This is a genomic window from Alsobacter sp. P4_H11, assembly GCF_056400925.1.
Window position 1 is genome coordinate 1 of the sequence record NZ_JBFUKI010000015.1, and the last position, 53632, is coordinate 53632.

A 53632-nucleotide genomic window follows, 5' to 3' on the forward strand; every position below is an offset into this window, starting at 1 on the left:
CCAGTTCCCCGTGCCCCGCCACGAACTTCTCAACGACATCTTTCAAATTCTGGGAAGAGCTATCCATCGGGCGATCTCGGTTTCGATAGACAACCGTTAAACACAAGCCGGACATTATCACTGGTACGACGTAACCGTCCAACTTGGTCGAATTGACGTCGTACCAATTCGAACAAACGTACTCGGGTGTCTGGCTTCGGGCCATGAGGACATGGCCAAAGCCCTGCTAACCCTTTGCAGTCGTCAGGCCCGGTTGTAGCCCGGACATCGTGCCTTAAGCCATGCTGGCGAGACCCCCGACCGATAGGCGCTATCCTTCCGCTTGCAGACGATGCCTTCCAGTCCCATTGCGCAGGCGTGGCGATATAGGTCCGGCCCGTGCTCATCGCGAGCGTCAACGAAGGCGATCCCGTCCACCGGCGAGGCCAGCAGGTGGGCCAGCTCGGCGCGGCGCTCGACCAGCGGCCAAGAGCGAAGGTCCCGGCCATCCAACTCGAGCAGATCGAAGGCCATCAGCACGGCTCGGCCGGCGCCTGAGCGCGACCGCAGGGCTTGGAAGTCGTCCCGGCCGTCAGGGAGTTGCACCACGGCCTCACCATCAAGCACGCACGAACGGCAGGGGAGATCGCCTAGGCCCGCGGCTATGCGGGGAAGCTGGTCGGTCCAGACGAGCCCGGTGCGGCTATAAAGGCGCGCGCCCTGCCCTTCCTGGTGGCCCTGCATGCGATAGCCGTCGTGCTTGACCTGGTAGAGCCACCCGGGCGCGATCGGGATCACCTCCGAAAGCGTGGCCAGCATGGGCGGTATGAAGGCCGCCGGCGGCGCGCGTTCATTGCGTTTCAGAGGGCGAGCGCGCCAGGCCATGAACACTCATGTTTTTCGCGAGGGCGACCGCCGGCTGTCGCTTTGTCTCGCGTACTACTCTCTTCTATAAACTCGATCTTTGTTAAGCCCAGAGTGTCGACTAGGTGGGCGATGGAGTGCTGGGCAAAGCACGACCAGCCCCGCCGATTTGGCCGGGTGGGTGCTTTGCCCATTCATATCGTGCCGACCGGAGCCGCGACGTATGCGTGAGCCCGTTGGACGATGCGTCCGCCAACGATCGCGTGCTACTTGCGAGCCCGACGTGAGCCCGTCCCCCAAAGCGCTTCACGCTTCAGCCTGCGCTGCCGGCGAGGGGGAGCCCCATGGTTCCGGCGATCGGTTTCCCGAGCTGAGGCCCACCGTCTTGTCAGACCGACACCGCAGCTATGTTCAGGTGGGCGACGCGGGGTAATTTGCAATGGTAGCTTTTTTCGCTGAATTTATGTCGCGGAAACTACACAGGAAATTGGCGAAATGCATTTTCCCGAAGCTCCTTTTAAGGGGCGGAAAGCGCCGCGGTAATTGGCCCTTTTAGGGGCCGCTGGAATAGGCGCACATCCGACAAGGGGGGCATATCGCCAAAAAGAAAGCCCCGGTTGGGGGCGGGCGCTGCTGGGCATGAGACCTAACGTTAAAACAAGGGCCTGGCGGGTCGGCAGTTTGCCGACAAGACAATGCCGTCGTTCTCGCCCTCGGAGATTGTGATCATCACGTCTCCCGTCGTGCGCGACAGATGCGCGCCTAGATACCGAAAAGTTGGGTCCGAGCGCTGCGCCCGCTTGCTGTAGAAAGCTATCGAAGTGGCATCGGCCTTGAAAAGCTCGGCTATGTACCCGTTTTCGAACAGCGGGAAAGCATTGCTCTGGATCACCACTTCTCGCGACGTGAAGTCCAGCATGATCTGCATCTTGGGGACTGGGTGCCGAGGAGCCTGCGCCTCGATCTCTGCCACGGTTTTGAAATAGCCTGCGCAGATGAGATCGACATCAGCGGCGTTTGCGGTGCTACCCCCCAGGCAGACCATTCCGACCAGTCCAAGCACCCGCATGTCCGCTCCTCCTAGCCCGATGGACCGAGCCGCTCGCGCTTCAAGTACATCATGGATCGGCGGGAGGGGGAGCGTCGCTGGCGTATGGATCATCCACACGGCTCAATAAAAAGCCCCGCAGCGGGGGCATGCTGCGGGGCCTCTTAGGGAAGGGTTCGTCGTAGATGGCGATTCAACCTGTGAAGGGGCTCTGAGTTCCAAGCTCGATCAAACCCAGGGCCAGTACCCTCCCCACAGTGGGCAGTGGCCGATTCGACGCCGAGGGTTGTCGAGGAAGTCCGCCACCGTGGCAGCCACGGCTCCGCGCAGAAACGGGCGGAGACCCCGCATGGCAGCGAGCCCCTCGAGGCCAGCTCCTTTCTCAAGCGTCTCCTCGCAGCCAGCCTGAAGAACGATCTCAAACAACTGATGTCCAAGAACGCGGCAGTTAACCTCAGCCTTAAGAGTTCATGTTCAGTTTGCAACATGAACTCGCTGCAAGTCGTCTTCAGCTACCTCCACAACGCCTCCCAGTTGGTGTGCGCGATGCTGGCGGCCAGCATTCTGTGCCGCCGCATCGATCGGCTCGGGAATGTCGTCGGTCCTGTCGTAATCGGTACTCTTGGAACGGTCATCGCCGTCCTGAGCATGTCCGATCCTATTATCGTTGAGGGCGGCTTTCGCTTTGATGGCCGGAATGCGGTTCTCGCCGTTGTCGCCGGATGGGGCGGTCCAGTGGCTGTATTGCTGTCTGGAGCCGCAGTCAGCTTAGTGCGCGGCTACATGGGTGGTGTCGGAATGTGGCCAGGGCTGGCCAGCATCGGAATCGTCTCGATGACCGCAGCCGGATTGGCGGCGCTCCGCCCCGGGCGCCTCCGCAATGACGTGGTAGGGTATGCTGCTCTGGCTGGGCTCGCAACGGGAGGAGGCACGATCGCTCTCGGCAGTGCCGAGCAGATACGCGCGTTGTGGCTTCTGCTCTTGCTGGCAAGCGCAGCCAATTTTATGGTCGCATATATCCTCGGACGCCTGCTCATCTGGCATTTCGCTCAGATGCGTACGACGCAAGCGCTAGCGGACACTGATCGCCGCTTGCAGGCCGTCGTCCAAAACATAAAGGGCTGTGTGTTTCAAATGTTCCGCGACAAAGGTGGCCGTATCGGCTTCACCTATGTGTCCGACGGTGTTCGATCCCTTCTGCACATGTCGCCAACCGAACTGCTGAAAGACCCGCGGCGGCTCTTGGCGACCATTCATCTTGACGACCGGGCCCAGTGTAGGGCCGCGATGGAGGATTCGGCGCGCACGATGGCGCCGAGCGCTTTCTGCGGTCGCTATGTGATTGACGGCAAGACGCTCTGGCTTCAGTGGGACGCTGTGCCTCGGACCGAAGGCCACCGATTGTTATGGGACGGTGTCATCGTCGATATTTCGGATCGGATTGTCGAGGAGGAGCGCCGCCAACTCGAGAAGCAACGCGTCTTGGAAGACACCGCAGCTCGGCTGGAGATGAACATCGGTGGAGCCGTTCAGTCGATTGCGGGCTCGGCCGCCGAGATCAGCACCGAGCTGGACACGATGCTCGACCGAGCTCACGAGGCGTCCACAGCGACCGTGATGGCTCGAGGTGTGGCGGCCGGGACCGTGAAGCGATCCGGAGAATTGGCCACCGAGGCGGAGGCTCTCTCTTGCTCCGTCAAAGACGTCGCTGTTATGTCGTCAACCGTGGCCGATGCAGCGGAAGCCAGCGCTCAGAAAGTCGCGCGCTGTCTCGCGACGGTGAAGCACTTGGCACACGACTCCGAACAGATCGAGCGCATCGTTTCGGCGATCCAGGACATCGCGGCTCAGACTAATCTGTTGGCCCTGAATGCCACCATCGAAGCGGCGAGAGCTGGCCATGCCGGCCGTGGCTTTGCCGTGGTCGCGGGTGAGGTAAAAGCATTATCGACGCAGTCGGCCGGGGCAGCCGAGCACATCTTCAGGCTCGTCGGAAATATCCGGGAACTTGTGACGCGTTCTCTAAAAGAGATCGATTACGTTGCGTCAATCTCAGCCGAAATGCAGTCGACGGCGGCAAACCTCGCCACCGCAGCCGGAGCGTGTGCGGAGAGCACGCATCGGATTGGATCAGCGTCCGAGATCTCGTCCCAACAAGTGGAACAGATGGCCGAACTCCTCGCGCGGACAGACGAGCAGATTTTCGCCGCGCTGGATGGAGCTTCGCGGCTGGCGAAAGGCACGCAGTTTCACGCCGATCGTGTTCAAGGCATCCACGACGACCTCGAAGGCTTCATTCGCAAGGTGCGAGCTGGCGCTTAGCAGCGTGGTCCACCGGGGCACTTCGCGCCTGCCCGGTCTATCCCGTAAAGCTTTGAAGGTCAGACGGCACGTCGCCAACCCAGAGAAGAACGACGGCATCATCGAACTCGCCGACGGATGGGTCGCCAGACCGGGAGAACGCCACCGCTCCTCCGTGCTTCTTTGCCAGTGCATTCGCCGCTTGAGTGGCGGCACCAGGGCTCTGGAGCTCGGCAGCCTCGCCGGCGGCCAGCTCGCCTTCGTCGTCGCGCGTGAATGGCAGCGCGACGTAATAGGTTACGCGCTTGCTGGCCGCCGCAGACTCTGAACGCTCATCGGTCTTTTTCATGATTGCTCTCCGCTCTGCTTAGTCCCGGTCCAGCCGTCCTCCACCGCCCTCGGGCGTGTAGTGCGGCTTGGCCCAAAATCGTCGGTGGTCGCCGGTCAGGGCACCGACGAGGTTGTCTAGGACGGTCAGCAACTCGCGGCAGGCAATCGCGCCCTCAGAGCCGATCGGAGCGCGTGTGAGCGCCCGGACAGCGGCGGAGCGGCACTCCTCCACCGCCCGGAGAAGCTCGCTTGACTCTGCTTCCGACAATGCGCTCCGCCGAGTCCTCACGGCCGCCCCACAATCCGGATGCTACGCCCGCGGACAAAGCCAGCCGAGACGCTTGCCTCGCGATCGTCGGCCAGGGTCGCCAGGTCTTCGAGCAGCGCCTTGATGGCGGCTCGGGCGTCCCCGTCGAACTCAGCCAAGAGTGCGTCGACATCGGCGGCGGTGGGGTAGGTCGGCGCTGCGGCTGGCGTGGTGGCGGTCGACATCGTGTCGCTCTCTTCGTTAGAACGAAAAGAGAACATCAGCGGCGTAGACGAGAGTCAACCGACATGGCCCCCGCGTTCGTGCGGTCGCATCCTTAGACAGCACACACAAAATGCCCCCGCTATCCACAGGGCGCGCATCTTGCGGCGCAGCTGCATCTCAGGTGTGTTCGTTTGCCATCCGGCAGTGAACCACGGGGCCGATGATGATCAACAAAGTTGCTGCGCTGGTGGAGCCCGGGAAAATTGCAGAGGTCGCCAGGCTGGTCGACCTGCTTGTCGAGAAAGGCGTCTTGGATCGAGTAAATGCGCTCGAATATTTCGATCGCGCAGCCGTCGCAGCATTGGAAAGCGATATCGGTCCGTATGGATCCTTCGCATTGCAGGGGGTCTCGGACCTCCTGCGTGGCGCTTCCAACGTCGGGTGTGCGAACTGACCCTGACGACTGCTGAGCGAGCCGCGGGGCTCGCCCTTTTCTCCGACAACCTCTTAACCGGCTTTCTCGGCAGCGGCTTAAGCAGCTTTCTTCGGCCTGCCGCGCTTGGCCGGAACCGGAACCGGCTCAACCGCCTGACGGCGGTTGACGCCAAGCCCCATCGACTTGGCCAGCGCCGATCGAGATGCCGCGTAGTTGGGCGCGACCATTGGGTAATTGCTCGGCAGACCCCATTTCGCGCGGTAGTCGGCAGGGCTCAGGCCGTACCTGGTCATCAGGTGACGCTTCAGCGACTTGAACGACTTACCGTCTTCCAGGCAGATAATTGCGTCGGGTGTGATCGACTTCCTGACCGGAACAGCGGGCTTCAAAGCTCCGGGCTCGGGCTCGGCGATCGCGCCGCCGGCCGCGGCGGCCATTGCCGCATGCACGGCTTTGATGAGCGCAGGCAGATCTGCGGCAGGCACGGAATTGTTCGCCACGTAGGCCGTGACGATGTCAGCCGTCATAGATGCCAGGTCGTTTTGTTGTTCTTGCATGTGCTGCTCCCCTCGTAAGAGCTTTTTACTTAAAGCAATTGCGGTGATGCGGACAGTGCCAATCAGCTCTATAGCCTATCGACATAGGTCCGAAGACTGCGAGTTCGCGTCGCCGCGCTGGGTCAGCATCGAAGCCGCCGGTAAGATAGTGGTCTTCCCAAAGTTGCCGCGGGACGGCCGATCCGACGATGAATTCGAAGGACTTCACCGCCGCGCCTTTGTCATCGCCGCTGCAAGTGAACCGAAGCCGATACCAGTTGTGGCCCGCGTGGTAAGCCGCTCCCGCCGCGACCAGCTTCAGCCCGTCGAGACGCACGGGCTCAAAGGCGTAGGCCAGAACTTTGTCCGGTTTGACGCCTCCGTCGTGAGCCGCGATCTGGGCCATGGCTTCCAGGTTGCAGATCTGCTCCAGCCTGGCGCTCGGGGCGAGCTTGGCCAGCGTCTCTCGCGACCGACGGCTTCGCGGATCTTGCAGGAGCTGGGCGGAGTAAAGCTCCGTCGCTTTGATCGTCGAGCTCGGAACCGCGGGACGGGGCACGCTCGGCGCCGCCGGCGACTCTACGTTCGGGCCTGGGGTTGGCGGCGCGGGCTGGTCGGCCGTCGGCGGGGCCGGTTTGACGGCCGTCTCAGGGGTTTGGTCGATGACCAGTTCGACGGGGATCGGCTCCTGCAGTTCGTCGGGCGCATTCACCCGCTGCGAAACGAACAATCCAATCAGGAGGATGTGCAAGGCCAGAGAGGCGACCAGCGCGCGCGAGCGGTCGGACTGTGCAACCCAACGCGCCGCCGGCATAAGCTGATAAGCGGCGTCGACACGACGCATCTCCGGGAAGTCCGACCGGAAGGTTATGCCCTTGTGCTAGTCGGCCGTGCAACTGGGATGCGCAGGGCCTAACCGTTCGAGTCTTCCCGCGGCCCGCGGGCGACGACAATAAGGGTGCCGTCCGGTAGCGGCCGCTGTAGCCGTAAAGCTTCCTCGGCCGGCGCATTCAACCAGGCTTCCCATTCATTCGGTGCCGTCAGGATCGCCGGCATGGCTTTCGGATGGACGGCCCCAACTTCAGCGTTGGCCTCCGTTGTCAGGAAACCGAAAAGCTCGTGACGGCCCTCGATCGGGTTGGCCTTGGTTCCCCGCAGGCCGTGCCAGCCTGTCCAGATGCCTGCAAAGAACGCCAGCGGCCGGCTCTCGTCCAAGGCGAACCAAGTTGGCGTCTTGCGCGGCTTGGTGTCCTCGTACTCGCAGAAGGACGTGAAAGGGACCAAGCAGCGATTGGAGGTTTTCAGCCAGGCGCGCCAGTGAGGACTCTTGGTGTTCCGGATGTTGGTCACGGCCTGGCCCCATAGGCAGGCGGGCACGGCATGCCCCAGCGTAGCATGGCCAACTCGCGCACGCCGTCCGGCGCATGGCGCACCACCGGCGCCATCTGGTCAGGGAAGATCCCCGGCAAGCTCGGGAGATTGCCCGTGCTGTCGCGCATAGCCCGGGTGAGCTCCAGGATCGCGGCCTGGTTCTTGGTCATGCTGTAGAGATTGCACATGCCTGCAGTGTAGCCGCAGGCCCACCGCTACGGCCAGCGTTCGAGATAACCGAGCTTGCCTCTTAGGCTTGATTGTTGTCTGCTCAGAGATCGTCAAAGAGGGCCGGTCGCGATGCGTTGCCCCTACGAGATCCTCAAGGAAGCTCAGGAAGCCCAACTTCCGGCAGCTGAGATGCTCGACCTGATCTCAGAACAGGTTCGACGTTTCGGAGGGAAGGTAGACCGTTCCGGTTGGGCAAACCTGACGCTTGGGCAGAAGATCGCGAGGATACAACCGGCCCTAGACGGTCTGTCTGCAAACGCTAGGCACTAGTAGGACAGAAAGACGGAGCGAGATCGCTTGAGCACTCGAACCTCCACCCGAGTCTTGATGTTTTAAGAGATGGCACGGTATTTCACCCACATACGATCGAGCAGGGGTCTCGCTACGGACGTTGAAGGGGCAGAATTTTTTGATCTCGGGGCTGCCATTCACGACGCAGTGGAGGGCGCACGTGAGATGATTGCCGATGCTGCCCGCGACGGACGCAACATGCTCGACAGCCGTTTCGAGATCTGCGGCGCCGACGGCAAGCTGCTTGTCGCAATGCCTTTCACGACAGCGCTAATGCCCCACCAGGGCCCGGATGTTGGGAAGCCCCACTGAGGGCTGTGTGTCACCGTCGCTCATACCCAGCGCACTTCACCTTCTGCCACAACACAGCCCGCCCGCACCGATACGGGCTGTCTCGGCGCTTGGACACGACGCCCTCAAGGCCCATCTCGCAGGCGTGCTTGAAGAGCACGTCGCCGCCACTCTCCAGGTAGTCGGCCGCGGCGATCGCGCCGGCGCCAGCCGTCAGCAGCCGCCAGAGCTCGCCCTTGCGCTCCATCAGCGGCACCGGCCGAAGATCCCGGCCATTGATTTCCAGGATGTCGAACGCGATCAGGATGGCGTTGCGGGCCGACTCCCGCGAACGCAGGGCATAGAAGTCCTCTGTCCCGTCCTCCCGCTGCACCACGGCCTCGCCATCAAGCACGCAGGAACTGCAGGGCAACAGCCGGAGCGCCGCCGCGATCCCGGGCAGCCCTTCTGTCCACGCGACGGCCTGTCGGCTCCAGATCCTGATCCGGCCTCCGTCTTTGCGGCAGATCATCCGATAGCCGTCGTGCTTGATCTCGTGGATCCAGCGCGGATCCGCCGGGACCTCGTGCACCAGCGTTGGCTGACAGGGAATGATGAACCCGGGTGGATTAGAGCGTTTGTCACGTGCAAGGGGTGGAGGACGCCAGTCCATGTCAGTGAAGGGTGGGCGGCGAGTTCCGCCGCTGCATGTAGGCTGCGCTTATTGTTGCCGAGAGGAGATCCTCCTCAGCCGCGGGCAAACCAAGCTCCGCGATCATTTCCGCGCATTTGCGTGTGAAAGCGTCGACACTCAAGCTGCCGTACTTCGCAACCAGCTCCTCGGCGAAGTCCTCAGCCCAAGTTGGCGAGGTCCGATCCACCACCGAGCCTCATCGCTTCAGCTTCTCGGCGGCCGCATCGAGCTCGCTTCGCCTATTGCCGTGCTCCCTGATGAGCTGCTCGGCCTGGTCGACCGTGATGCCGTGCTTCTTGGCAAAGTATCGGAGTTCGTAGCCTTCTTCGGCCGCTACTCGACTGCGGTCCTGCTGGCCCTTCTTGGTCTTTTCGTCGCTCATGTCTCGCTCCGCTCAGAGCAGACTCAATCGAAAGCTGAGCACCTCCGTTCCCACCCGCTCGCCCCGAAGCGATCCATTCTTGTGTCAACACGGTCCATCTCGATTGGCGCCGGATGTGCGACGGACTGTTGAGGTCATTCATCGGTGGGCTCTTTCGAACCGCCCCAGATACCAAGACCGTTCGGGAAACACGGAGTCAGCCGATGCGACATATGCTTATCGAGGAGATGGGAATGAGTTCGGGCCAAAGTACGGCGGCCGCGGCTGCAACCCACCTTGTCATCATCGATGATCGTGTCCTGCTCCGCGACTGCTTGGCGCGCTGCCTGCAAGCTATGGACGGCACGCTAGAGGTTCACGCCTTCAACTCGCTGCAAGCCTGGCAGGATGCCGGACTGGAGACCGGCGCGGCGCCGCTCGTGATGGTGTTCCGAAGCGCTCGCAAGACGGCGGACGAGGAGATGCAGCGCGACATCGCGGCGCTCGCCAAGTCGGACAACCCGCCCCCGATCGTGGTGGTTTCGGATGCAGAAGATTTCGAGTCTATCCTCGGAGCGCTCGAGATGGGCGCGCGTGGGTACATTCCGACCAGCGTCAGCCTTGAGGTCGCGTTTGGCGCACTCGGCTTGGTGAAGGCGGGCGGCGTGTTCGTACCGGCGTCCAGCCTCGTGCAACATCGTCCAGCCACAGCACAGGCTCCCGCACCAGCGGAAGCGCAAGATGCGCCATTCACCAGTCGCCAAGCGGCCGTCGCCAAAGCTTTACGACAGGGCAAGGCGAACAAGATCATCGCCTACGAGCTCAACATGTGTGAGAGCACCGTGAAGGTGCACGTACGCAACATCATGAAGAAGCTGAAGGCTCGCAACCGGACGGAAGTGGCCTACAAGATCAGCACTCTTTATCCGCATATGCAGCTCTGAGCGGCACACGGCTTCCCTGCTCAGCCCCGCTTTCGCGCACCGCTCTTTGCCTTCTTTGGCTCGGCGGCGGCCTCCGCCTTCTTCGCTGCTTTCGGCTTCTTCGATGCGGCTAGCGGCTTGGGTTCTGCGGTCGCCAGCGCGGCTTTTTCGGTCTCGATACTGCGGCGGAGCGCATCCATGAGGTTCACGACGTTGCTCGGCCGCGGCGCCGTGGGCGCATCGACCACGGCAGCGCCGGCCTGCTTGGATTTCAGCATCTCCACGACGGCCGTCTCATACCGATCCTCGAACTCGGCCGGATCCCAATGGCCGGCCTTTCGCTGCACGATTACGTGCGCCAAATCCTTCATGTCGGCCGGGATCGGCATGTCGGGGATGTCCTCGAAGTAGGCAGCCGCGTCCCGGACCTCATAGCCGTAGCGCAGCACGGTCCCGAGCAGTCCCTTCTCCCAGGGCTCGATCATGATGATCCGTTCGCGCCGGGCGATCACGACCCGGGCCAGCGCGACCATGCCGCCGTCGCGCATGGCTTCTCGGATAACCGCAAACGCTTCCTGCGCCACCCGGTCATCGGGCGCGATGTAGTACGGCGCGTCCATGTAGCGGGGGTCGATCTCCGAGCGCGGCACGAATTTCTCGATGTCGACCGTGTGCGAGCTCTCGATCTTAATCGCGTCCAGATCGGCGTCGTCGATCGTCACATAGGAGTTCTTCGCGACGGCGTAGCCCTTGACCTGGTCGTCGCTCGTCACCTCCTCGCCCGTGTCCGGGTCGACGTAGATACGCTTCACCTTGTTGCCGGTCTGCCGGTTCAGGGTGTTGAACGAGACCCGGGAGGAGGAGCTAGAGGCCGGATAGAGCGCCACAGCGCAAGACACCAGGGAGAGCTTGAGATAGCCCTTCCAATTCGCACGAGGAGCCATTCTGGCCCTCCCCAACTCGATACGCCGCAACTGGCGGACTCAACCTGAGGCTGTGCGATTCGTTCCGCTGAAGCTTGGGACACGTTACGTCTATGAAGACGCGACGAGGTTCGCAGCGTGCAGTTGCTGTGCGGCAGCATCAAAGCTCCGCCGGCCCCATGATGCCTTGGGTGACTAATCGGAGGGCAAGCATCTGGCGATGTATGTTGGGGTAGATGTTGGGGGAGCAAGCTGACGAGCTCGGAACTATCTCGTGAATATAAAGGCTTGCCCGCTAGGACTGGCGGAGACGGAGGGATTCGAACCCTCGATAGGTCTTTACAAACCTATAACGGTTTAGCAAACCGCCGCCTTCAGCCACTCGGCCACGTCTCCGGCGCGGGAAGCTCTAGGCGATCAGGGGCGGCTGGTCAACGGGCGTATGAGGCTGGCGGCGCGAGGGCGCGCGGCCGGGGTCGGGCGGCGCGGGCCGTGGCCGGGCTAGGCGGCTCGGCGCCGTGGCGGCGGGCCGCGGTGGGCGGCCGTGTGGGCCCTCGGGGCGGCCATGGCGCGGAGGCCGGGCCGGTCGCCGAACGCGGGTCCCCTGCCCTCCCAGGCGGGTCCAGGCGCGGCGTGGACCCAGGTCGCCCCGGGGCGGCCGCGGCTGCTTAGTGCAGCGTCAGCCACATGCGGGCGGCGCGCTGGGCGTCGGCGATCTCGGCCGTGGTCATCTCGGCCGCGATCTCGGCGCGCAGCGGAATGGCGTCACGGCAGCCGCGGGCGGCGGCGATGTTCAGCCACTTGTGGGCGGCGATGCGGTCGACCTCCACCGAGCGCCCGGCGGCGTACATCATGCCGAGCTCCAGGAAGGCGAGGCCGTCCATTTCGCCCGCCGCGATCGAGGCCATCTCGGCCGTGTTCATTTCAAAACGCGCCATGGTCCTGTTTCCCACTTGCTCCGCTTCTGCGGAGATCTTCTCGATTACTTCAGGCGTCCGGCTCGGTTCAGGAGCGTCGCCTTGAACACCTGCATTTCACCGCAATTTCTCCAAAAGCGAGCTAATAAGCACGATGAATCAGAGGTAATCGAAACGAAAACGAGCGGTAAATCTAAACCTTCGTTCACCGCGTTGAGGCTCGAAATCCCAGACTGCACAACGAATCGCGTCACGGCTGCTGCAAGGGCCTGAAGGTTTACGTTCACGGATCCTTGACTCTGCGCGCAACCGCCGAAGCGCTTGCCAGAACCCGACAGGGATGGATGATGGGCGCAACGGCGCATGCGACGCCGATGGGGAACCGCCAGATGGCTGAACACATAACCGCGCTGCCCGGGCCGATGCGCCTCCTCGCCGCCGCCGCGATGGCGGCCGGCCTGCTGGCTCCGGCGCACGCCGCAGCGGCCGACGCGACCGGCACATGGCTGCGCGCCACCGGCACGTCGCGGATCAAGATCGCGCGGTGCGGGGGCGACGCGCTGTGCGGCTCCATCAGCTGGCTGAAGGACCCGGCCGGCCCGGACGGCAAGCCCCGCACGGACGACCAGAACCCGGACGCGGGCCGCCGCGGCCGCCCGCTGCTCGGCTTGCCGATCGTGCTCAACATGAAGCCGACCGGCAAGCCGGACCAGTGGAAGGGCGAGGTCTACAAGGCCGACGAGGGCAAGACCTACACGGGCTTCCTGAGCGCCATCGACGCGCAGCATCTGAAGCTCGAGGGCTGCGTCATGGGCGGCATGATCTGCAAGGCCGAGACGCTGACGCGCGTCGACTGAGGACCGGCGGCGCGGGGTCTCCGCGCCGCGCCCGTTTCCCGGCGCTTCAGCGCGCCTTCTGGCCGAAGAGAACCGCCTGCGCGGCCTTGTCCTTGGAGAGGTCGACCTTGGCGCGCTCCTCGGCCAGCACCGCCATGCCGCGCACCACCGCCGGGCGCGCCATCACGGACTCGAACCAGCGCTTCAGGTGCGGGAAGTCCTCGATGTTCTGGCCCTGCCGCTCCCAGCCGCGCACCCAGCCGACGCAGGCCATGTCGGCGATCGAGTAGGCGTCGGCGAGGTACTCGCGTTCGGCGAGGCGCTTGTTCATGACGCCGTAGAGCCGGTTCACCTCGTTGGTGTAGCGCGTGATCGCGTAGGGCACCTGCTCGGGAGCGTAGATGCGGAAATGGTGCGTCTGGCCCGCCATGGGGCCGAGCCCGCCCATCTGCCAGAACAGCCACTCCTCCACGGCCACGCGGGCGCGCTCGTCGGCCGGGTAGAACTGCCCGGTCTTGCGGCCGAGATACTGGAGGATCGCGCCCGACTCGAACACCGAGATCGGCTCGCCTCCGGGGCCGTCATGGTCGACGATGGCCGGCATGCGGTTGTTCGGCGCGATAGCGAGGAATTCGGGCTTGAACTGGTCGCCCTTGCCGATGTTCACCGGCCGCACCGTGTAGGGCAGCCCGGTTTCCTCCAGCATGATGCTGATCTTCCAGCCATTGGGCGTCGGCCAGTAGTAAAGATCGATCGGGGTCGCGGGCGCTGCGGACATGCGGGTGGTCCTCGAACTTCAAGACGATGCGCCACGGTAGGCCGAAGCCGCCGCCGCCGGAAGTCCGCGCCGCAGCGCGGCTGACGTGCGCCGTGCGGCCTTCCCCGTGTCGCATCATTGATTTTCCGCAACCCTGCAGCCGGCTCTTGCGGCGCCCCCCGAAAAGGGAGGATGCTGCGGGGCTTCGCGCCCGCCGGTGAGTCCGGGGGCGGCGCCGGGTTCCCGGCGTGGGCCAATGCCCCGGGCATGGGGAGTTCTTTTCCATGAAAACCAGCCTCATCGCAGCGCTCGCGGTTCTTCTGGCCGCCGCCGCCCCCGCAGTCGCCCAGACTGCCGCCAACCCGCTGAAGAAGCCCGCGCCCGCCGCCGCGGCGCCCGCCGCTCCGGCCCCCGCAACGGCCGCCCCCGCCGCAGCCGCCCCGGCTGCCGAGAAGAAGCCGCCGTCCGAGGCGCAGATGGCCTCGCGCAATCGCATGAAGGAATGCGGCGCCGAGTGGCAGGCCGCCAAGAAGGCCGGCAAGACCGAGGGCAAGACCTGGCGCCAGTTCTCCAGCGAGTGCCTGAAGAAGAAGTGATCCCGGCGCCGCGCGCCATCCCGAAAGCCCCCGGCCCGGCCGGGGGCTTTTTGCGTCGGGCTCAGCCTGTTCCCAGCTTCTTCTTGAAGCCGAAATGCGTCTTGCCGTAGCCGTGCCGCTCATAGAAGCGGTGCGCGTCCACCCGGCGCATGCTGGAGGTGAGCTCCATCACGGCCGCGCCCCGGCACCGGGCTTTCTCCTCGGCGAAGCCTAGCAGCCGCGCGCCGATGCCGCCCGAGCGCTGGTCCGCCCGCACCTGCACGGACCGCAGTTGCGCATGCAGCCCGCCGCGCCCGGTGAGACCAGGCAGGAAGCTGAGCAGAAACGTCCCCACCACCGCGCCGCCCGCCTCCACGACATAGAGCGTGTGGTCGGGATGGCGGGCGATGGCCGCGAAGGCCCGCGCGTAGTCATCCTGCGCGTCGGGCGTCCAGGCGTCGCCGTGGGCGCCCAGGGCGTCCGCGGCGTGCAACTCCACCACGGCCGCGAGGTCTGCGGCCGTGGCTTCGCGGATCAGGAGCTCCCGGCTCACGCAGCCTTGCTTTCCTGCGGCAACAGCGCGGTCGGCTCGGCGAAGCCCGGCAGCGCCCGGAAGCGCTCTACCCAGGCGACGACGTTCGGATAGGGGGCGAGATCGATGCCGGCGTCGGCCGTGTAGTGGACCACGCCGTACACGTCGATATCCGCGATGGTCGGCCCTTCGCCGACCAGCCAGGAGCGGCCCGCCAGCGCCTTGTCGAGGAACTCGAGCGCCCCGGCCGACTCGGTCGCGTACATCGCCAGGGTGGCGTCGTCGAGGGTGCGGAAGCCGAACTTGGCCGAGCGCGTCCGGTACACCGGGGCGGCGAGCTTGTCCCACACCCAGAACATCCATTCGCGCGCGGCGACGCGCTCGTCCAGCGTCGCGCCGCCGAGCTTGCCGGTCTTGTCGGCGATGTATTCCAGGATGGAGGCCGACTGGCACAGGTTGCGGCCGTTGGAATTGTCCGTCAGGCATGGCACCTGTCCGAAGCGGTTCTTGGCCATGAACTCCGGCGTCTTGTGCTCGCCGGCGCGCAGGTTCACGTGCGTGTAGTCGAAGGGCTCGCCGGCCAGCGCCAGCGCGAGGCCGACCTTGTAGGTGGGGCCGGACAGAAAGATGCCGTGGAGGGTAAAGCGCGCAGTCATGGGACGTCCTCGTGCCTGCCAGATGGGCAGCGGCCGGAGACTACAGCTTGGCGGGGCCGCCGCAAGGCGCAAGGGGGCCCGAAAGGCCGGCGCCGGGCCGGCTTCGCGGTTGACTTCACGCCCGCGCTCACCACCTCTGCGCCGAGATCGCAGCCAGCATGCGGTTCGACGGGACGCCTCCCCTTCGTTGATCCATGCCCCCGGGAGACGCGCCGCTTGAACGTGCCTGATTTCGTCGAGCCCATCCTGGCTTTCCTACGCGACCACGAGGGCTGGGCCATCCCGATCGTGTTCGCGCTCGCCTTCGGTGAATCGCTCGCCTTCGTGTCGCTGCTCCTCCCCGCCACCGTGATCCTGTGGGGCATCGGCGTCATGGTGGGGGCGAGCGGCATCGCGTTCCTGCCCATCTGGTTCGCGGCGGCGCTCGGCGCGGCGCTGGGCGACTGGCTGTCCTACTGGCTCGGCTACCACTACCACGAGCCCATCTCGCGCATGTGGCCGCTCAACAAGCATCCGGACCTGTTGCCCCGTGGCCATGCGGCCTTCCAGAAATGGGGCTGGGCGGGCGTGTTCTTCGGCCGCTTCCTCGGGCCCCTGCGCGCCGCCGTGCCGCTGGTCGCCGGCGCCTGCCAGATGCCGCAATGGAGCTTCCAGCTCGCCAACTGGCTCTCCGCCTTCGCGTGGGCGACCTGGACGCTGGGCGCCGGGGCGTTCGGCGTGGAGGCGCTGCAAAAGTGGTTCTAGGCGACTCTCCGCAACGGCTGGTCCCGATAGCGCTCGCCGCCGTCTTCGTTTCGGCGCTGCCGCTGTCGTATTTCGGCGCCCACGACCGCCTGACCTGGTGGCTCGAAACGATTCCGGCTCTGATCGCCTTCCCGCTTCTGGCGCTCACCCGAAAACGCTGGCCGTTGTCGGATCTGCTCTATGTGCTGATCCTCGCGCATGCGCTGATTCTGCTTGTGGGCGGACACTTTACCTATGCGCTGGTCCCGGCCGGGGATTGGGTCCGCGACTGGATCGGCGGCGTCCGCAACAACTATGACAAGCTCGGACACTTCGCCCAGGGCTTCGTGCCGGCGATCCTGACTCGCGAGTTGCTGGTGCGCTACTCGCCGTTCAGGCAGGCGCCCCGCAGCGCCTTCGTGCCGATCCTCATGGCGGCGGCGCCGCTCGCGTTCAGCGCGCTTTACGAGATCATCGAGTGGCGCGTTGCAATCGCGACCGGCGAAGCCGCGGATGCGTTTCTGGGAACCCAGGGCGATGTCTGGGACACGCAGTCGGACATGCTGATGGCGCTCATCGGCGCTCTATGCGCGATGATCCTGATCCCGCTGCACGATCGCTCCCTCCGAAGGCTGCCGCCGCCCGAGGGAGCGTAACTCTCAAATCCCCAGCTTCGCCTTGAGGATGTCGTTCACGGCCTGCGGGTTGGCCTTGCCGCCCGACTGCTTCATCACCTGGCCGACGAACCAGCCGATCATGGTCGGCTTGGCCTGCGCCTGCGCGACCTTGTCCGGGTTGGCGGCGATCACGGCGTCCACGGCCGCCTCGATCGCGCCCGTGTCGGTGACCTGCTTCATGCCGCGGCTCTCGACCAACTCGCGCGGGTCGCCGCCCTCGGTCCAGACGATCTCGAACAGGTCCTTGGCGATCTTGCCCGAGATCACGCCCTCGCCGATCAGGTCCACGATGCCGCCGAGCTGCGCCGGCGACACCGGCGAGGTCGTGACGTCCTTGCCTTCCTTGTTGAGACGGCCGAACAGCTCGTTGATCACCCAGTTCGCCGCCGCCTTGCCGTCGCGGCCCTTGGCGACCGCCTCGAAATAGGCGGCCTGCTCCTGCTCGGCCACCAGCACGCCCGCGTCATAGGGCGAGAGCCCGTAGTCGGCGATGAAGCGCGCCTTCTTGGCGTCCGGCAGCTCCGGCAGGTGCACGGCGAGCGCGTCCACGTAGGCCTGGTCGAACTCGAGCGGCAGCAGGTCGGGATCCGGGAAATAGCGGTAGTCGTGCGCCTCCTCCTTGGAGCGCATGGACCGCGTCTCGCCGCGGCCCGGATCGAACAGGCGCGTCTCCTGGTCGATCGTGCCGCCATCCTCCAGGATGCCGATCTGCCGCCGCGCCTCGGTTTCGATCGCCTGCCCGATGAAGCGGATCGAGTTCACGTTCTTGATCTCGCAGCGCGTGCCGAAGGGCTCGCCCGGGCGGCGCACCGACACGTTCACGTCGGCGCGGAGGCTCCCCTTCTCCATGTCGCCATCGCAGGTGCCGAGATAGCGCAGGATGGTGCGCAGCTTGGTCACATAGGCGCGCGCCTCCTCGGAGGAGCGGATGTCGGGCTTGGACACGATCTCCATCAGCGCCACGCCCGAGCGGTTCAGGTCCACGAAGCTCATGGTCGGATGCTGGTCGTGCAGCGACTTGCCGGCGTCCTGCTCCAAATGCAGCCGCTCGATGCCGACCGTGATCTGGCCGCCGCTCTCTGGCAGGTCCACCACCACCTCGCCCTCGCCCACGATGGGGCTCTTGTACTGGCTGATCTGGTAGCCCTGCGGCAGGTCCGGGTAGAAGTAGTTCTTGCGGTCGAATGTGGAGCGCAGGTTCACCTGCGCCTTCAGGCCGAGCCCGGTGCGGATCGCCTGCTTGACGCATTCCTCGTTGATCACCGGCAGCATGCCGGGCATCGCGGCGTCCACCAGCGACACGTGGTCGTTCGGCTCGCCGCCGAATTCCGTCGAAGCGCCCGAGAACAGCTTCGACTTCGACGTCACCTGCGCGTGGATCTCCATCCCGACCACGATCTCCCAATCCCCGGTCGCGCCCTTGATGAGCTTCTTGGGATCGAGCGTGCGGCTGTCGACGATGGCGTTCATCGGATGATCTCTCGTGTCGGGCGGGCCGGGAGGCCGAGCCCCGCTTTTCATGTTTCAGGCGCGCGGGGTCAAGGGGGCGACCCTCACCGCCCGCTCGCCCGCCGCGCCGTGTAGCCTGCCACGGCCCACAGCACGCCGGCGAAGAACCGCGACAGCGCGTGGGCGCCGCCGAAGAAGTAGCCGCCCTCGAACCAGCTCACGCCGACGAAGCGCAGCAGGAAGCTCACCGCCACGGCCGCGATCACCGCCGCGAAGCCGGCCAGCAGCAGCTTGGCCGCCTGGTCGGCCTTCCAGCCGATCCAGAGCCCGACCGCGATCACGACCGGATCGACGAAGGCGAGCAGAACCACCCACCGATAGGGCTCGAGGTCCTGCCAGAAGTGCGGGGGCATCGGTGGGTCCTGTTCTCAAGGAGAGGTGGCGGTGGGGTAGAAAGGCCGAAGCCATACTCCCGTCATTGCGAGCGCAGCGAAGCAATCCAGTCTAAAGGTCTGACAGTAGACTGGATTGCTTCGCCTCCGGCTCGCAATGACGGGAGGATGGCATTCACCGTCGCGCCAGCCGCCGGCCGGCGGCGCCGAACATCCAGCCAACAGCACCGGCGAGGACGGCCATCACGGCCGTCGTGCCCGGCTGGGCGTCAGCGTCCCCGCGCAGGGCCTGGACGACGATCAGCAGCAGCAGCAGCCCTGCCGTGAGCCAGAGAAGCCATTGCAGCACGGACAGGCACGCGGAGGCGACGGCCGTGCTGAACACGGCTCACCACCACGCGTCGGGAAGCCGGGTCCGCCCCGCCGCCTGCTCGATCACCTCGGCCACCGAGAACAGCGTCTCCTCGTCGAAGGGCCGGCCGATCAGCTGCAAGCCCAGCGGCAGCCCCTCGGACGACATCCCGGCCGGCACCGCGATGCCGGGCAGGCCCGCCATGTTCACCGTCACGGTGAAGACGTCGTTGAGGTACATCTCCACCGGGTCCGCCCCGCCCTTCTCGCCGATGCCGAACGCGGCCGAGGGCGTCGCGGGCGTCAGGATGGCGTGCACGCCCTGGGCGTAGACCTCCTCGAAGTCGCGCTTGATCAGCGTGCGGATCTTCTGCGCCTTCACGTAATAGGCGTCGTAGTAGCCCGCCGAGAGCACATAGGCGCCGATCATGATGCGCCGGCGCACTTCCTTGCCGAAGCCCGCCGCGCGGGTCTTCTCGTACATCTCCTGGATGTCCTTGCCGGGCACGCGCAGGCCGTAGCGCACGCCGTCATAGCGGGCGAGGTTGGAGGAGGCCTCCGCCGGAGCCACGATGTAGTAGGCCGGCAGCGCGTATTTGGTGTGCGGCAGCGACACGTCGACGAGCTCCGCGCCCGCCGCCTTCAGCCACTCCGCGCCCTTGCCCCACAGCGCCTCGATCTCGGCCGGCATGCCGTCGACGCGGTATTCCTTGGGAATGCCGATCTTCATGCCCTTGATCGAGCGGCCCACCGCCGCCTCGTAGTCCGGCACCGCGATGTCGACCGAGGTCGTGTCCTTGGGGTCGTGCCCGGCCATGGAGCGTAGCAGGATGGCGTTGTCCCGCACCGTGCGGGCGATCGGCCCGGCCTGGTCCAGCGACGACGCGAAGGCGACGATGCCCCAGCGCGAGCAGCGGCCATAGGTGGGCTTGATCCCCACCGTGCCGGTGAACGCCGCCGGCTGGCGGATGGAGCCGCCCGTGTCGGTCGCGGTCGCGCCCAGGCAGAGCCGCGCCGCAACGGCCGAGGACGACCCGCCCGAGGAGCCGCCGGGCACCAGCGCGGCGTTGGAGCCCTCACGTCGCCAAGGCGAGCTCACCGGCCCGAAGGCCGAGGTCTCGTTGGACGAGCCCATCGCGAACTCGTCATTGTTGAGCTTGCCGAGCATCACCGCGCCATCGCGCCACAGCTGCGACGTGACAGTCGATTCGTAGGCCGGCACGAAATTGCCGAGGATCTTGGAGCCCGCCGTGGTGCGCACGCCCTTGGTGGCGTAGAGGTCCTTGATGCCGAGCGGCAGGCCTTCCAGCGCCCCGCCCTGCCCCTTCGCCAGCCGCTCGTCCGAGGCCTTCGCCATCGCGAGCGCCTGCTCGGGCGTCTCCAGCACATAGGCGTTGAGGCCGCGCGCCGCCTCCATGGCCTTCAGGAAGGCGCCGGTGATCTCCGTGGAGGACGCCTGCTTCGCCTTCAGGGCGTCGCGGGCCTCGGCGAGGGTAAGGTCGGTGAGGTCGGTCATGGCTGAACTCTGGTTCTCCCGCGGCAGGGCGCAGGTCGCCGCAAGGCGGCGGACAGTGGAAACTTACTCGACCACCTTGGGGACCATGAAATAATGGTCCTCGGTCATGGGCGCATTGCCGACGATCACGTCCGCGATGCCGCCGTCGGTGACTTCATCCTGGCGCTTCTTCATCACCATGGGGGTCACGGAGGTCATCGGCTCGACGCCCGACACGTCGACTTCATCGAGTTGCTCCACGAAGGCCAGGATGGCGTTCAGCTCGCCCTGGAGGTGCGGCACCTCCTCCTCGGTGACGGCCACCCGCGCAAGATGCGCGATGCGCCGGACGGTCGCCTGGTCGACGGACATTCGGACCTCTTCGGAAACAGCAACCGAGCCCGCGCCCAGCCGCAGCGCCTTCTATCCCGCGCGCCCCGCAGCCGCAACAGGAAGACATTTGCGCGCAAGGCTACGACCGGCGCCGCCGCCGCAGCAGGCCCCCTCTCCGCGGAACGGGGAGAGGGCTGGGGTGAGGTTGGTCCCGCCGATCCCCTCATCCGACCTCGCTTCGCTCGGCCACCTTCTCCCCGCGCCGGGGAGAAGGGCGCGACCGGCGCCGCAGCCGCCGCCGCAGCAGGCCCCCTCTCCCCGGAACGGGGAGAGGGCTGGGGTGAGGGGATTGCCGCAGCTCAGCCGCCCTCCTCACACCTCCACGCTCACGCCCTTCTCCGGCGTGAGCACCTTGGTGGTCCCGCCCGCCATCGCGGCGATGAACTTGTCCGCGTTTGGGTCGATGATCCCGAACGAGCCATAGTGGCACGGGATCACGGTCTCGAACTGGAAAAACCTCTTGCACGCCAGCGCGGCCGAGGCGGCTCCCATGGTGAAGCGGTCGCCGATCGGCACGAGGCCGATCCGGGGCGCGTAGATCTCGTTGATCAGCGCCATGTCGCCGAAGATGTCCGTGTCGCCCATGTGGTAGACGGTGGGCTCGCCGGCCGCCCGCACCACGATGCCGTTGGGGCTGCCGAGCGGGAAGCCGACGCCGGCCTCCACCAGCCCGGCGGAATGATCCGCCCGCACCAGCGAAACCTGGAAGCCGCCCGCGTCGATCGTGCCGCCGGTGTTCATGGGGTCGAACTTCTCGACGCCCTGCGAGGCCAGGTACATGCACAGGTCGTAGTTGGTGACCACCTTGGCGCCGGTCTCCTTGGCGATCGCGACCGTGTCGCCGATGTGGTCGCCATGGCCATGCGTCACCAGGATATCGGTGACGCCCGCCACCGCGGCGGCGCGGTCGGTCGTGAAGGCGGGATTGCCGGTGAAGAACGGATCGATCAACACGGCTTTCCCGGCAAAATCGAGCCGGAACGCGGAATGGCCGAACCAGGTGATCTTCATGGAACTCTCCTCGCATGCGACGGGCTGGCGTCGAATGTAGCGGGGACGCGGCCGGCGGCAATGCGCCGGCGCTTGCTCACGCCCGCATCAGGGCCCATGAAGGCGCATGATCGCGCCCGACGCCGACCTTTCGCCGATTCTCGAGCTGCCCCGCCATGCCCGCCTGATCGGGATGGACCTCGGCACGAAGACCATCGGCCTCGCGCTGTCGGACGTCGAGCGCCGCATCGCGACGCCGCTGGAAACGATCCGCCGCACCAAGTTCAAGGCCGACGCCACGGCGCTGCTCGCCCACGCGAGCAGGCACGCCGTGGGCGCGCTGGTGCTTGGCATGCCGTTGAACATGGACGGCACGGAGGGCCCGCGCGTCCAGAGCACCCGCGCCTTCGCGCGCAACCTCGCCGCCATGACGCCGCTGCCGATCGTGTACTGGGACGAACGGCTCTCCACCGCCGCCGTCACGCGGACGCTGATCGCGGCGGACGCCTCCCGGGCCCGCCGCGACGAAGTGGTGGACAAGCTCGCCGCTGCCTACATCCTGCAGGGCCTGCTGGACCGGCTGGCCGCGATCGCCCGCAAGGCCCAGGACGACGCCGACCGGAACTGACCGGCGCGCCTCAATGGCGCGTGTGACGGTCGAGCATTTCCTGCTGCGCGCGGATCTCGTTCCAGCCGCGATGATGGGGCCGCCAGCCCGGGTTTCCATAACGCTGCCCGCCGTCCCACGCGCTGCGCATGGGCGGCTGCGCATACATCACGCGGGGCTGGTAAACCGGCCTCGGCGCGTAGACCGGCGCGGGCTCGTAGACGACCTCCGGCTCGTCCACATAGCCGGGCTCCGGCAAATACGGTCCGCGATAGCCGCGCGCGGGCGCATAGCCGTAGCGCGGATCGACGTTCTCATACTCGCGCGACCAGGGCCGGTTGGACGACGCGATGGCGGCCCCGATGCCGATGGCCGCGATCCCCGCGATGGCGGCCAGCGCGGCGCCGTTTCCGCCCCGGTGGCGGCGGTAGGGGGCGGGGCCGTGGTGGTATCCGGCCGCGTAGCCGGGCCGCCGCGGCCGGGCTTCCGCAGCCGGCGCCAAGGCGGCCACGATCGCGAGCGAGAGGCAGCCGCCCAGCACCGACCGAACCAGCCGCGACCGCATTCCCAAGACCGACATCGTCATCTCCGCGCGGGTCTCAATCAGCCCGCTCCAGAGTGAAATGACAGTTTTCAAGTGAATGAATGCTGAATGCTTGATGGCGGGATTAGGGCCGCGATTGAGGCCACTGGAAAACGGCCGGCGAAAAGACGGGCCCGTTTGCAGCGTTTACGGTTAATTTACGGGCCTGCAATCAGGCGGGTCATTCGGTTGCATTCGTCATCCAGCCAACCATGGTGCGCAATTTGCAACCCATGAGACGCAACATCGCTCTATACATTTACCAAATGATGAGGCATCGTTTGATCACGTTCTATCGAACGGCGGCCGAATCGGCCTTGAGCATCGAGCCCCAAGGGAGCAAGTCATGCCCGCTCTGAAATCCCAGACCATCCCCTTCGGGGCTTCCATTCCGGCCAATGGCCGCGCCCGGGGGTTCACGCCCGCCCCGCAGGAGCCGGCCGCGACGGAGGACATCGCGCGCTACATCGCCCAGATGACCACCGAGATGGCCGTGATCGCCCGGGCCGCCAACCTGGACCTCCTGGCCTACTTCCTCGAGATGGCGAAGATCGAGGCCAATGTCACGGCTCGTCGCAACGCTGCGGCGGCGCCGTCCTGACCGCGGCCTCGGCGGGCCGGAGCGACAGCATCCCCGCTCCGTGCCTCTCGATCCGGCCCGCAACCTCGAGATCCAGCAAGGCCGACCGCACCGTCGCGACCGGCAGGCCCGAGGACCTCACCAGCAGGTCCATCCCGACCGGGCTTGTCCCGAGCAGCGCTTCTATCCGCTTCAGGGGGTCTGCCGGTTCCGCCTCGCCCGGGGCCTCGGACGTCCGCTCCTCGAACGAATAGCCCTGCACGGGCGCGGTCAGGGTCGGCGGCGCGTCCCCAAAAAGGTCGAGCTCGTCCCAAAGCTGTTCCTGGTCGACCCTGTCCTTGCCGCCGTCGCGCATCAGGCTCGCGCCCGGCTCGGCGGCGATCAGCGGTTGCAACGCCGCGATCACGTCCTCGGCCCCGGTCGTGAACGTCGCGCCCTGCTTCAGGAGGTCGTTGGTTCCCGCCGCGCGCGGATCCAGCGGCGAGCCCGGGATGGCGAAAACCTCCCTGCCCTGCTCCAGCGCGAAGCGCGCCGTGATCAGCGAGCCGGATTTCCGCGCCGCCTCCACCACCACGACGCCCAGCGACATGCCGGACACGATGCGGTTGCGGCGGGGGAAATCGCGCCCGCGCGGCTCCCAGCCCATGGGCATCTCGGACACGGCCGCGCCGCGCTCGAGCATGCGCTCCAGCATGGGCGCGTGCTCGGCCGGGTAGATGCGATCGTGCCCGCCCGCCAGCACCGCGACCGTGCCGGACGCGAGCGTGGCCTCGTGCGCGCGCGCGTCGATCCCGCGCGCCAGCCCGCTCACCACCGTGAAGCCCGCCCCCGCAAGCTCGTGCCCCATGCGCATCGCGAGCTGCTGCCCGGTCGCGGAGGCGTTGCGCGAACCCACGATCGCGACGCACGGGCGCAGCAGCGCCTCGGCGCGCCCACGCACGCACAGGATCGGCGGCGCGGTGTCGATCGCCCGCAGCGCGGTCGGGTAGTCGGGCTCGCCCGAGGCCACGAAGCGCACGCCCAGGCGCCGCGCCGCCTCCCACTCGCGCTCGGCCTCGGCTTGCGTGCAGATCCGCACGGCCTTCGCGCCGCGGCTGCGCGCCAGGTCCGGCAACCCGCGCAACGCCGCCCCGGCGCTGCCGAAATGGTTGATCAGGGCCCTGAAGGTGCGCGGGCCGATGTTTTCGGAGCGGATCAGGCGCAGCCAGTCGAACCGCTGCTGGTCGGTGAGCGCCGGCGCGGGTCGTCCGGCCTCCAGGCTCATCCCTTGCTCCCGATGCGGCCTTCGGTTCCGGCCAGCAGCCGGCGAATGTTAGCCTCGTGCTTCCACCACAGCAGCGCGACCAGAACGGCGTAGACCAGCGCGGCCTCGCGCTGTCCCGCCCACGCCATCCAGACGGGCGCGGATGCGCTGGCGAGCAGCGCGGATGCGGAGGAGTATTTCGTGATCACCGCGCAGCCGAGCCACAGGGCCGCGAACAGCAGCGCCGGAATCCAGCCCACCGGCGTCGCCGCCAGCCCGATCAGCCCGCCCAGGAACGTCGCGACGCCCTTGCCGCCCTTGAAGCCCAGCCACACCGGCGCGACGTGGCCCAGGAAGGCGCCGGCCGCCGCCGCCAGGGCCGGCTCCAGCCCCCACCGCGCCGCGATCACGACCGCGAGCGTGCCTTTCAGCGCGTCTCCCAGCAGCGTGGCGGCCGCCAGGCCCTTGCGGCCGGTGCGCAGCACGTTGGTGGCGCCGATGTTTCCGGAGCCGATGGAGCGGATGTCCTGCGTCCCGGCCAGGCGCGTGATCAGGAGGCCGAACGGGATCGAGCCGAGCGCGTAGCCGAGGACGAGAAAGACGAGGAGGAGCATGAAAATTCGCCGCGGCGGGTTGGTGGCTCAACAGTCGCGCCCGCGGCCGCCTCCGTCAATGCGCGCCGTGCTTTTACGTCTTTAACGTGCATACAACCACTGTGCCCGTAAGAGTATTGCTGGCGCCCGCCATGCAACGCACCCTGCGCACAGCGCTTGGTTGTGCCGTAACGGAACGTTCACCATGAGCGGACGCCTTTCGAACATCCAGATTTTGCGAGCTCTTGCTGCGCTGTTCGTGGTGCTGTCCCACGCCGCGCACGAAACATTCGGAATCGCCGAGAAACTCGGCATTCCCCCGATCATGCAGGTCAGCAATCGCTGGACCGCGGCCGTCGACGTGTTTTTCGTCATGAGCGGCTTCATTCTGCTGTCAACCAGCTACGACGCCTTCGCGCAGCCCGGGTCCTCGCTGAAATTCTTCATGCGCCGGCTCGTGCGCGCCGTGCCGCTCTATTGGCTGCTGACCACTCTGGTTCTCGTGGGCGGCTTTATCGCCCCAAGCCTGCTGAACGTGCCGATCACCGAGCCGCTGCACGTGCTGGCGTCCTACCTCTTCATTCCCTTCGAGCGCGCCAACGGCGAGATGCGTCCCGTGCTGGCGCTCGGCTGGACCATGAACATCGAGTTCTTCTTTTACGCCCTGCTGGCGCTCTGCCTGGCGCTGCCGCGCCGCTGGGGCGTCGGCCTCGCCTCCGTGGTTCTGGCCGGAACGGTCGCGGCCGCGCAGGCGCCGGGCGCGCCCGCAATCGTGTCGTTCTGGGGCACCGCGATGACGCTCGACTTCATCGTCGGCTTCGCGATCGCGATCGCGTTCAAGGCCGGGGTGCGGGTTTCGGCCGACTTCGCCGTGGTGGTTTGCGCCGCGTCGGTGGCGGCGATCTTCGCCAGCACGAGCAGCGAATCCTTCAGGCTGGACTGGTTCGCGACCATCTCGCTGCCGGCCGCCGCGCTGGTCGCCATGGCGGTGCTCGCGCCGCAGATCCCGACGGCCACCCGCATCGCCCGCCTCGGCGTGCTGCTGGGCGACGCCTGCTACAGCACCTATCTGTTGCAGCCCTTCATCCTGCGCCCCGCCGCCTTCGCGTGGACGACGCTGGTCGGGGCCGGCGTGTCGCTCTGGGCGTTCGTGGCTGCGGCCGGGTTCGCCGCGATGGCGGGTGGCCTCGCCTGCTTCCTGGCCTTCGAGACGCCCCTCACGGCCGCGCTGAACCGGCGCCTGCGGGCTTGGGAGAGCCGGCGCGAGGCGCGCCCGCTGCGGCTTCAGCCGGCCGAGTAGACCAGCGCCCCGTCCACCACCGTGTGGTGGACGACGCCCTGCAGCCGCGCCCCGTCGAACGGCGTGTTTTTGGAGCGCGAGTGCAGCGTCGCGGGGTCGAGCACGAAAGGCTCCTCCGGATCGAAAACGATCAGGTCCGCGGGCGCGCCCTTGGCGAGCCTCCCCTGCGGCAGGCCGAGGATCTCGGCCGGCCGGGTCGACATGGAGCGCAGCAGCGCGGCGAGCTCCAGCTCGCCCGCATGCACCAGCCGCAAGCCCGCCGCCAGCATCGTCTCCAGGCCGATCGCCCCGTCGGCACATTCGGCGAAGGGCAGCCGCTTGGTCTCGACGTCCTGCGGATTGTGGTCCGACACCACCACGTCCACGAGGCCTTCGGCCAACGCCTCCACCATGGCGAGGCGGTCGTCCTCGTGCCGCAATGGCGGCGAGAGCTTCAGGAACGTCCGGTACGGCCCGATGTCATTCTCGTTCAACGTCAGCGAGTTGATCGAGACTCCGCAGGTGACGTTCAAACCCTCCGAGCGCGCCCGCTCGATGATGGCCAGCGAGTCCGCGCAGGAGATCATGGCGGCGTGGTAGCGCCCGCCCGTCAGCCGCACGAGCCGGAGGTCCCGCTCCAGCATGATGGTCTCGGCCTCGCGCGGCACGCCGTGCAGGCCGAGCCGGCTGGCGAGCTCGCCCTCGTTCATCACGCCGTCGCCGACGAGGTCGGGATCCTCGCAGTGGTGTACGATCAGCCCGCCGAAGTCGCGCGCGTAGGTGAGCGCCCGGCGCATCACCTGGGCGTTGGTGACCGATCGCGCGCCGTCGGTGAGAAACACCGCGCCGGCCTCCGTCAGCAGACGGATCTCCGCCATCTCTGCGCCATGCAGGCCCTTGGTGAGCGCCGCCGCCGGCAGCATGCGCACGATGGCGGTGTCGCGGGCGCGGCGGATCAGGTAGTCGACCACGGCCGGGTCGTCCACGGCCGGGCTCGAGTCCGGCATGCACACCACCGTGGTGACGCCGCCCGCCGCCGCCGCGTGGCTGGCCGTGGCCAGCGTCTCGCGATGCTCCGCGCCCGGCTCGCCCACGAAGGCGCGCATGTCTATCAGGCCCGGGGCCACCACCATGCCGCGGCAGTCCACGACCTTGCAGCCGTCCGGCCGCGAGCCGCGCACCGCGTGGCCGAAATCGCGGATCACGCCGGCGTCCGCGATGAGGTCGCCGCCCTCCTCCCGGCCGGTGGCGGGGTCCAGGAACACGCCGTTGGCGAGCACGAGCGGCTGCAGCGCGGATACGGACATGGGCTCCCGCCTCACGGGTTCGGCTGGTTGGGCAGGTGCCCGGCCAGCGCCTCGAGCACGGCCATGCGGACCGCGACGCCCATCTCGACCTGCTCGCGGATCAGCGACTGCGCGCCGTCCGCGATGTCGGACGCGATCTCGACGCCGCGGTTCATCGGGCCGGGATGCATCACCAGCGCGTCGGGCCGCGCATAAGCGAGCTTCTCGGCGTCGAGGCCGAAATAGCGGAAATACTCCTTCACGCTCGGCACGAAGGAGCCGTTCATGCGCTCGCGCTGGAGGCGCAGCATCATCACGATGTCGGCCCCGGCGAGCCCCTTGCGCATGTCGGTGAACACCTTCACGCCCATGCGGTCGATGCCCGGCGGCAGCAGCGTGGACGGCCCGATGGCCCGCACCTCGGCGCCCATGGCGTTCAGCAGGATGATGTTGGACCGCGCCACGCGCGAATGGAGGATGTCGCCGCAGATCGCCACCACGAGCCCGCGGATGCGGCCCTTGTTGCGGCGGATGGTGAGCGCGTCGAGAAGCGCCTGGGTCGGATGCTCATGCGCGCCGTCGCCGGCGTTGATCACCGAGCAATCCACCTTGCGGGCCAGCAGCTGCACCGCCCCGGCCGCGTGATGGCGCACCACGATCAGGTCCGGCCGCATGGCGTTCAGCGTCATGGCGGTGTCGATCAGCGTCTCGCCCTTCTTGATGGACGAGGACGCGACCGACATGTTCATCACGTCCGCGCCCAGCCGCTTGCCGGCGAGCTCGAAGCTCGACTGCGTGCGCGTGGACGCCTCGAAGAACAGGTTGATCTGCGTGCGGCCCCGCAGGGTCGCCTTCTTCTTCTCCACCTGCCGCGACACGTCCACGGCCTCGTCGGCGAGGTCGAGCAATGCGGCGATGTCGTGCGGAGTCAGTCCCTCGATGCCGAGCAGATGCCGGTGAGGAAAGCGGGGCCGGGGCGCAGGCGATGTCATTTGAAGCCATTGCTATAGGCGCAGCCCGCCGAGGCGGCAAGCCGCGCCGGCGCGGCGCCGGCTTGTATCAACAGGCAGGGCGCGCAACTCTCTCCCGCGTAGCGGGGGAGATGGCGGCGGGAGCCGACAGAGGGGGCGCCGGGGCTGCGACAACCTCCCGTCATTGCGAGCGACAGCGAAGCAATCCAGCCTGATGCCGGGCCTTTAGGCTGGATTGCTTCGCCTCCGGCTCGCAATGACGGGAGGCATGTACTTATATAGACCCGCTCCGGTTGCATCCGCCCGACACTGTGGCGCCATGGACGCGCACGGGCCGTCTTGAACTCCGCTCGCCGCCGTCTCATTTGACACAGCCGTGCGGGATGACCCACTTTCCGCGCGAGAAGAGAAAGCTTGCCTGACAGTTTGCGAGGGCTGGGCGGCGCACCGTGCGCCGCCGATTGCGGGGGGCTGGACGGAGCGCGCATGTGCGGCCGTCGTGAAAGGCGTTTCAGATGAAAGTCGTCGTCGTCGAGTCGCCGGCCAAGGCCAAGACGATCAACAAATATCTCGGCCCGGGCTACGAGGTGATCGCCTCGTTCGGGCATATCCGCGACCTGCCGCCCAAGGACGGCTCCGTCGATCCCGAGCAGGATTTCAACATGCTCTGGGAGATCGAGGCCAAGGCGTCCAAGCGCGTGTCCGAAATTGCGTCGGCCGTGAAGGGCTCCGAGCGCCTGATCCTCGCCACCGATCCGGATCGCGAGGGCGAGGCCATCTCGTGGCACATCCTTGAAGCCCTGAAAGCCCGCAGGGTGCTGAAAGACGTGCCGATCGAGCGCGTCACCTTCAACGCCATCACCAAGGACGCCGTGAAGGAGGCGATGGCCAACCCGCGCCAGATCGACCAGGCGCTGGTGGACGCCTACCTGGCCCGCCGCGCGCTGGACTACCTCGTCGGCTTCCGCCTCTCGCCGGTGCTGTGGCGCAAGCTGCCCGGCGCCCGCTCGGCTGGCCGCGTGCAGTCGGTGGCGCTGAGGCTGGTCTGCGACCGCGAGCGCGAGATCGAGACCTTCGTGAAGCGCGAGTACTGGTCGCTGGTCGCCACGCTGGCGACGCCCGCCAACGCGCTGTTCGAGGCGCGCCTCGTCGGCGCCGACGGCCGCAAGATCACCCGTCTCGACATCGGCAAGGGCGAGGAGGCCGAGGCCTTCAAGCGCGACCTCGACGCCGCCCGCTTCACGGTGGCGAGCGTCGAGGCCAAGCCCGCCCGGCGCAATCCGTCCCCGCCCTTCACCACCTCGACGCTGCAGCAGGAGGCCAGCCGCAAGCTCGGCATGGCCCCGGCCCGCACCATGCAGGTGGCGCAGCGCCTCTATGAAGGCGCGGACATCGGCGGCGAGACCGTCGGCCTCATCACCTATATGCGAACCGACGGCGTCGACATGGCGCCCGAGGCGATCGCGTCGGCCCGCAAGACCATCGCCAAGGAATATGGCGACCGCTACGTGCCGAGCACGCCGCGCAAATACGTCACCAAGCAGAAGAACGCCCAGGAGGCGCACGAGGCCGTGCGTCCCACCGACATGGGCCGCCTCCCCGCCCAGGTGGCGAAGTTCCTCGAGCCCGAGCAGGCGAAGCTCTACGAGCTGATCTGGATCCGCACCGTCGCGAGCCAGATGGAGTCGGCCGAGCTGGAGCGCACCACGGTCGACATCACGGCCAAGGCCGGGGGGAAAAACCTCGAGCTGCGCGCCACCGGCCAGGTGGTGAAGTTCGACGGCTTCCTGAAGCTCTACCAGGAAGGCAAGGACGACGAGGGCGACGACGAGGATTCCCGCCGCCTGCCGCCCATGAAGACCGGCGACGACCTCCGCAAGGAGAAGATCGAGGCCAACCAGCACTTCACCGAGCCACCGCCGCGCTACTCCGAAGCCTCGCTCGTGAAGCGCATGGAAGAGCTCGGCATCGGCCGGCCCTCCACCTATGCGTCTACGCTCGCGGTGCTGAAGGACCGCGAATATGTCCGCATCGACAAGAAGCGCCTCCACGCGGAGGACAAGGGCATGCTGGTGACGGCGTTCCTGGAAAGCTTCTTCGACCGCTATGTCGAATACGATTTCACCGCGAGCCTCGAAGGCGACCTCGACCGCATCTCCAACAGCGAGATCGACTGGAAGGAGGTGCTGCGGCGCTTCTGGAAGGATTTCTCGGCCGCGCTGGACGGCACCAAGGAGCTGCGCGTCAGCGAGGTGCTGGATTCGCTCAACGAGATCATGGGCCCGCACATCTTCCCGGCCAAGCAGGACGGCGGCGACCCGCGGCTCTGCCCAACCTGCCATGCGGGCCAGCTCTCGCTGAAGCTCGGCAAGTTCGGCGCCTTCATCGGCTGCTCCAACTATCCCGAGTGCAAATACACCCGCCAGCTCTCGGCCGGCGGCCAGGATGGCGAAGCCTCCTCGGCGGATGGCGGCGTGGGCGGCGTGAAGACGCTCGGCCAGGACCCGGCGACGGGCCTCGACGTCACCCTGCGCGACGGCCGCTTCGGCGCATATGTGCAGCTCGGCGAGGGCGAGAAGCCCAAGCGCCAGACCATCCCCAAGGGCACGCCGCGCGACGCGATCGACCTCGATTTCGCCGTGTCGCTGCTGTCGCTGCCGCGCGAGGTGGCCAAGCACCCGACCTCGGGCGAGCCGATCCTGGCCAGCATCGGCCGGTTCGGGCCCTATGTGCAGCACGGCAAGGTCTACGCCAATATCGGCAAGGACGACGACGTGCTCACCATCGGGGCCAACCGCGCCATCGACCTGATCGTCGCCAAGGAAAGCGGCGCCGGCCGCTTCGGCCGCGGCGCCGCCACGGCGGGCCGCCCCATCGGCGACCATCCGGACGGCGGGCCCGTGACGGTGCACGACGGAAAATACGGCCCCTACGTGAAGCATGGCTCCGTCAACGCCACCCTGCCCAAGACGATGGCGGCCGACGCCGTGACGCTCGAGCAGGCCCTGGAGCTCATCGCCGCCCGCGCGGCCGCCGCCCCGCCCAAGAAGGGCGCGAAAAAGGCCGCAGGCGCCAAGAAGCCAGCCGCCAAGGCGTCGGCTTCGAAGGCGTCGACTTCGAAAGCTTCGGCAACCAAGGCTGCGCCCGGCGCCAAGCCGCCCGCCAAGGCCAAGGCCGCCGCGAAAGCCAAGGCCCCCGCCAAAGCCGCAGCCCCTGCCAAGCGCAAAGCCGCCGGATAAAGCGCCCGTCCCCAGCGCCTCGCCGTCATCCCCGGCGCGCCGCAGGCGCGGGAAGGGGGATCCAGAAGCAAAGGCGCTCACCTCTGGATCCCCTTCCCGACGCTTCGCGTCGCCGGGGATGACAGCGAGGATGGACGAACCATCAACGCCTCGCCGTCATTGCGAGCGACAGCGAAGCAATCCAGCTGACGCCGGGCGCTACGCCCGGCGCCGCAGCTGCTCCCAACCGCCTGGATTGCTTCGCTGCGCTCGCAATGACGGCGAGGCGGTTGCGGCTATACGGGCTCAGGCCTGGTCCGGCTCAGAGATCCGCTTCACCCCCCCCCACCAACCCCTCATCCTGAGGAGCAGGCCCGCTTGGGCCTGCGTCTCGAAGGACGAGGGACTTCAGTGCGCTCCACCGTGCAGCCTCCTGGACCCCCTCGTCCTTCGAGACGCATCGCCAAGGGGCGATGCTCCTCAGGATGAGGGCATGGTGATGGTGAGAGTAGCGTTATAAGAAAATAATCCTTGACATTCCGCCCCGTTTCCCGCACCCTGCACCTACTCTCGACCCACGAGGGGAGCGCTTCCGGAGCGGTCCAGAGCGGGGTCGGGGCGCGGCGCCTGCGCGGGTGGGGATACCGGACCCACCCTCCCGGGAGGCCTTTCCGGAGCGGCCGGAGGGTGGGGGTAACGCCCCATTACCCGGCAGTCAGCCCGCCCGCCCCACACTACGGTGGGGCTGTGGACGCGGCCACCTTAACACCCTCGCGGTTACTGCCCACAAGGAGCGGCCCTGAGGAAGGAGCGCGGGTCGGAAAGGTTCAAAATCGCCGATCGCGGGGCGTCGGTCCGTCCAGACCCTACGCGTAAAACCATTGATGGACCGACGCCTCGCGGCGTCCCCTCACCAGTTTGCCCCACCTCCGCCCCGGCGGAGAACGCGGACGCATGCCCACCTCAAAGGCGCAAACCCTCCGCCGTCATCCCCGGCGGCGCGCAGCGCCGGGAAGGGGATCCAGGGGACCGGGTCGACACTCAGGCCCATGGCCCCTGAATCCCGTCCCCTCCCCGGCTGCGCCGCTCCGGCCGGGGATGACGGAGGGAGTTGCGTCTGGCGACTGCCCCAGTGTAGCGCCCCGAAAACTTCCGATGGAACTTCCGCCCCGGAAACCCCATGTATAACGGGTGAAACAATCGCCAGAGAGCCGGACCGACCCAGTGCCCAAAGACCCCCACGCCATGAAGGGCGGAGACCGCCTCCCCTCCAAGGAGGACCTCGTCGCCTTCATCAAATCCGAGGGCGAGCTGGGCAACAAGGTCGGCAAGCGCGAGATCGCGCGGGCGTTTTCGATCAAGGGCGACGCACGCATCGCCCTGAAGGCGCTGCTGAAGGAGCTGCAGGACGACGGCGCCCTGAAGAGCCGGGGAAAGTCGCTCGCCAAGGCGGGCGCGCTGCCGCCCGTGATGCTGGCCGACATCACCGGCCGCGACCGCGACGGCGAGCTCATCGCCGCGCCCGTGGAATGGGACGAGGAGGACCTCGGCCCCATCCCGCGCATCACCATCCACCTGCCGCGCAAGCCCAAGCCTGGCCTCAAGGTCCCGGGCGTCGGCGACCGCGCGCTCGTGCGTCTTTCGCCCGACCGCGAGGGCGGCGGCGCCTATGTGGGCCGCATCGTCAAGGTGCTCGACAAGGCGCAGGCCGCCGTGATCGGCGTGTTCCGCTCCATGCCGGGCGGCGGCGGCCGGCTCGCGCCGGTCGACAAGAAGGCGCAGGGCCGCGAGATCCCGATCCCGCCCGGCGACGAAAACGGCGCGCAGGATGGCGACCTCGTCTCGGTGGCGATCAACAAGCTGGGCCGCTTCGGCGCCACGGTCGCGAAGGTGCGCGAGAAGCTGGGCTCGCTGAAGAGCGAGAAGGCCATCAGCATGGTGGCGATCTTCACGCACGGCATCCCGAACCAGTTCCCGCAGGTCGTGCTGGACGAAGCCGCCAAGGCGGAGCCCGCCAGGCTCGGCCCGCGCGAGGACTGGCGCGACCTGCCGCTGATCACCATCGACCCGGCCGACGCCAAGGACCACGACGACGCCGTCCATGCCGAGCCGGACCCGGACGACAAGAACCCCGGCGGCTTCATCGTCCACGTCGCCATCGCGGACGTCGCCGCCTATGTGCGGCCCGATACGCCGCTGGACCGCGAGGCGCTGCTGCGCGGCAACTCGGTATATTTCCCCGACCGCGTCGTCCCGATGCTGCCCGAGCGCATCTCCAACGACCTCTGCTCGCTGCGCCCGCAGGAGGATCGCCCGGCGCTGGCGGTGCGGCTGGTGCTGGCCGCCGACGGCCGCAAGCTGCGCCACAGCTTCCACCGCGTGCTGATGCGCTCGGCCGCCAAGCTCTCCTACGGGCAGGCCCAGGCCGCCATCGATGGGCAGGCCGACGACCTCACCGCGCCGCTGCTGGAGCCGATCCTCAGGCCGCTCTGGGCCGCCTACCACTGCGCCACCCGGGCCCGCAACGAGCGCGGCCCGCTGGAGCTCGACCTCCCCGAGCGCAAGATCCTGCTGAAGCCCGACGGCACGGTCGACAAGGTGGTCTCGCCCGAGCGCCTCGACGCCCACAAGCTGATCGAGGAGTTCATGATCCTCGCCAACGTGGCCGCCGCCGAGACGCTGGAAGCCAAGAAGACCCCCCTGCTCTACCGCGCCCATGACGAGCCGACGCTGGAGAAGATGCGCGGCCTCGGCGAGGTGCTGGCCTCCATCGGCATCAAGCTCACCGCGCAGGGCGCCCTGCGGCCGGAGTTCTTCAACCGCATCCTGAAGCGCGTGGAAGGCTCCGAGCACCAGACGCTGATCAACGAGGTGGTGCTGCGCTCGCAGGCGCAGGCCGAGTACACGGCCGAGAACTACGGCCATTTCGGCCTCAACCTGCGCCGCTACGCGCATTTCACCTCGCCGATCCGCCGCTATGCCGACCTCATCGTCCACCGCGCCCTGATCCGCGCGCTGGGCTTCGGCAAAGACGGCCTGCCGGATTCGACGATTCCCGACCTGCCCGAGATCGCCGCCAAGATCTCGGCCGCCGAGCGCCGCGCCATGGCGGCCGAGCGCGAAACCAACGACCGGCTGATTGCCCACTTCCTGGTCGACAAGGTCGGAGTGGAGTTCTCCGGCCGCATCGCGGGCGTCACCCGGGCGGGCCTTTTCGTAAAGCTCGCCGACACGGGCGCGGACGGCTTCGTGCCCGCCTCCACGATCGGGGCGGACTACTACCGCTACGACGAGGCCCTGCACGCGCTGGTCGGCGACCGGAGCGGCGAGACCTACCGGCTGGGCGACCAGGTGCAGGTGAAGCTCGTGGAAGCCGCCCCGCTCGCCGGCGCGCTGCGCTTCGAGATGCTGTCCGAAGGCCGCGAGGGAAGCGCCCGCGGCCGCCGCGGCCGCTCCGCCCCACGCCCCTTCGTCCGCACCGCCGAGCGCCCCGAAGGCGGCGCCCGGCGCAAGGGAACCGCCAAGGTGCGGCGATGACGCTCGATCGATCACCACCCTGCCGTCATCCCCGGCGGTCTGCGCAGCAGACCGGGAAGGGGATCCAGGCGACTGCGCGCCGCGTCTGCCAAATGGCCCCTGGATCCCCTTTCCCTCCGCCGCTACGCGGCTCCGGCCGGGGATAACGGCGGTTTCCCGGACGAGACGAGAGATCCTGAAAACGAGAACTCCATGACCCACACCCACCACTACGGCGCGGTTCCGGCCGATCCCGATGCGCTCCCCCGGCGCGACCTTGGCCTCGCGATGCGGCGCGGCCTCAGGGGCCGCTGCCCCCATTGTGGCGAGGGCAAGCTGTTTCGCGCCTTCCTGAAGGTTGCGGATCGCTGCGACGCCTGCGGGACGGAATATCACCACCACCGCGCCGACGACCTTCCCGCCTACATCACGATCAGCATCGTCGGCCACGTGGTGGTCGGCGGCATGCTCTATGCCGAGACCTATGGCGACTGGCCGCTCATGTGGCACGTCGTCCTGTGGCCTCTGCTCGTGATTGCGCTGTCCTTTGCTATCATCCAGCCCATCAAGGGGGCGATCGTCGGCCTGCAATGGGCCAACCGCATGCATGGCTTCAGCGCGACGCCGGACGGCGACGACCTGCCGGTCCTGCAGCCGCATCGGGACCACGCCCGATGACCGACGCCCTGAAGAGCGACGCGCATGTCGTCACCCTCACGAGCGCCGAGCGCGAGCGGAAGTGGCCGAATGTCCGCCCCAAAGACGCCGCCACGCTGATCCTGCTGGATCGCCAGGGCCCCTCGCCCAAGGTGCTGATGGGCCGCCGCCATGCGGGCCACAAGTTCATGCCCGGCAAGTTCGTGTTTCCGGGTGGGCGCATCGAGGCCGGGGATCGCCGCATGGCCGCCGCCGGCGCGCTCGACGCCAAGGTCGAGGAGCGCCTGATGGCGCGGGTGCAGCGCGCCACGCAGGGCCGCGCCCGCGCGCTGGCGCTGGCCGCCATCCGCGAGACCTTCGAGGAGACCGGCCTGCTGCTTGGCACGACCGACCACGGCGCGCCGGACGGGGCGCCCGAGGGCGTCTGGTCGCAATTCGCCGCGCATGGCGTGTTCCCGACGCTGGAGAACCTCCATTTCATCGCCCGCGCGATCACGCCGCCGCGCCGGCCCAAGCGCTTTGACACCCGCTTCTTTGCCGCCGAAGCCGCCGACATCGCGCACCGCATCGACGGCGTGGTCGGCCCCGACTCGGAGCTGGTCGAGCTCGTCTGGGTCGAACTCGAGGAAGCCCAGAAGCTCGACCTGCCCACCATCACGGGCGTGATCCTCAAGGAGCTCCAGACCCGCCTCGACGGCGGCCTCGCCCCGTGGATGCCGGTGCCGTTCTACTACGAGGTGCAGGGCAAGTTCCGCCGGGACGAGCTGTAGCAAGGCTTATCCGCCTTGACATCCCGGCCGCGATGCGTAGGTTGCGCGGCACACGAGGCCGGTCCCTGGACCGGCCCGCTTCTTTCATGGACACGGGTTGATGAGGGTCGAGCCCCTAGGGCTCAAACCGCCTCAAACCGCACGCCGCGCCGGCGGCATCACGACAAGGGACGACCGCCATGGCCAAGGCGACCACCATCAAGATCAAGCTCGTGTCGACCGCCGACACCGGTTTCTTCTACGTGACGAAGAAGAACTCGCGCACGATGACCGACAAGCTGACCAAGAAGAAGTACGACCCGGTCGCCAAGAAGCACGTCGAGTTCAAGGAAACCAAGATCAAGTGAGCCGCGGCGTCCCCGGACGCCCCTCGCCTGAGACGACAAGGCCGCCCCACCGGGCGGCTTTTTGCTGTTGAGGCCCGGTTTCCCCTGTGGATGACGCGCCCAACGGCGAAACGCCGGTCGCCCGAAGGCGCCGGCCGGCCAGAATCGCGATGAGGATTTCGAGAAAGGTGGCCGGCCGGAAATGGACCGCGAGGAGGCCACTCCGTCCATTTCCGTGCCGGCCGAACCCCACGGGACCCAGGAGATGCGGCGGACCTGAGCATTCCGAGGGGTAGACGTGACGAGGACCGCGACCTGACGGTCGCTGGCGTCTCGTTCCGTGCCCAGAGATTATCCCAAGCGCCGCGCTTGTCCACTGCTCCCGGAGGGTGGACGCCGTTTACTCGTCATTAAGGTAAAGGGCGGGCTCTTCGACCGCTATCGCCCGGTCACGCGGCGCGGGGGCTCACGATCACGCGGTTTCGGCCCGTTTCCTTGGCGCGGTACAAGGCCTGGTCGGCTCTTTTCAGCAGCGTGTCGGGCGTGTCGTCCACCCGCTCGGTGGCGGCGACGCCGATCGAAACCGTCACAGGGATGAACTGAGATCCCTTGTGGATAGCGAAGGGATCGGCACCCACCCGGGCGCGAATCCGCTCGGCGGCCAGGCGGGCCGTTTCGAGCGACGTGTCCGGCATCACGACCACCAGCTCCTCGCCGCCGAATCGCGCGACGAGGTCGGGCGCCCGCAGGCTCTTGCGAACCCGCTGGGCGAATTCGCGCAAAACGTCGTCGCCGGCGTCGTGGCCGTAGGTGTCGTTCACGGACTTGAACTTGTCCACATCGAGCACGAGCACCGAGAGCGGGCGGCCGCGGTTGAGCGATTCCTCCACCAACGCGCCGAAATGGCTGTCGAGGTAGCGGCGATTGTGGAGCCCCGTGAGCGCGTCCACGATCGCGAGCTCGATGGTGGCGTGCACGGTGTCGCGCAGCCGGTCGGCATAACGCTTGCGCCGCACCTGGGTGCGAACGCGCGCCAGCAGTTCGTTACGATCGATGGGGCGGACCAGATAGTCGTTCACGCCAAGATCGAGCCCACGCAGGATCCGGCCCGTGTCCTCGGCCTCGGCCAGCGCCAGGATGCCGAGATGGCGCGTGGCCTCCACGGAGCGCAGCTGGCTGCACAGCCGCAGCCCGTCATAGTCGGCGAGGTCCAGGGACACGACCACGAGATCCGGCGCGTCGGCGGCGGCCGCGAACAGCGCCTGCTGGGCATTGGGCTCCAGCGTCACCATGTGGTGCTGGGACAGCGTCGCGATGAGCCTGTCGGCCGAGCCCGGCCGGTCGTCGACCAGCAGAATGCGCCCGTTGACGCCGGTGTCCGCCACAGCCTGCACGAGCGGATCGCCCATGCCGGCGTCGCGCGAGGTGAGCGCGCGGCTTCGCAGCTCGTCCGTCACGGCCTTGAGGCGCACGAGGCTGCGCACCCGGGCGATCAGCGCGATCTCGTTGACTGGCTTGGTGAGAAAATCGTCGGCGCCCGCCTCGAGCCCCTTCACGCGGTCGCTGGGCTGGTCGAGCGCCGTCACCATCACGACGGGGATATGCGCGGTGGACGGATTGGCCTTGATGCGGCGGGTCACCTCGAAGCCGTCCATGCCGGGCATCATCACGTCGGTGAGGACGATGTCGCACAGGCCCTGGTCGCAGATCGAAATGGCGTCCGGGCCATTGCTCGCCGTGAGGACGTCGAAATATTCAGCCGTCAGCCGCGCTTCGAGCAGCTTGACGTTTGGTAAGAGGTCATCGACGACCAATACACGCGCGGTCATGAAAACAAGGCCCTTCAGGCGTCGCCGAGGTAGATCCGGACCGTCTCAATGAATTTGCCGACCGAGATCGGCTTGGAAAGATAGGCCTCGCAGCCCTTGCGGCGGATCCGCTCCTCGTCGCCCTTCATCGCGAAGGCCGTGATCGCAATGATCGGGATGGAGCGAAGTTCCTCGTCGCTTTTGATCCACTGGGTGACGTCCTCGCCGGAAACCTCCGGCAGCTGGATGTCCATCAAAATCAGGTCGGGTGAATGCTGGCGCGCGAGCTCGATCGCCTCGACGCCGCTGGCGGTCTTGAGCGTCTGATAGCCATGCGCTTCGAGCAGATCGTTGAAGAGCTTCATGTTGAGCTCGTTGTCTTCAACGATCAGAACCGTTTTCGCCATTGGCATGTCCCCGGACGCCGTCCACAATCGGAAACGCCAGCGTCCACGCGTCCCGGAATGTCGCCTGAGGTTATAGCCCGCACATGTTGATGAAACACAAACCTGGTTCGGTAAGGTCCGGTAAAGGCGCCAGAATCGACCGCGACGGGGCCGAAGCGCTGGCGGTTTCGGCGCTCGGCTTTCTGGCGGCCGAGCCCGAGCGGCTCGACCGCTTCATGGCCCTGACCGGGCTCGCGCCGGATACGCTGCGCTCGGCCGCCGGCGAACCGGGTTTCCTGGTGGCGGTGCTGGACCATGTCGTTTCGGACGAGTCGCTGCTGCTGACCTTCTCGGCCAATGCCGGGCGGCCGCCCGAAGAAGCCCTGATGGCGCGCGACCTCCTGGCGGGGCCCAACGCGATGGGCCTGCGCGAGGGCTGAACGGTGGCGGGGGCCGGAACCATTTTGTGCCGCGACTGCCTGGCGCGTTCGGCGGGCCGCCCCGGCGCGCCCGCGCGGCGCTGCCCCGTTTGCGGGTCCCCTCGCCTGCTCGCCCATCCGGAGCTCGACACGCTCTCGATCGCGCATATCGACTGCGACGCCTTTTTCGCCGCCATCGAGAAGCGCGACAACCCGGAGCTGGCCGATAAGCCGGTGATCATCGGGGGCGGAAAGCGCGGGGTGGTTTCGACGGCCTGCTATATCGCCCGCACCTTCGGGGTGCGGTCCGCCATGCCGATGTTCAAGGCTCTGAAAGCCTGCCCGGACGCGATAGTGGTGAGGCCCGACATCGAGAAATACAGCCGCATCGGCCGGCAGATCCGCGCCATGATGCTGGACCTGACGCCCGCCGTGGAGCCGGTCTCGATCGACGAGGCCTTTCTCGACCTCTCGGGCACGCAGCGCCTCCACGGCGCGCCGCCGGCCGAGACGCTGATGCGCTTCTCCAAGCGGGTGGAGCGCGAGCTGGCGCTCTCGGTGTCGGTGGGCCTGTCCTACAACAAGTTCCTGGCCAAGATCGCGTCCGACCTCGACAAGCCGCGCGGCTTCGCGGTGATCGGCCGGGCCGAGGTCGTGTCGTTTCTGGCGGACAAGCCGATCGGCATCATCCCGGGCGTCGGCAAGGTCACGCAGGAGCGGCTGGCCAAGGATGGGCTGCGCCTCATCGCGGACGTGCAGCGCCAATCGGATGCAGACCTCGCGCGCCGCTATGGCGACGAAGGCCTGCGCCTCGCCCGCCTGGCGCGCGGCGAGGACAGGCGCATCGTGAAGGCGGAGCGTGAAACCAAGAGCGTCTCGGCCGAGACCACCTTCGACGAGGACATCGGCGAGGCCGAGCGCCTCGCGCCCGTGCTGCTGCGCCTCTCCGAGAAGGTGGCGCTGCGCCTGCGCAAGGCCGATTTCTCGGCCCGCGGCCTGACGCTGAAGATGAAGACCGCGGACTTTCGCACCCGCACCCGGGCGCGCTCCGGCTTTCCACCCACCCAGCTCGCCTCGCGCATCTTCGAGATCGGCCGCGAGATGCTGGCCAAGGAGTGCGATGGCACGCGCTTCCGGCTGATCGGCATCGGTGCGTCCGACCTCGGCCCCGGCGCGGAGGCCGACCGCGGCGACCTCGTCGACGTCACGGCGACTCGCGACGCCGGCGTGGAGCGGGCGATAGACCGCCTGCGAGACAAGTTCGGCGGCGACGCCGTGATGCGCGGGCTCGTATTCGGCGCGAAGATGGAGCGCGACCGGCGGGGCTGAGCCCTACTTGGCGCACTCCGGCGCCGACATCACGTCCAGCCGCTTCAGGTCGCCGTCCAGGCCGAAATCGCCGTAGTCGAGCTTGAGCTTGCGCGACACGCCGTTCTCCAGGAGCTCGAACGACAGCGTGTAGACCGGCTGCTGCCCGTCCTGCTTGCCTTCCTCGAAATAGCTCACCGAAACGGGCCAGCGGGTCAGCTTGTCCCAGCCGGCGTCGCGCAGCGGCTGCTCGAGCTCGCCGTCCTTGTCGTGCGGCACGGCTTTGCCGATCACCGTGAAGGTGTCGTAGACCTTCTTGCCGCCTTCGGAGCCGTCGAACAGCTTGACCGCCACGGTAGACTTCTCGGCCCGGGCGGCATCGATCAGCATCTTCATCTGCGCGGTCGGGAACACGATGTCGCCCTTCAGCGTGGCGCGGCCGGCCTGCGGCTTGCGGAGCCGCACCGCGACGCTGTCGCCCTTCTTCTCGGCAGAGCCGTCCGTCGCCTCGGGCGGCGTCGGGCCGACGCGGGACTCGGTGTTGAAGCGGAAATTGGCCCCGTCGCCGTCCTCGAACGTCGTGGTGCGCATGTCCGACAGGCGGCTGCCGATCTCGCCGCCGGAGAGCTCCGTCACCTGCCGGAACGTGAGCGCGTAGCCCTCGCAGGCCGAGCCCGTGAATTCGAACACGATGCGCCCGCGCGCATTCTCGACGCCCTTGGCGCCGCCGGACTTGGACAGCGTCAGGTCGTAGGTCGCCCGATGCGGCGCCATGCCGGGCGCGGCCAGTGCCGGCTGGGCCGTGGCTGTCCCCATCACTCCCGCGCTGATCGCCGCGACGGCCGCCGTGAAACGCCAGGTCATGCCGAACTCCCTTGTGAGGCTCCGCCGAGGCGGGGCTGAAACGATAGCGGCCGCGGTGCGCCGCAGCAATCCGCCCGCGCCTGCGACACGCTTGCAGGGCGCGGACCGATGCGCCACAACGCGTTCGGGCCGCGATCGATCACCCGCGGCGCCGGCCGCCGCGCACGCGCGTGCGGCGGCAACGTCCGAACCGGAGCGAGGATCCCATGAGCGTCGAAGCGAAGCTGCAAGAGCTGGGCGTCACCCTGCCCACCCCCGCCGCCCCGGTCGCCAATTATGTCGGCGCGGTGCGCACCGGCAATCTGCTGGTGGTGTCCGGCCAGCTCTGCTTCGGCATGGACGGCAAGCTCGCGCCGGAGCACAAGGGCAAGCTCGGCGGCGAGGTCTCGGCCGAGCACGCCGTGGAAGCGGCCCGCCTCTGCGCCATCAACGTGCTCGCGCAGGCCAAGGCCGCGCTGGGCTCGCTCGACAAGATCACCCGCTGCGTGCGCCTCGGCGGCTTCATCAACGCGGTGCCGACCTACGCGGCCATTCCGGCCGTGATGAACGGCGCGTCCGACTTCATGGTCGCGGCGCTGGGCGACAAGGGCCGCCACGCCCGCAGCACCATCGGCGTCGCCGAGCTGCCGATGGACGCCGTGGTCGAGGTCGAAGCCATGTTCGAGGTGGCGTGATGGCGGCGCCGGCCTGGCTCGTCGCCCGCCCGATCGCGCATCGCGGCCTGCATGACCGCGCCCGCGGGATCATCGAGAACACCGCCGGCGCGGCCCGGGCCGCCATGGAGAAGAACTTCGCGATCGAGTGCGACGTCCAGCTGACGCGCGATGGGCAGGCCGTGGTGTTCCACGATTTCGCGCTGGAGCGGCTGACCGCAGACGGGACCGGCAAGGTCGTGGACCGCACCGCCGCCGAACTCGGCGCGCTCAGCTTGAAGGACACGACCGATCGCATCCTGCCGCTCGCCGATTTTCTCGCCGTGCTGGGCGGCCGCGTGCCGCTCGTGCTGGAGATCAAGAGCACCTTCGAGGGCGACCTGCGCCTCACGCGACGCACCGTCGAGGTGCTGAAGGGCTATACCGGCCCGGTTGCGGTGAAGAGCTTCGACCCCGAGATCGTCGTCGCGCTGCGCGAGCTCGCGCCGGATCGTCCGCGCGGCATCATCGGCCAGGCGAATTACGAGCATCCCGAATATGCGCGGCTCTCCAAGGAGCAGAAGCACGCGGCCGCGAACCTGCTCCACTTCGAGCGGAGCCGGCCGGACTTCCTGTCCTGGCAGGTCAAGGACCTGCAGAACGCCGCGCCCTATCTCTGCCGCCACGCCGCTGGCCTTCCCGTGATGACCTGGACGGTCCGCACCCCGCACGACCGCGAGCTGGCGGCGGCCGGAGCGGACCAGATGGTGTTCGAGGGTTTCGTGCCGTGAGCGACGCGCGGGGCTGACCCGCCGCGACCACGCGCCCGCTTGCTCTCGCGGCCAGAAAGCCTAGCTTTCCGTGAGCACCTCCTGATCGGGCACAATGGCCGGCGCCGCTTCCTTCGAAATCCCCGACGACATGACCCTGAAGGTCGCATCCAGCCTCAAGGCCGTGGATGCGGCCCAGTGGAATGCTTGCGCGAATCCGCCCCTTCCGACGGTTGAATCAAAAGCTGAGGCAGCGGATTCAGCGTCTCAGGAAGATTGGTCCAATCCCTTCATCTCTCACGCGTTCTTGTCGTCGCTGGAAGAGTCCGGCTCGGCCACCGCCAAGACCGGATGGGGCGGCGCGCATGTGCTGGTGGAGGGACCCGGCGGCGAGATCCTGGCCTGTGCGCCGGCCTATCTGAAATCGCATTCGCGCGGCGAATACGTGTTCGACAGCGGCTGGGCCGACGCCTACGAGCGGGCTGGCGGGAGCTACTACCCCAAGCTGCAGGTCAGCGTGCCCTTCACGCCCGCAACCGGCCGGCGCCTGCTGGTGCGGCCGGGGCCCCGCGCGGCGGAGGCCCGGGAGGCGTTGATCCACGCGCTGGGGGCGCTGCGCGCACAGGCCGGCGCGTCCTCGACGCACGTCACCTTTCTGCCCAGGGCCGATTGGGAGGACCTTGGCGCGCGCGGCTACCTGCAGCGCATGGACCAGCAGTTTCACTGGATCAACGACGGCTACGCGGACTTCGAGGGCTTTCTCGCCGCCCTCGCGTCCCGCAAGCGAAAGGCGATCCGCCGCGAGCGCCGGGATGCGCTGGCGAACAGGATCACGATCGAGCATCTCACCGGCGCGGACATCACCGAGGCGCACTGGGACGCGTTCTTCGCCTTCTACATGGACACCGGTTCGCGCAAATGGGGGCGTCCTTACCTCACCCGCACGTTCTTCTCGCTCATCGGCGAGCGGATGGCCGACAAGACGCTGCTGATCATGGCCAAGCGCGAGGGGCGCTATGTGGCGGGCGCGATCAACTTCATTGGCGCGAACACGCTCTATGGCCGGAACTGGGGCTGCATCGAGGATCACCCATTCCTGCACTTCGAGGTCTGCTACTATCAGGCCATCGACTTCGCCCTTTCGCGCGGCTTCGCGCGGGTGGAGGCGGGCGCACAGGGCGAGCACAAGCTGGCGCGAGGATACCGGGCGGTGACGACCTACTCGGCCCACGACCTGGCCGACCCCGGCCTGCGGCGAGCCGTGGCGGACTATCTGGCGCGCGAACGCTCCTTTGTGGAGAGCCTCCACGAGGAGTACGAAGAGCAGGCGCCGTTCCGGAAAGTCTGAATGCTGGCCGGATCGCGCCTGCGACAGCGTGGAGCCGGACGGGCCACGGCCGACACGGAACGAACAAACCGACCGTACATTGATGGTTGGTTGGGCGATGTTGAACGGAGAGCAGCAATGAAGCGCCTTGGCGTGATCCTCGTCCTGATCAGCTCCGTATCGCCCGCGATGGCGCAGACGCGGCCCCAGACGCCCGGCATGAGCTGCGGGCAGGTGCAGAACCTGCTGGCCCAATATGGCGGCGTGGTGCTCGGCACAGGCGGCTACACCTATGATCGCTACGTCTCCAGCGCAGCCGCGTGCCTGCCCGGCCAATCCGTGAAGCGCCAGTTCGTGCCGACCCGCAGCGGCGCCTGCCCGGTTTTCACCTGCTATGACCCCAGCGAGCGAAACTTCTTCGACGATTGAGCCCCCGGCTTGACGCCGCCCGGTCCGGAAGCGACACCGGGCCGGCGGCGACCGGCGCCGCACCAGCCTGCGGGAACACGCCATGACGGCCGACCAGTCCTACGACCCTGACAACATCTTCGCCCGGATCCTGCGCGGCGAGCTGCCGTGCGAGAAGGTCTACGAGGACGAGGCGACGTTCGCGTTCATGGACATCATGCCCCGCTCGGACGGGCACGTGCTGGTGATCCCCAAGGCGCCCGCCCGCAACATGCTCGACATCCGGCCGGAAGACCTCTCGCGGCTGATGGTGAGCGTGCAGAAGGTCGCCCGGGCGGTGAAGAGCGGCATGGCGGCCGACGGCCTGACCATCCAGCAGTTCAACGAGAGCGCGGGCGGACAGGTGGTGTTCCACATTCATGTCCACGTGCTGCCCCGCTGGGACGGCGTGCCGCTGCGGCCGCACACGGGCCAGATGGAGAAGCCCGAGTCCCTGAAGGCGCATGCGGACAGGATCCGGGCGGCGCTGGCCTAGCCGCCCCACCAGGTCGCGGCCGCGATCAGGGCGGCTTCGCCGATGACGATGCCGGCGAAGAACGACCGGCGGAACGCGAAGAAGCACGCGAAGCCGATCACGATCGCGCCGGTGCGGCCCCACCAGGGAACCAGGGCCAGCGCTCCGCTGGGCGACAGCAGCAGCTTGGCCACCACGGCGGCCAGCAGCGCGGTGGAGACCGCCCGCACCCACACCAGGAACAGCGAGCCTTCCGGCACGCCGCGCGCCGCCGCGACGCCCAGGATGCGCCAGACCTCGGTGGGCAGCAGACCGCACAGAATGATCATGACGTAGGGCCAGAGCGGCCCATGCACGAAAGCGAGGTCCAGCGTCATCGCCGCGCCTCCAGCATCTGGCCGAACAGGAACGCGGCGGTGCCGCCCACCAGCCCCACGCCGAGAAGGTCGAAGCCGTCGCCCAGCAGGGCGCGCATCGGCGGCTCCAGCGCAAAGCCGAGCGCAATCGCGAGCCAATCGGCCGGGACCCGCGCGCCGGCGCTGATCGAAAGCGTGAAGTAGATTGGGCTGACGAAGAGAATGCCCGCCGCGAGCGGCGTCGGCAGCGCGCCGACCAGGAAGTAGCCCGCCCCGGTCGATAACGTGCTGAGCAGGATGCAGGCGGCCGCGAAGCCGTAATAATAGGGCAGCCGCGCCGGCGGCGGCTTGCCCGGGAGGCGACGCAAATTCTCGGTCCACACCGTGACGGCGACGAAATGGGCGGCCGCGCATTGCGCCCAGAACCCCTGCCCCGGCCGGCGCAGCAGCGGCAGGATCGCAACCGTCATGGGGAAAAAGCGCACGGAGGAGAAGCCGACCGCCGCCGCGACCGCCAGGGGCGTCATGCCGGCCGCGATGCCGCCATAGAAGATCACCTGCGCGGGGCCGGCCCAGATCACCAGCGTCGACATCATGGCCGCCCAGACGGGGTGGCCGACCGATTGCGCCAGGCCGCCGACGCCGACCAGCGACAGCGCCACCACCCAGGCGGGGAGCGCCAGCGCGTCGCGCGCGCCGCGGTAGACCCAGGTCGAAGCCGGGGTCTGCGGGTCGTCGCCGTCCTGCTGGGCGTCTGGCGTCACGGCCGGACGCGCCCCTTCACTGCGACGCGCCTTTGTCCTTGCCGGCGATGATGGCCATCAGGGGCGTGTTCTTGATCTGGTCGCGAACCTGCAGCCAACCCCAATACACCCCGAACGCGAGCGCCGGAACGACGATCCAGGCAAGCAGCTCTTCCATGCGCTCACGCCTGCGCTTGCGCTGCCGCCGTTTCTCGAACCAGGACGCCACGTGATTTCTCCCGATCCGGGCTTCAGCCCGCCCGCAACAAGCGGATGGGCGAAACGCGCACGTTCCGCCCATCCAGCATCATCGTCTTACCGCAAGCCGCACTGGCCCGAAACCGCCAAAACGCGCGTCTCAGCCCTGCGACGCAGGAGGGCTCAGCTGCGCACCAGCGGCACCTTCGGAACCGTGCGCACCGGCTTGCCACCCTCGGTTGGGCCGCCGCCGGAGGAGTCCGAACCGCCCGGGTCCTTCTTGGCCTTGGGCTTCGGCGAGGTCTTGCGCGGCGTGGATGCGCGCTTGGCGCGCACCTTCGTGGCCTCCTCGACGTCCTTCTCGGGCTTTGGCGTCACCGGTCCGGCCGGGAAGTCGAAGCCGAGCTCCTTCTTGCCGTCCTTCTCGACCACGCTCACCCGTACAGCGCCGCCGTCCTTCAGGCGGCCGAACAGCACCTCGTCGGCGAGCGGCGTCTTGATGGTGGTCTGGATCAGGCGGGCCATCGGGCGTGCGCCCATGGTCTCGTCATAGCCGCGCTCCACCAGCCACTCGCGGGCTTCGTCGGTGAGCTCGATCGTGACGTTGCGGTCGGCGAGTTGCGCCTCCAGCTGCATCACGAACTTGTCCACCACCTTGGAGACCACTTCCTTCGGCAGCTGGCCGAACGAGATGATCGAGTCGAGGCGGTTGCGGAATTCCGGCGCGAACAGGCGGTTGATGGCCTCGTTGTCGCCGCTGTCGCGCTTGGACTGAGTGAAGCCGAACACCGGCTTGGCCAGCTCCGCCGCGCCCGCATTCGTCGTCATGATCAGGATCACGTTGCGGAAGTCGACCGACTTGCCGTTGTGATCCGTCAGCTTCCCGTGATCCATGATCTGCAGGAGGATGTTGAACAGGTCCGGATGGGCCTTCTCGATCTCGTCCAGCAGCAGCACGCAGTGGGGGTGCTGGTCGACGCCGTCGGTCAGCAAGCCGCCCTGGTCGAAGCCCACATAGCCGGGAGGCGCGCCGATGAGGCGGCTCACGGTGTGGCGCTCCATGTATTCCGACATGTCGAAGCGGATGATCTCGACGCCGAGGCTCTTGGCGAGCTGGCGCGCCACCTCGGTCTTGCCGACGCCCGTGGGGCCGGCGAACAGGTAGTTGCCGATCGGCTTCTCGGGATCGCGCAGGCCGGCCCGCGACAGCTTGATCGCCGAGGTCAGGGCCGTGATGGCGGCGTCCTGGCCATAGACGACGCGCTTCAGCGTCTCGTCGAGGGCCTTCAGCACCTCGGCGTCATCCTTGGAGACCGTCTTGGGCGGGATCCGCGCCATGGTGGCGATGGCCGCCTCGATTTCCTTAATGCCGATCTGCTTCTTGCGCTTGGCCTCGGGCAGCAGCATCTGCGACGCGCCGGTCTCGTCGAGCACGTCGATCGCCTTGTCGGGCAGCTTGCGGTCGTGGATGTAGCGGGCCGACAGCTCCACCGCGGCCTTGATGGCCTCGTTGGTGTAGCGGATGTGGTGGAAGTCCTCGTAATAGGGCTTGAGGCCCTTCAGGATCTCGATCGCGTCCGGCACAGACGGCTCGTTCACGTCGATCTTCTGGAAGCGACGCACCAGCGCGCGGTCTTTCTCGAAGTACTGGCGGTACTCCTTGTAGGTGGTCGAGCCGATGCAGCGCAGCGTGCCCTGCGCCAGGGCGGGCTTCAGCAGGTTGGAGGCGTCCATCGCGCCGCCCGAGGTCGCGCCCGCGCCGATCACCGTGTGGATCTCGTCGATGAACAGGATCGCCTTCGGGTGGTTCTCGATCTCCTTCATCACCTGCTTGAGGCGCTCTTCGAAATCGCCGCGATAACGCGTGCCTGCGAGCAGCGTGCCCATGTCGAGTGCGAACACGGTGGCGTCCGCCAGCACGTCCGGCACCTCGTGGGTGACGATCTTGCGGGCGAGGCCTTCCGCGATGGCGGTCTTGCCGACTCCGGGGTCGCCAACCAGCAGCGGGTTGTTCTTCTGGCGGCGGCACAGCACCTGGATGGTGCGCTGCACTTCCGACTCACGCCCGATCAGCGGGTCGATGCGGCCTTCCTTGGCGCGCTTGTTGAGGTTGACGCAGTAGGCCTCCAGCGCCTCGCCCTTCTTTTTCGGGCCGGCGCCGCTCTCCTCGCCGCCGCCCGGGGAGCGCTCGGACTGCTCCTCCTCGGCGCCGCGCGGAGACCGCGTCTCCGACATGCCGGCGCGCTTGGCGATGCCGTGCGAGATGTAGTTCACGGCGTCGTAGCGCGTCATGTCCTGCTCCTGCAGGAAATACGCGGCGTGGCTCTCGCGCTCGGCGAAGATCGCCACCAGCACGTTGGCGCCGGTGACTTCCTCGCGGCCGGAGGACTGGACGTGGATCACGGCGCGCTGGATCACGCGCTGGAAGCCCGCCGTGGGCTTGGAATCGTCGCTGCCGTCGGTGATCAGGTTGCCGAGCTCGGCGTCGACATATTCGGTGAGGTTGCGGCGCAGCGCCTCGATGTCGACGTTGCAGGCGCGCATGACCGCGGCGGCGTCCTGGTCGTCGACCAGGGCCAGGAGAAGGTGCTCGAGGGTCGCGTATTCGTGGCGCCGCTCATTGGCCAGCGCCAGGGCCCGGTGGAGCGCTTGTTCGAGATTGCGAGAGAAGGACGGCATCGGGCCTTAGCCTTTCACTTCTTTTCCATCACGCATTGCAGAGGATGCTGGTGCTTTCGCGCGAAGTCCATCACGAGCGTGACTTTGGTCTCCGCTACCTCGTAGGTGAAAACGCCACACTCCCCCACGCCGTTCTGGTGGACATGGAGCATGATGCGGGTGGCTTCATCCGCATCCTTGTTGAAGAACCGCTGGAGCACGAGAACAACGAACTCCATCGGCGTGTAGTCGTCGTTGAGCAGCAGGACGCGGTACAAATTTGGACGTTTGGTGCGCGTCCGCGTCTGCGTGATCACGGCGGTGCCGGACCCGCCGTCGCCGGGCCGACCTGTTCCGCGCCGTCGTTCGGCCGCCCGCAACGGATCCGTGCGGATGAGGCCCGAAGCGAGGTGCCTGCCCCTGAGCAGCGCGCGCTTGATGCGGAGAACCATGTCGGGAAGGATCAGTTTGAGGTCCATCGCAGGGTGGCGGTCTTTCCGGAAAGGCGTGCTCGCCCCCGGCGGCTGCCGCGGGCGGCGACCGCAGCCCAACACGGGACCGCACGGCCGGTTCCGTTAATCTAGTCCTCCCGATAGCGCTTCGCCAGACCACACTTGCGCCAACCGAAAGGGCGCTATCGCCGCAGCCGCTTTCGCAGCCCTGCCCTGCGTTCAGAACCGGCCACAATGCAAAGAGGCCCGGGTTTCCCCGGGCCTCTTATCGTCCATCTGTTGGATGGGCGGAAACTTACTTCGCGGAAGCGGTCGCCTTGGCGAACATGCCCTCGTACGGCTTCACCGTCTCCTTGGCGAGGTTCGAGTAGAGGTCGCCGACCTTGGTCGCGTAGGCGACGAAGCCCTCGTAGGCGGCCTTCACGTAGTCGCTCTGGATCTCGAAAGCCTTGTCGAGGGTCTTCACGGCGACCAGCTTCTCGGCGACGGCCGAAACGCTCTCGAAGGACTTCTTGGAGAATTCAGCCGTCTCGGCGGCGATCGCCTGAACGCCTTTGGAGGTCGCGCCGAAGCTCTTGAGAGCGACGTCGACGTTGTCCTTGCCGAGCTTCTGCATGTCGAACTGAGTAGCCATGGTGCACCCCTGTGTTTGCGCCGATGCGCGGGAACCTGGGCTGGCCATCACTCAACGCCGCCAAACCCGATGGCCGTGTTTTAGCTGCACTGCACAACGAATGTCAAGGGATATGTTGCAGTGCACCATTCGCCCTTGGTCTATCCCGCAGGTTGCGTTCTTAACCAGCGCGTAACCCCAACTCGGTAGCGTTCGTCCCTGTGCCGAGAATGCGACAGTGGGCCCCCTCGCCCCAGCATTCCCGGTCCGGCTCGTGTGTGGAGCCGTCACAGGGGATGTGGGTATGGGTATGCGTCAGGGTTTGTTCGCGAAGCGGTTCGGCGCCTTAGCGTCGATCGTCGTGACGGCTTCGGCTATCGCCGTCATCGCCTCCCCGGCCGAGGCGCGGCGCCGGCATCACGGCGGTGGAGGCGGCTACAGCCCGCCTTACGCCGACATGGTGGTCGACGCCAAGACCGGCCGCACGCTGCACGCCGTCAACGAGGACGCGTTGCGCCACCCGGCGTCCGTCACCAAGGTGATGACGCTGTTTCTGCTGTTCGAGCAGCTCGAGAAGGGCCGCTTCCAGCTCGATTCCGAGCTGAAGGTGAGCGCCCACGCGGCCGCCCAGGCGCCCTCCAAGCTCGGCCTGCGACCCGGCTCGACCATCGAGGTCGAGGACGCCATCAAGGCGCTCGTCACCAAGTCGGCCAACGACGTCGCCGCCACGGTGGCGGAGAACATCGCCGGCTCCGAATCCGATTTCGCCGAGATGATGACCCGCAAGGCGCGCCAGCTCGGCATGAGCCGCACGGTGTACCGCAACGCCTCCGGCCTGCCGAACCCCGGCCAGGTCACCACCGCGCGCGACCTCGTCACGCTCGGCCGGGCCCTGCAGGACCGCTTCCCGAAATACTACCGCTACTTCTCGACGCCGGTGTTCGCCTACAAGGGCGGCTACCACCGCAACCACAACCACCTCCTCGGCCGCGTCGAGGGCATGGACGGCATCAAGACCGGCTACACCCGGGCGTCCGGCTTCAACTTGTTGACCTCCGTGCGCACCGACAACCGCCACGTCGTCGCGGTGGTGCTCGGCGGACGCTCGGCCGGCGCGCGCGACGCCAAGATGGTGTCCCTGCTCGACGACAACATCGACCGCGCCTATGCGGGCGTGCGCACCGCGCCGCCGGCGACCGAGGTCGCGGCCGCCGTGCCGACCCCCGAGGCGCGGCGCGAGGCGCTGGCCGCCCGCGAGACCATGGCGGCGCGCGAAGCAAAGGACGTCCGCGACGCCAAGGAAAGCCGCGAGATGGACGTTGCGGCCGTGAAGGAGATCGTCAAGGAAGCGCCCGCCAAGGATTCCCCCAAGGTCCGGGTCGCCTCCGCGGACGAGAGCATCCCGATGACCACGGCGGCGCTCACCCCCGCCCGGCCGCTCGCCCGTCAGGCCGACGGCATGCGCCCGAGCGCCGACGTCCCGGTCGTGCACCTGACTGAAACCACCCCGGCGCCGCGCCGCATGGCCGACGCATCGGCGGCCCGCCCGGTGGTCGCCTCCGCGATCGGAACCTCCACGACCACGCCGTCCAGCGGCATGCGCTGGGTGGTCGGGGCTGCGCCGGTCACCCGCGCCGAGCCGGAGACCAGGCTCGCCCGCCTCGAGCCCCGCATGGACGTGAAGGCCGACGCGCGGCCCGAGCCGAAGGCCGAAACCCGGATCGAGAAGACCGCGGCCGCGCGCCCGGCCGTCACCGGCTGGATCATCCAGCTCGGCGCCACGGACGACGAGGACAAGGCCAAGGACATCCTGGCCCGCGCCAAGGCGGCCGACCGCGCGCTGTCGAAGGCTTCTCCCTTCACCGAAAAGGTGCAGAAGGCCGGCTCGACCCTCTACCGGGCCCGCTTCTCGGGCTTCGACGAGGACGACGCCCAGACGGCCTGCAAGCAGCTCAAGCGCAGCGGCTTCTCGTGCTTCGCGGTGAAGGGCTGATCAAACGGATTGGGGGCGGGGACCCGCCTCCTCGCGGATCTAAAACGGCCAAAGGCCGAGAGACGCCGCGCAAAGCGGCGCGATAAAAACAGAGAGCAAAGCCCGGGCGTGTATTGGCCCGGTTCGAACGGAAGACAGCCGAAACCACCGGAACGCGCGTGGAGTATCAGCGATGCCGGTTCAACAGAACGTCCTTGGCCTGGTTTACCCTGGTGGCGAGATACGTCGAGCCCCCCTGGTCGGGATGCAGTTTCTTCATCAGGTCTCGGTGCGCGCGGCGGATGTCCGCCTCGCCGGCGCCCGGCTGAAGGCCAAGGATCTCGTAGGCCTCCTGCTCGGACGGCATGCCCGCGTGGCGGCCTCCGCCGCCGCCCGGCCGCGCGTCCGCGTCGTCCTGCGTTGCCTGACGCCGTCCGGGAAACCGGCGGTCAAGATACGCATCGAGGAGGCGTGATCCATCGGGATCGCCGGCCAGGCACAGCTGCGCCAGTTCGGCGAGCTGCGTCTCCTCCAACTCGTCGAGGCGGCGCCCTTCCAGCGGGCCCGCAAGCACCCGGCCGTTCAGCGCGCCGGTGTCGTGGTCGAGCTCCATCTCCAGCAGCGCCGACCTGACGCGCGACTGCGCGCCCGGCGTCGGCTGCGTGCGCTGCGCCCATGCGGGCAGCGCGAAGCCCTTGAGGCCGAGCAGCCACGCGCCGCCGCCCGCGATCACCATCGCGACCTCGATCTGCCCGCGCATCAGCACGAAGGCCGCGAGCCCCAGAGCGGCAAAGCCGCCAGC

At 67.5% G+C, this 53632-nt stretch carries 58 protein-coding genes, 1 tRNA gene and 1 pseudogene (1 of these 60 cut by a window edge); 24 read left to right on the forward strand and 36 right to left on the reverse strand.

Annotation, left to right across the window (positions count from 1 at the left end):
* Positions 1–243 precede the first annotated feature (243 nt).
* Both AC1DSZ_RS21705 and AC1DSZ_RS21710 read right to left on the reverse strand, forming a co-directional pair.
* Entirely contained in the window at positions 244–864 is a 621-nt protein-coding gene (locus AC1DSZ_RS21705) for an ATP-dependent DNA ligase (RefSeq protein ID WP_476840521.1), read from the reverse strand.
* Between the two features lie 631 nt (positions 865–1495).
* The gene (locus AC1DSZ_RS21710; protein WP_476840413.1) at positions 1496–1912 is read right to left on the reverse strand and encodes a hypothetical protein; all 417 of its coding nucleotides are present in this window, start codon (positions 1910–1912) and stop codon (positions 1496–1498) included.
* Between the two features lie 243 nt (positions 1913–2155).
* Between AC1DSZ_RS21710 and AC1DSZ_RS21715 the strand changes: the two genes are divergently transcribed.
* Entirely contained in the window at positions 2156–4213 is a 2058-nt protein-coding gene (locus AC1DSZ_RS21715) for a methyl-accepting chemotaxis protein (protein WP_476840414.1), read from the forward strand.
* A 37-nt stretch (positions 4214–4250) separates the two neighbouring features.
* Here AC1DSZ_RS21715 and AC1DSZ_RS21720 read toward each other — a convergent pair whose 3' ends face one another.
* Positions 4251–4541, reverse strand: coding sequence for a hypothetical protein (locus AC1DSZ_RS21720; RefSeq protein WP_476840415.1), 291 nt, complete (start codon positions 4539–4541; stop codon positions 4251–4253).
* Positions 4542–4807: 266 nt separating this feature from the next.
* On the reverse strand, positions 4808–5014 hold the full coding sequence (locus tag AC1DSZ_RS21725; protein ID WP_476840416.1) for a hypothetical protein: 207 nt from the start codon (positions 5012–5014) through the stop codon (positions 4808–4810).
* Between the two features lie 203 nt (positions 5015–5217).
* Here AC1DSZ_RS21725 and AC1DSZ_RS21730 point away from each other — a divergent pair, with 203 nt between their 5' ends.
* Positions 5218–5448, forward strand: coding sequence for a hypothetical protein (locus tag AC1DSZ_RS21730; protein WP_476840417.1), 231 nt, complete (start codon positions 5218–5220; stop codon positions 5446–5448).
* A 77-nt stretch (positions 5449–5525) separates the two neighbouring features.
* On the opposite strand, the gene AC1DSZ_RS21735 is transcribed toward AC1DSZ_RS21730, so the two are convergent.
* The 3 genes and pseudogenes from AC1DSZ_RS21735 to AC1DSZ_RS21745 form a co-directional block, all read right to left on the reverse strand.
* The gene (locus AC1DSZ_RS21735) at positions 5526–5987 is read right to left on the reverse strand and encodes a Ros/MucR family transcriptional regulator (protein ID WP_476840418.1); all 462 of its coding nucleotides are present in this window, start codon (positions 5985–5987) and stop codon (positions 5526–5528) included.
* A 25-nt stretch (positions 5988–6012) separates the two neighbouring features.
* Positions 6013–6810, reverse strand: coding sequence for a DUF930 domain-containing protein (locus tag AC1DSZ_RS21740; RefSeq protein ID WP_476840419.1), 798 nt, complete (start codon positions 6808–6810; stop codon positions 6013–6015).
* Positions 6811–6878: 68 nt separating this feature from the next.
* Positions 6879–7525 (reverse strand): annotated as a pseudogene (locus tag AC1DSZ_RS21745) (SOS response-associated peptidase).
* Positions 7526–7907: 382 nt separating this feature from the next.
* Here AC1DSZ_RS21745 and AC1DSZ_RS21750 point away from each other — a divergent pair.
* Entirely contained in the window at positions 7908–8171 is a 264-nt protein-coding gene (locus tag AC1DSZ_RS21750) for a DUF6894 family protein (RefSeq protein ID WP_476840420.1), read from the forward strand.
* Positions 8172–8181: 10 nt separating this feature from the next.
* Here AC1DSZ_RS21750 and AC1DSZ_RS21755 read toward each other — a convergent pair whose 3' ends face one another.
* Both AC1DSZ_RS21755 and AC1DSZ_RS21760 read right to left on the reverse strand, forming a co-directional pair.
* On the reverse strand, positions 8182–8721 hold the full coding sequence (locus AC1DSZ_RS21755) for an ATP-dependent DNA ligase (protein ID WP_476840421.1): 540 nt from the start codon (positions 8719–8721) through the stop codon (positions 8182–8184).
* 298 nt (positions 8722–9019) lie between these two features.
* Positions 9020–9205 carry a DUF3606 domain-containing protein gene (locus tag AC1DSZ_RS21760; protein ID WP_476840422.1) on the reverse strand — a complete coding sequence of 62 codons (186 nt, stop codon included), beginning with the start codon at positions 9203–9205 and terminating at the stop codon, positions 9020–9022.
* 233 nt (positions 9206–9438) lie between these two features.
* On the opposite strand from AC1DSZ_RS21760, the gene AC1DSZ_RS21765 reads away from it, so the two are divergent.
* A complete protein-coding gene (locus tag AC1DSZ_RS21765) occupies positions 9439–10128 on the forward strand; it encodes a LuxR C-terminal-related transcriptional regulator (RefSeq protein ID WP_476840423.1) in 690 nt (229 codons plus the stop codon).
* Positions 10129–10148: 20 nt separating this feature from the next.
* Here AC1DSZ_RS21765 and ku read toward each other — a convergent pair whose 3' ends face one another.
* The 3 genes from ku to AC1DSZ_RS21780 form a co-directional block, all read right to left on the reverse strand.
* Positions 10149–11051, reverse strand: coding sequence for a non-homologous end joining protein Ku (gene ku / locus AC1DSZ_RS21770; protein ID WP_476840424.1), 903 nt, complete (start codon positions 11049–11051; stop codon positions 10149–10151).
* Positions 11052–11332: 281 nt separating this feature from the next.
* Positions 11333–11426 (reverse strand) — tRNA-Ser (locus AC1DSZ_RS21775).
* A gap of 272 nt (positions 11427–11698) precedes the next feature.
* Positions 11699–11968, reverse strand: a complete 270-nt coding sequence (locus tag AC1DSZ_RS21780) for an SEL1-like repeat protein (RefSeq protein WP_476840425.1) — start codon at positions 11966–11968, stop codon at positions 11699–11701.
* 368 nt (positions 11969–12336) lie between these two features.
* On the opposite strand from AC1DSZ_RS21780, the gene AC1DSZ_RS21785 reads away from it, so the two are divergent.
* Positions 12337–12804 carry a DUF2147 domain-containing protein gene (locus AC1DSZ_RS21785; protein ID WP_476840426.1) on the forward strand — a complete coding sequence of 156 codons (468 nt, stop codon included), beginning with the start codon at positions 12337–12339 and terminating at the stop codon, positions 12802–12804.
* A gap of 46 nt (positions 12805–12850) precedes the next feature.
* Here the strand turns inward: AC1DSZ_RS21785 and AC1DSZ_RS21790 are convergent, their stop codons facing one another.
* Complete coding sequence (locus AC1DSZ_RS21790) at positions 12851–13561, reverse strand: glutathione S-transferase N-terminal domain-containing protein (protein ID WP_476840427.1); 711 nt, start codon at positions 13559–13561, stop codon at positions 12851–12853.
* A gap of 263 nt (positions 13562–13824) precedes the next feature.
* On the opposite strand from AC1DSZ_RS21790, the gene AC1DSZ_RS21795 reads away from it, so the two are divergent.
* Complete coding sequence (locus AC1DSZ_RS21795) at positions 13825–14136, forward strand: hypothetical protein (protein ID WP_476840428.1); 312 nt, start codon at positions 13825–13827, stop codon at positions 14134–14136.
* A 61-nt stretch (positions 14137–14197) separates the two neighbouring features.
* Here the strand turns inward: AC1DSZ_RS21795 and AC1DSZ_RS21800 are convergent, their stop codons facing one another.
* Together AC1DSZ_RS21800 and AC1DSZ_RS21805 are read right to left on the reverse strand one after the other, a co-directional pair.
* Entirely contained in the window at positions 14198–14668 is a 471-nt protein-coding gene (locus AC1DSZ_RS21800) for an N-acetyltransferase family protein (protein WP_476840429.1), read from the reverse strand.
* Entirely contained in the window at positions 14665–15303 is a 639-nt protein-coding gene (locus AC1DSZ_RS21805) for a glutathione S-transferase family protein (RefSeq protein WP_476840430.1), read from the reverse strand. The genes AC1DSZ_RS21800 and AC1DSZ_RS21805 overlap by 4 nt, the downstream gene beginning before the upstream one ends.
* A 222-nt stretch (positions 15304–15525) precedes the next feature.
* Between AC1DSZ_RS21805 and AC1DSZ_RS21810 the strand changes: the two genes are divergently transcribed.
* Positions 15526–16047 (forward strand): DedA family protein, encoded by a 522-nt coding sequence (locus tag AC1DSZ_RS21810; protein WP_476840522.1) that lies wholly within the window; start codon positions 15526–15528, stop codon positions 16045–16047.
* Positions 16038–16682: a DUF2238 domain-containing protein gene (locus tag AC1DSZ_RS21815; RefSeq protein WP_476840431.1), complete on the forward strand. Its 645-nt coding sequence runs from the start codon at positions 16038–16040 to the stop codon at positions 16680–16682. Before AC1DSZ_RS21810 ends, AC1DSZ_RS21815 begins: the two co-directional genes overlap by 10 nt.
* 3 nt (positions 16683–16685) lie before the next feature.
* Here the strand turns inward: AC1DSZ_RS21815 and gatB are convergent, their stop codons facing one another.
* The 6 genes from gatB to AC1DSZ_RS21845 all read right to left on the reverse strand — a co-directional run bounded on the left by gatB (position 16686) and on the right by AC1DSZ_RS21845 (position 21794).
* Positions 16686–18173, reverse strand: a complete 1488-nt coding sequence (gatB, locus tag AC1DSZ_RS21820; protein ID WP_476840432.1) for an Asp-tRNA(Asn)/Glu-tRNA(Gln) amidotransferase subunit GatB — start codon at positions 18171–18173, stop codon at positions 16686–16688.
* A gap of 83 nt (positions 18174–18256) precedes the next feature.
* The gene (locus tag AC1DSZ_RS21825; protein ID WP_476840433.1) at positions 18257–18565 is read right to left on the reverse strand and encodes a hypothetical protein; all 309 of its coding nucleotides are present in this window, start codon (positions 18563–18565) and stop codon (positions 18257–18259) included.
* Between the two features lie 154 nt (positions 18566–18719).
* Complete coding sequence (locus AC1DSZ_RS21830) at positions 18720–18929, reverse strand: hypothetical protein (RefSeq protein ID WP_476840434.1); 210 nt, start codon at positions 18927–18929, stop codon at positions 18720–18722.
* Positions 18930–18932: 3 nt separating this feature from the next.
* Entirely contained in the window at positions 18933–20411 is a 1479-nt protein-coding gene (gene gatA / locus AC1DSZ_RS21835) for an Asp-tRNA(Asn)/Glu-tRNA(Gln) amidotransferase subunit GatA (protein WP_476840435.1), read from the reverse strand.
* A gap of 63 nt (positions 20412–20474) precedes the next feature.
* Positions 20475–20762, reverse strand: a complete 288-nt coding sequence (gatC, locus tag AC1DSZ_RS21840; protein WP_476840436.1) for an Asp-tRNA(Asn)/Glu-tRNA(Gln) amidotransferase subunit GatC — start codon at positions 20760–20762, stop codon at positions 20475–20477.
* A gap of 333 nt (positions 20763–21095) precedes the next feature.
* On the reverse strand, positions 21096–21794 hold the full coding sequence (locus AC1DSZ_RS21845) for a metal-dependent hydrolase (RefSeq protein WP_476840437.1): 699 nt from the start codon (positions 21792–21794) through the stop codon (positions 21096–21098).
* Positions 21795–21900: 106 nt separating this feature from the next.
* Between AC1DSZ_RS21845 and ruvX the strand changes: the two genes are divergently transcribed.
* A complete protein-coding gene (gene ruvX, locus AC1DSZ_RS21850; RefSeq protein ID WP_476840438.1) occupies positions 21901–22401 on the forward strand; it encodes a Holliday junction resolvase RuvX in 501 nt (166 codons plus the stop codon).
* Positions 22402–22411: 10 nt separating this feature from the next.
* Here ruvX and AC1DSZ_RS21855 read toward each other — a convergent pair whose 3' ends face one another.
* On the reverse strand, positions 22412–22960 hold the full coding sequence (locus AC1DSZ_RS21855; protein WP_476840439.1) for a hypothetical protein: 549 nt from the start codon (positions 22958–22960) through the stop codon (positions 22412–22414).
* Between the two features lie 349 nt (positions 22961–23309).
* Between AC1DSZ_RS21855 and AC1DSZ_RS21860 the strand changes: the two genes are divergently transcribed.
* Positions 23310–23564, forward strand: coding sequence for a hypothetical protein (locus AC1DSZ_RS21860; protein ID WP_476840440.1), 255 nt, complete (start codon positions 23310–23312; stop codon positions 23562–23564).
* On the opposite strand, the gene dprA is transcribed toward AC1DSZ_RS21860, so the two are convergent.
* Both dprA and plsY read right to left on the reverse strand, forming a co-directional pair.
* Complete coding sequence (dprA, locus tag AC1DSZ_RS21865) at positions 23527–24807, reverse strand: DNA-processing protein DprA (protein WP_476840441.1); 1281 nt, start codon at positions 24805–24807, stop codon at positions 23527–23529. The genes AC1DSZ_RS21860 and dprA overlap by 38 nt on opposite strands.
* Positions 24804–25400: a glycerol-3-phosphate 1-O-acyltransferase PlsY gene (gene plsY / locus AC1DSZ_RS21870; RefSeq protein WP_476840442.1), complete on the reverse strand. Its 597-nt coding sequence runs from the start codon at positions 25398–25400 to the stop codon at positions 24804–24806. Before plsY ends, dprA begins: the two co-directional genes overlap by 4 nt.
* A gap of 184 nt (positions 25401–25584) precedes the next feature.
* Between plsY and AC1DSZ_RS21875 the strand changes: the two genes are divergently transcribed.
* Positions 25585–26679, forward strand: coding sequence for an acyltransferase family protein (locus tag AC1DSZ_RS21875; RefSeq protein WP_476840443.1), 1095 nt, complete (start codon positions 25585–25587; stop codon positions 26677–26679).
* Here the strand turns inward: AC1DSZ_RS21875 and AC1DSZ_RS21880 are convergent.
* Positions 26664–27965, reverse strand: a complete 1302-nt coding sequence (locus AC1DSZ_RS21880; protein WP_476840444.1) for a dihydroorotase — start codon at positions 27963–27965, stop codon at positions 26664–26666. The genes AC1DSZ_RS21875 and AC1DSZ_RS21880 overlap by 16 nt on opposite strands.
* Before the next feature lie 11 nt (positions 27966–27976).
* On the reverse strand, positions 27977–28936 hold the full coding sequence (locus AC1DSZ_RS21885) for an aspartate carbamoyltransferase catalytic subunit (protein WP_476840445.1): 960 nt from the start codon (positions 28934–28936) through the stop codon (positions 27977–27979).
* Positions 28937–29430: 494 nt separating this feature from the next.
* Between AC1DSZ_RS21885 and topA the strand changes: the two genes are divergently transcribed.
* The 5 genes from topA to rpmG all read left to right on the forward strand — a co-directional run bounded on the left by topA (position 29431) and on the right by rpmG (position 37423).
* A complete protein-coding gene (gene topA / locus AC1DSZ_RS21890; RefSeq protein ID WP_476840446.1) occupies positions 29431–32154 on the forward strand; it encodes a type I DNA topoisomerase in 2724 nt (907 codons plus the stop codon).
* Between the two features lie 1224 nt (positions 32155–33378).
* On the forward strand, positions 33379–35670 hold the full coding sequence (gene rnr / locus AC1DSZ_RS21895; RefSeq protein ID WP_476840523.1) for a ribonuclease R: 2292 nt from the start codon (positions 33379–33381) through the stop codon (positions 35668–35670).
* Positions 35671–35862: 192 nt separating this feature from the next.
* Positions 35863–36327: a DUF983 domain-containing protein gene (locus tag AC1DSZ_RS21900; RefSeq protein WP_476840447.1), complete on the forward strand. Its 465-nt coding sequence runs from the start codon at positions 35863–35865 to the stop codon at positions 36325–36327.
* Positions 36324–37076, forward strand: coding sequence for an NUDIX hydrolase (locus AC1DSZ_RS21905; protein ID WP_476840448.1), 753 nt, complete (start codon positions 36324–36326; stop codon positions 37074–37076). Before AC1DSZ_RS21900 ends, AC1DSZ_RS21905 begins: the two co-directional genes overlap by 4 nt.
* 179 nt (positions 37077–37255) lie before the next feature.
* The gene (gene rpmG / locus AC1DSZ_RS21910; RefSeq protein ID WP_188518692.1) at positions 37256–37423 is read left to right on the forward strand and encodes a 50S ribosomal protein L33; all 168 of its coding nucleotides are present in this window, start codon (positions 37256–37258) and stop codon (positions 37421–37423) included.
* Positions 37424–37851: 428 nt separating this feature from the next.
* Here rpmG and AC1DSZ_RS21915 read toward each other — a convergent pair whose 3' ends face one another.
* A complete protein-coding gene (locus AC1DSZ_RS21915) occupies positions 37852–39231 on the reverse strand; it encodes a PleD family two-component system response regulator (RefSeq protein ID WP_476840449.1) in 1380 nt (459 codons plus the stop codon).
* 14 nt (positions 39232–39245) lie between these two features.
* Positions 39246–39617 carry a response regulator gene (locus tag AC1DSZ_RS21920; protein ID WP_188518694.1) on the reverse strand — a complete coding sequence of 124 codons (372 nt, stop codon included), beginning with the start codon at positions 39615–39617 and terminating at the stop codon, positions 39246–39248.
* Between the two features lie 83 nt (positions 39618–39700).
* On the opposite strand from AC1DSZ_RS21920, the gene AC1DSZ_RS21925 reads away from it, so the two are divergent.
* Positions 39701–40036 (forward strand): DUF3572 domain-containing protein, encoded by a 336-nt coding sequence (locus AC1DSZ_RS21925; protein ID WP_476840450.1) that lies wholly within the window; start codon positions 39701–39703, stop codon positions 40034–40036.
* 3 nt (positions 40037–40039) lie between these two features.
* A complete protein-coding gene (locus AC1DSZ_RS21930; RefSeq protein WP_476840451.1) occupies positions 40040–41344 on the forward strand; it encodes a DNA polymerase IV in 1305 nt (434 codons plus the stop codon).
* 3 nt (positions 41345–41347) lie between these two features.
* Here the strand turns inward: AC1DSZ_RS21930 and AC1DSZ_RS21935 are convergent, their stop codons facing one another.
* The gene (locus tag AC1DSZ_RS21935) at positions 41348–42187 is read right to left on the reverse strand and encodes a cell envelope integrity EipB family protein (protein WP_476840452.1); all 840 of its coding nucleotides are present in this window, start codon (positions 42185–42187) and stop codon (positions 41348–41350) included.
* Between the two features lie 206 nt (positions 42188–42393).
* Between AC1DSZ_RS21935 and AC1DSZ_RS21940 the strand changes: the two genes are divergently transcribed.
* The 5 genes from AC1DSZ_RS21940 to AC1DSZ_RS21960 all read left to right on the forward strand — a co-directional run bounded on the left by AC1DSZ_RS21940 (position 42394) and on the right by AC1DSZ_RS21960 (position 45859).
* The gene (locus AC1DSZ_RS21940) at positions 42394–42861 is read left to right on the forward strand and encodes a RidA family protein (RefSeq protein ID WP_188518697.1); all 468 of its coding nucleotides are present in this window, start codon (positions 42394–42396) and stop codon (positions 42859–42861) included.
* The gene (locus tag AC1DSZ_RS21945) at positions 42861–43610 is read left to right on the forward strand and encodes a glycerophosphodiester phosphodiesterase family protein (protein WP_476840453.1); all 750 of its coding nucleotides are present in this window, start codon (positions 42861–42863) and stop codon (positions 43608–43610) included. Before AC1DSZ_RS21940 ends, AC1DSZ_RS21945 begins: the two co-directional genes overlap by 1 nt.
* A 94-nt stretch (positions 43611–43704) precedes the next feature.
* A complete protein-coding gene (locus AC1DSZ_RS21950) occupies positions 43705–44937 on the forward strand; it encodes a GNAT family N-acetyltransferase (protein WP_476840454.1) in 1233 nt (410 codons plus the stop codon).
* A 117-nt stretch (positions 44938–45054) separates the two neighbouring features.
* Positions 45055–45345, forward strand: a complete 291-nt coding sequence (locus AC1DSZ_RS21955) for a hypothetical protein (protein ID WP_476840455.1) — start codon at positions 45055–45057, stop codon at positions 45343–45345.
* Between the two features lie 82 nt (positions 45346–45427).
* On the forward strand, positions 45428–45859 hold the full coding sequence (locus AC1DSZ_RS21960) for an HIT family protein (protein WP_476840456.1): 432 nt from the start codon (positions 45428–45430) through the stop codon (positions 45857–45859).
* On the opposite strand, the gene AC1DSZ_RS21965 is transcribed toward AC1DSZ_RS21960, so the two are convergent.
* From AC1DSZ_RS21965 to AC1DSZ_RS21990, 6 genes are all read right to left on the reverse strand, one after another.
* A complete protein-coding gene (locus AC1DSZ_RS21965; protein ID WP_476840457.1) occupies positions 45856–46215 on the reverse strand; it encodes an AzlD domain-containing protein in 360 nt (119 codons plus the stop codon). The genes AC1DSZ_RS21960 and AC1DSZ_RS21965 overlap by 4 nt on opposite strands.
* The gene (locus tag AC1DSZ_RS21970; protein ID WP_476840458.1) at positions 46212–46958 is read right to left on the reverse strand and encodes an AzlC family ABC transporter permease; all 747 of its coding nucleotides are present in this window, start codon (positions 46956–46958) and stop codon (positions 46212–46214) included. The genes AC1DSZ_RS21965 and AC1DSZ_RS21970 overlap by 4 nt, the downstream gene beginning before the upstream one ends.
* Positions 46959–46974: 16 nt before the next feature.
* Entirely contained in the window at positions 46975–47166 is a 192-nt protein-coding gene (locus AC1DSZ_RS21975) for a hypothetical protein (RefSeq protein ID WP_476840459.1), read from the reverse strand.
* A 152-nt stretch (positions 47167–47318) separates the two neighbouring features.
* The gene (gene clpA / locus AC1DSZ_RS21980; protein WP_476840460.1) at positions 47319–49814 is read right to left on the reverse strand and encodes an ATP-dependent Clp protease ATP-binding subunit ClpA; all 2496 of its coding nucleotides are present in this window, start codon (positions 49812–49814) and stop codon (positions 47319–47321) included.
* A gap of 14 nt (positions 49815–49828) precedes the next feature.
* A complete protein-coding gene (gene clpS, locus AC1DSZ_RS21985; protein ID WP_476840461.1) occupies positions 49829–50272 on the reverse strand; it encodes an ATP-dependent Clp protease adapter ClpS in 444 nt (147 codons plus the stop codon).
* 268 nt (positions 50273–50540) lie between these two features.
* Complete coding sequence (locus AC1DSZ_RS21990; protein WP_476840462.1) at positions 50541–50879, reverse strand: phasin family protein; 339 nt, start codon at positions 50877–50879, stop codon at positions 50541–50543.
* A 283-nt stretch (positions 50880–51162) separates the two neighbouring features.
* On the opposite strand from AC1DSZ_RS21990, the gene AC1DSZ_RS21995 reads away from it, so the two are divergent.
* On the forward strand, positions 51163–52851 hold the full coding sequence (locus AC1DSZ_RS21995; RefSeq protein WP_476840463.1) for a D-alanyl-D-alanine carboxypeptidase: 1689 nt from the start codon (positions 51163–51165) through the stop codon (positions 52849–52851).
* Between the two features lie 166 nt (positions 52852–53017).
* On the opposite strand, the gene AC1DSZ_RS22000 is transcribed toward AC1DSZ_RS21995, so the two are convergent.
* On the reverse strand, positions 53018–53632 hold the 3' portion of the coding sequence (locus AC1DSZ_RS22000; RefSeq protein ID WP_476840464.1) for a DnaJ domain-containing protein. 102 nt of this gene lie beyond the right edge of the window; only the last 615 of its 717 coding nucleotides appear in the window; its start codon lies off the right edge, out of view; the stop codon is at positions 53018–53020.

Bases quoted from the DNA above. Each gene is read 5' to 3' on its own strand.
- AC1DSZ_RS21705 (WP_476840521.1), bottom strand. From the start codon at position 864: ATGGCCTGGCGCGCTCGCCCTCTGAAACGCAATGAACGCGCGCCGCCG.
- AC1DSZ_RS21710 (WP_476840413.1), bottom strand. From the start codon at position 1,912: ATGCGGGTGCTTGGACTGGTCGGAATGGTCTGCCTGGGGGGTAGCACC.
- AC1DSZ_RS21720 (WP_476840415.1), bottom strand. From the start codon at position 4,541: ATGAAAAAGACCGATGAGCGTTCAGAGTCTGCGGCGGCCAGCAAGCGC.
- AC1DSZ_RS21725 (WP_476840416.1), bottom strand. From the start codon at position 5,014: ATGTCGACCGCCACCACGCCAGCCGCAGCGCCGACCTACCCCACCGCC.
- AC1DSZ_RS21730 (WP_476840417.1), top strand. From the start codon at position 5,218: ATGATCAACAAAGTTGCTGCGCTGGTGGAGCCCGGGAAAATTGCAGAG.
- AC1DSZ_RS21735 (WP_476840418.1), bottom strand. From the start codon at position 5,987: ATGCAAGAACAACAAAACGACCTGGCATCTATGACGGCTGACATCGTC.
- AC1DSZ_RS21740 (WP_476840419.1), bottom strand. From the start codon at position 6,810: ATGCGTCGTGTCGACGCCGCTTATCAGCTTATGCCGGCGGCGCGTTGG.
- AC1DSZ_RS21750 (WP_476840420.1), top strand. From the start codon at position 7,908: ATGGCACGGTATTTCACCCACATACGATCGAGCAGGGGTCTCGCTACG.
- AC1DSZ_RS21760 (WP_476840422.1), bottom strand. From the start codon at position 9,205: ATGAGCGACGAAAAGACCAAGAAGGGCCAGCAGGACCGCAGTCGAGTA.
- AC1DSZ_RS21765 (WP_476840423.1), top strand. From the start codon at position 9,439: ATGAGTTCGGGCCAAAGTACGGCGGCCGCGGCTGCAACCCACCTTGTC.
- ku (WP_476840424.1), bottom strand. From the start codon at position 11,051: ATGGCTCCTCGTGCGAATTGGAAGGGCTATCTCAAGCTCTCCCTGGTG.
- AC1DSZ_RS21780 (WP_476840425.1), bottom strand. From the start codon at position 11,968: ATGGCGCGTTTTGAAATGAACACGGCCGAGATGGCCTCGATCGCGGCG.
- AC1DSZ_RS21785 (WP_476840426.1), top strand. From the start codon at position 12,337: ATGGCTGAACACATAACCGCGCTGCCCGGGCCGATGCGCCTCCTCGCC.
- AC1DSZ_RS21790 (WP_476840427.1), bottom strand. From the start codon at position 13,561: ATGTCCGCAGCGCCCGCGACCCCGATCGATCTTTACTACTGGCCGACG.
- AC1DSZ_RS21795 (WP_476840428.1), top strand. From the start codon at position 13,825: ATGAAAACCAGCCTCATCGCAGCGCTCGCGGTTCTTCTGGCCGCCGCC.
- AC1DSZ_RS21805 (WP_476840430.1), bottom strand. From the start codon at position 15,303: ATGACTGCGCGCTTTACCCTCCACGGCATCTTTCTGTCCGGCCCCACC.
- gatB (WP_476840432.1), bottom strand. From the start codon at position 18,173: ATGAACGCCATCGTCGACAGCCGCACGCTCGATCCCAAGAAGCTCATC.
- AC1DSZ_RS21825 (WP_476840433.1), bottom strand. From the start codon at position 18,565: ATGCCCCCGCACTTCTGGCAGGACCTCGAGCCCTATCGGTGGGTGGTT.
- gatA (WP_476840435.1), bottom strand. From the start codon at position 20,411: ATGACCGACCTCACCGACCTTACCCTCGCCGAGGCCCGCGACGCCCTG.
- gatC (WP_476840436.1), bottom strand. From the start codon at position 20,762: ATGTCCGTCGACCAGGCGACCGTCCGGCGCATCGCGCATCTTGCGCGG.
- AC1DSZ_RS21845 (WP_476840437.1), bottom strand. From the start codon at position 21,794: ATGAAGATCACCTGGTTCGGCCATTCCGCGTTCCGGCTCGATTTTGCC.
- ruvX (WP_476840438.1), top strand. From the start codon at position 21,901: ATGATCGCGCCCGACGCCGACCTTTCGCCGATTCTCGAGCTGCCCCGC.
- AC1DSZ_RS21855 (WP_476840439.1), bottom strand. From the start codon at position 22,960: ATGTCGGTCTTGGGAATGCGGTCGCGGCTGGTTCGGTCGGTGCTGGGC.
- AC1DSZ_RS21860 (WP_476840440.1), top strand. From the start codon at position 23,310: ATGCCCGCTCTGAAATCCCAGACCATCCCCTTCGGGGCTTCCATTCCG.
- dprA (WP_476840441.1), bottom strand. From the start codon at position 24,807: ATGAGCCTGGAGGCCGGACGACCCGCGCCGGCGCTCACCGACCAGCAG.
- plsY (WP_476840442.1), bottom strand. From the start codon at position 25,400: ATGCTCCTCCTCGTCTTTCTCGTCCTCGGCTACGCGCTCGGCTCGATC.
- AC1DSZ_RS21875 (WP_476840443.1), top strand. From the start codon at position 25,585: ATGAGCGGACGCCTTTCGAACATCCAGATTTTGCGAGCTCTTGCTGCG.
- AC1DSZ_RS21880 (WP_476840444.1), bottom strand. From the start codon at position 27,965: ATGTCCGTATCCGCGCTGCAGCCGCTCGTGCTCGCCAACGGCGTGTTC.
- AC1DSZ_RS21885 (WP_476840445.1), bottom strand. From the start codon at position 28,936: ATGACATCGCCTGCGCCCCGGCCCCGCTTTCCTCACCGGCATCTGCTC.
- topA (WP_476840446.1), top strand. From the start codon at position 29,431: ATGAAAGTCGTCGTCGTCGAGTCGCCGGCCAAGGCCAAGACGATCAAC.
- rnr (WP_476840523.1), top strand. From the start codon at position 33,379: ATGAAGGGCGGAGACCGCCTCCCCTCCAAGGAGGACCTCGTCGCCTTC.
- AC1DSZ_RS21900 (WP_476840447.1), top strand. From the start codon at position 35,863: ATGACCCACACCCACCACTACGGCGCGGTTCCGGCCGATCCCGATGCG.
- AC1DSZ_RS21905 (WP_476840448.1), top strand. From the start codon at position 36,324: ATGACCGACGCCCTGAAGAGCGACGCGCATGTCGTCACCCTCACGAGC.
- rpmG (WP_188518692.1), top strand. From the start codon at position 37,256: ATGGCCAAGGCGACCACCATCAAGATCAAGCTCGTGTCGACCGCCGAC.
- AC1DSZ_RS21915 (WP_476840449.1), bottom strand. From the start codon at position 39,231: ATGACCGCGCGTGTATTGGTCGTCGATGACCTCTTACCAAACGTCAAG.
- AC1DSZ_RS21920 (WP_188518694.1), bottom strand. From the start codon at position 39,617: ATGGCGAAAACGGTTCTGATCGTTGAAGACAACGAGCTCAACATGAAG.
- AC1DSZ_RS21925 (WP_476840450.1), top strand. From the start codon at position 39,701: ATGTTGATGAAACACAAACCTGGTTCGGTAAGGTCCGGTAAAGGCGCC.
- AC1DSZ_RS21935 (WP_476840452.1), bottom strand. From the start codon at position 42,187: ATGACCTGGCGTTTCACGGCGGCCGTCGCGGCGATCAGCGCGGGAGTG.
- AC1DSZ_RS21940 (WP_188518697.1), top strand. From the start codon at position 42,394: ATGAGCGTCGAAGCGAAGCTGCAAGAGCTGGGCGTCACCCTGCCCACC.
- AC1DSZ_RS21945 (WP_476840453.1), top strand. From the start codon at position 42,861: ATGGCGGCGCCGGCCTGGCTCGTCGCCCGCCCGATCGCGCATCGCGGC.
- AC1DSZ_RS21950 (WP_476840454.1), top strand. From the start codon at position 43,705: ATGGCCGGCGCCGCTTCCTTCGAAATCCCCGACGACATGACCCTGAAG.
- AC1DSZ_RS21955 (WP_476840455.1), top strand. From the start codon at position 45,055: ATGAAGCGCCTTGGCGTGATCCTCGTCCTGATCAGCTCCGTATCGCCC.
- AC1DSZ_RS21960 (WP_476840456.1), top strand. From the start codon at position 45,428: ATGACGGCCGACCAGTCCTACGACCCTGACAACATCTTCGCCCGGATC.
- AC1DSZ_RS21965 (WP_476840457.1), bottom strand. From the start codon at position 46,215: ATGACGCTGGACCTCGCTTTCGTGCATGGGCCGCTCTGGCCCTACGTC.
- clpA (WP_476840460.1), bottom strand. From the start codon at position 49,814: ATGCCGTCCTTCTCTCGCAATCTCGAACAAGCGCTCCACCGGGCCCTG.
- clpS (WP_476840461.1), bottom strand. From the start codon at position 50,272: ATGGACCTCAAACTGATCCTTCCCGACATGGTTCTCCGCATCAAGCGC.
- AC1DSZ_RS21990 (WP_476840462.1), bottom strand. From the start codon at position 50,879: ATGGCTACTCAGTTCGACATGCAGAAGCTCGGCAAGGACAACGTCGAC.
- AC1DSZ_RS21995 (WP_476840463.1), top strand. From the start codon at position 51,163: ATGGGTATGCGTCAGGGTTTGTTCGCGAAGCGGTTCGGCGCCTTAGCG.